49 protein-coding genes and 2 pseudogenes (1 of these 51 running past the window's edge) are annotated in these 57,671 nt (G+C 52.3%); 19 read left to right on the plus strand and 32 right to left on the minus strand.

From position 1 onward, the window contains the following. Positions 1-1,385 carry the 3' portion of a GAF domain-containing protein gene (locus tag CUN67_RS28200; protein WP_208718760.1) on the plus strand. Its footprint begins 664 nt before the window's first position, so only the last 1,385 of its 2,049 coding nucleotides appear in the window; its start codon lies off the left edge, out of view; its stop codon occupies positions 1,383-1,385. A 44-nt stretch (positions 1,386-1,429) separates the two neighbouring features. Here the strand turns inward: CUN67_RS28200 and CUN67_RS28205 are convergent, their stop codons facing one another. From CUN67_RS28205 to CUN67_RS28215, 3 genes are all read right to left on the minus strand, one after another. Then, the gene (locus tag CUN67_RS28205; RefSeq protein WP_208718762.1) at positions 1,430-2,764 is read right to left on the minus strand and encodes an aspartate aminotransferase family protein; all 1,335 of its coding nucleotides are present in this window, start codon (positions 2,762-2,764) and stop codon (positions 1,430-1,432) included. Beyond that, positions 2,761-4,227 carry an APC family permease gene (locus tag CUN67_RS28210; protein ID WP_208718764.1) on the minus strand — a complete coding sequence of 489 codons (1,467 nt, stop codon included), beginning with the start codon at positions 4,225-4,227 and terminating at the stop codon, positions 2,761-2,763. Before CUN67_RS28210 ends, CUN67_RS28205 begins: the two co-directional genes overlap by 4 nt. An 89-nt stretch (positions 4,228-4,316) precedes the next feature. Then, positions 4,317-5,681, minus strand: coding sequence for a glutamine synthetase family protein (locus CUN67_RS28215; RefSeq protein WP_208718766.1), 1,365 nt, complete (start codon positions 5,679-5,681; stop codon positions 4,317-4,319). A 182-nt stretch (positions 5,682-5,863) separates the two neighbouring features. Here CUN67_RS28215 and CUN67_RS28220 point away from each other — a divergent pair, with 182 nt between their 5' ends. Genes CUN67_RS28220 through CUN67_RS28230 form a run of 3 tightly spaced genes read left to right on the plus strand, consistent with a single transcriptional unit; the run spans position 5,864 to position 8,181 of the window. Next, positions 5,864-6,715 carry a MurR/RpiR family transcriptional regulator gene (locus CUN67_RS28220; RefSeq protein ID WP_208718768.1) on the plus strand — a complete coding sequence of 284 codons (852 nt, stop codon included), beginning with the start codon at positions 5,864-5,866 and terminating at the stop codon, positions 6,713-6,715. Then, positions 6,712-7,533 (plus strand): N-formylglutamate amidohydrolase, encoded by an 822-nt coding sequence (locus CUN67_RS28225; protein WP_208718770.1) that lies wholly within the window; start codon positions 6,712-6,714, stop codon positions 7,531-7,533. The genes CUN67_RS28220 and CUN67_RS28225 overlap by 4 nt, the downstream gene beginning before the upstream one ends. Positions 7,534-7,536: 3 nt before the next feature. Further along, a complete protein-coding gene (locus tag CUN67_RS28230) occupies positions 7,537-8,181 on the plus strand; it encodes an isochorismatase family cysteine hydrolase (protein ID WP_208718772.1) in 645 nt (214 codons plus the stop codon). A gap of 109 nt (positions 8,182-8,290) precedes the next feature. Here the strand turns inward: CUN67_RS28230 and CUN67_RS28235 are convergent, their stop codons facing one another. The 5 genes from CUN67_RS28235 to hisD all read right to left on the minus strand — a co-directional run bounded on the left by CUN67_RS28235 (position 8,291) and on the right by hisD (position 13,892). Next, positions 8,291-9,247 carry an Abi family protein gene (locus tag CUN67_RS28235; RefSeq protein ID WP_208718774.1) on the minus strand — a complete coding sequence of 319 codons (957 nt, stop codon included), beginning with the start codon at positions 9,245-9,247 and terminating at the stop codon, positions 8,291-8,293. 203 nt (positions 9,248-9,450) lie between these two features. Beyond that, entirely contained in the window at positions 9,451-10,458 is a 1,008-nt protein-coding gene (locus tag CUN67_RS28240; protein WP_208718776.1) for an alcohol dehydrogenase catalytic domain-containing protein, read from the minus strand. Between the two features lie 6 nt (positions 10,459-10,464). Beyond that, the gene (locus tag CUN67_RS28245; protein ID WP_208718778.1) at positions 10,465-11,793 is read right to left on the minus strand and encodes an MFS transporter; all 1,329 of its coding nucleotides are present in this window, start codon (positions 11,791-11,793) and stop codon (positions 10,465-10,467) included. A 29-nt stretch (positions 11,794-11,822) separates the two neighbouring features. Next, the gene (locus tag CUN67_RS28250) at positions 11,823-12,569 is read right to left on the minus strand and encodes an SDR family NAD(P)-dependent oxidoreductase (protein ID WP_208718780.1); all 747 of its coding nucleotides are present in this window, start codon (positions 12,567-12,569) and stop codon (positions 11,823-11,825) included. A gap of 9 nt (positions 12,570-12,578) precedes the next feature. Then, complete coding sequence (gene hisD / locus CUN67_RS28255) at positions 12,579-13,892, minus strand: histidinol dehydrogenase (RefSeq protein ID WP_208718781.1); 1,314 nt, start codon at positions 13,890-13,892, stop codon at positions 12,579-12,581. A 390-nt stretch (positions 13,893-14,282) separates the two neighbouring features. On the opposite strand from hisD, the gene CUN67_RS28260 reads away from it, so the two are divergent. The 4 genes and pseudogenes from CUN67_RS28260 to CUN67_RS28275 all read left to right on the plus strand — a co-directional run bounded on the left by CUN67_RS28260 (position 14,283) and on the right by CUN67_RS28275 (position 18,151). Further along, on the plus strand, positions 14,283-14,567 hold the full coding sequence (locus tag CUN67_RS28260) for a UxaA family hydrolase (protein WP_084879401.1): 285 nt from the start codon (positions 14,283-14,285) through the stop codon (positions 14,565-14,567). A 2-nt stretch (positions 14,568-14,569) separates the two neighbouring features. Next, positions 14,570-15,739: a UxaA family hydrolase gene (locus tag CUN67_RS28265; protein WP_084879402.1), complete on the plus strand. Its 1,170-nt coding sequence runs from the start codon at positions 14,570-14,572 to the stop codon at positions 15,737-15,739. A 99-nt stretch (positions 15,740-15,838) separates the two neighbouring features. Next, a pseudogene (dctA, locus tag CUN67_RS28270) lies at positions 15,839-17,156 on the plus strand (C4-dicarboxylate transporter DctA). Continuing rightward, positions 17,156-18,151, plus strand: a complete 996-nt coding sequence (locus CUN67_RS28275) for an Ldh family oxidoreductase (protein WP_208718783.1) — start codon at positions 17,156-17,158, stop codon at positions 18,149-18,151. The pseudogene dctA and the gene CUN67_RS28275 overlap by 1 nt, the downstream one beginning before the upstream one ends. On the opposite strand, the gene CUN67_RS28280 is transcribed toward CUN67_RS28275, so the two are convergent. Beyond that, positions 18,138-18,884 (minus strand): GntR family transcriptional regulator, encoded by a 747-nt coding sequence (locus CUN67_RS28280; RefSeq protein WP_208718785.1) that lies wholly within the window; start codon positions 18,882-18,884, stop codon positions 18,138-18,140. The two genes, CUN67_RS28275 and CUN67_RS28280, sit on opposite strands and share 14 nt — an antisense overlap. A gap of 265 nt (positions 18,885-19,149) precedes the next feature. Between CUN67_RS28280 and CUN67_RS28285 the strand changes: the two genes are divergently transcribed. Continuing rightward, positions 19,150-20,208: a YeiH family protein gene (locus tag CUN67_RS28285; protein ID WP_208718787.1), complete on the plus strand. Its 1,059-nt coding sequence runs from the start codon at positions 19,150-19,152 to the stop codon at positions 20,206-20,208. A 572-nt stretch (positions 20,209-20,780) separates the two neighbouring features. Here CUN67_RS28285 and CUN67_RS28290 read toward each other — a convergent pair. The 3 genes from CUN67_RS28290 to CUN67_RS28300 form a co-directional block, all read right to left on the minus strand. Continuing rightward, complete coding sequence (locus CUN67_RS28290) at positions 20,781-21,761, minus strand: LacI family DNA-binding transcriptional regulator (protein ID WP_208718789.1); 981 nt, start codon at positions 21,759-21,761, stop codon at positions 20,781-20,783. 118 nt (positions 21,762-21,879) lie between these two features. Further along, on the minus strand, positions 21,880-22,953 hold the full coding sequence (locus CUN67_RS28295) for a sugar phosphate isomerase/epimerase family protein (protein ID WP_208719575.1): 1,074 nt from the start codon (positions 22,951-22,953) through the stop codon (positions 21,880-21,882). Between the two features lie 14 nt (positions 22,954-22,967). Further along, complete coding sequence (locus CUN67_RS28300) at positions 22,968-24,218, minus strand: MFS transporter (RefSeq protein WP_208718791.1); 1,251 nt, start codon at positions 24,216-24,218, stop codon at positions 22,968-22,970. Between the two features lie 249 nt (positions 24,219-24,467). Between CUN67_RS28300 and CUN67_RS28305 the strand changes: the two genes are divergently transcribed. The 3 genes from CUN67_RS28305 to CUN67_RS28315 all read left to right on the plus strand — a co-directional run bounded on the left by CUN67_RS28305 (position 24,468) and on the right by CUN67_RS28315 (position 28,503). Further along, positions 24,468-25,373, plus strand: coding sequence for a helix-turn-helix transcriptional regulator (locus tag CUN67_RS28305; RefSeq protein ID WP_208718792.1), 906 nt, complete (start codon positions 24,468-24,470; stop codon positions 25,371-25,373). Between the two features lie 161 nt (positions 25,374-25,534). Further along, entirely contained in the window at positions 25,535-26,911 is a 1,377-nt protein-coding gene (locus CUN67_RS28310) for a glycoside-pentoside-hexuronide (GPH):cation symporter (protein WP_208718794.1), read from the plus strand. Then, complete coding sequence (locus CUN67_RS28315) at positions 26,908-28,503, plus strand: glycoside hydrolase family 43 protein (protein WP_208718796.1); 1,596 nt, start codon at positions 26,908-26,910, stop codon at positions 28,501-28,503. Before CUN67_RS28310 ends, CUN67_RS28315 begins: the two co-directional genes overlap by 4 nt. Before the next feature lie 8 nt (positions 28,504-28,511). On the opposite strand, the gene CUN67_RS28320 is transcribed toward CUN67_RS28315, so the two are convergent. Next, positions 28,512-29,399: a LysR family transcriptional regulator gene (locus tag CUN67_RS28320; protein ID WP_208718798.1), complete on the minus strand. Its 888-nt coding sequence runs from the start codon at positions 29,397-29,399 to the stop codon at positions 28,512-28,514. Positions 29,400-29,524: 125 nt separating this feature from the next. On the opposite strand from CUN67_RS28320, the gene CUN67_RS28325 reads away from it, so the two are divergent. After that, positions 29,525-30,397 (plus strand): SDR family NAD(P)-dependent oxidoreductase, encoded by an 873-nt coding sequence (locus CUN67_RS28325; protein ID WP_208718800.1) that lies wholly within the window; start codon positions 29,525-29,527, stop codon positions 30,395-30,397. Between the two features lie 14 nt (positions 30,398-30,411). Here the strand turns inward: CUN67_RS28325 and CUN67_RS28330 are convergent, their stop codons facing one another. Then, positions 30,412-31,044 carry a helix-turn-helix transcriptional regulator gene (locus CUN67_RS28330; RefSeq protein WP_208718802.1) on the minus strand — a complete coding sequence of 211 codons (633 nt, stop codon included), beginning with the start codon at positions 31,042-31,044 and terminating at the stop codon, positions 30,412-30,414. A 208-nt stretch (positions 31,045-31,252) separates the two neighbouring features. On the opposite strand from CUN67_RS28330, the gene CUN67_RS28335 reads away from it, so the two are divergent. Further along, a complete protein-coding gene (locus CUN67_RS28335; protein WP_208718804.1) occupies positions 31,253-32,221 on the plus strand; it encodes a threo-3-hydroxy-L-aspartate ammonia-lyase in 969 nt (322 codons plus the stop codon). A 57-nt stretch (positions 32,222-32,278) separates the two neighbouring features. Here CUN67_RS28335 and CUN67_RS28340 read toward each other — a convergent pair. Then, positions 32,279-32,479, minus strand: a pseudogene (locus tag CUN67_RS28340) (helix-turn-helix domain-containing protein); the annotation flags it as partial. A 157-nt stretch (positions 32,480-32,636) separates the two neighbouring features. On the opposite strand from CUN67_RS28340, the gene CUN67_RS28345 reads away from it, so the two are divergent. Then, entirely contained in the window at positions 32,637-33,134 is a 498-nt protein-coding gene (locus CUN67_RS28345; RefSeq protein WP_208718806.1) for an Lrp/AsnC family transcriptional regulator, read from the plus strand. Here the strand turns inward: CUN67_RS28345 and CUN67_RS28350 are convergent. Next, positions 33,074-34,027 (minus strand): DMT family transporter, encoded by a 954-nt coding sequence (locus CUN67_RS28350; RefSeq protein WP_208718807.1) that lies wholly within the window; start codon positions 34,025-34,027, stop codon positions 33,074-33,076. The genes CUN67_RS28345 and CUN67_RS28350 overlap by 61 nt on opposite strands. Before the next feature lie 390 nt (positions 34,028-34,417). On the opposite strand from CUN67_RS28350, the gene CUN67_RS28355 reads away from it, so the two are divergent. Beyond that, positions 34,418-35,434, plus strand: coding sequence for a 1-aminocyclopropane-1-carboxylate deaminase (locus CUN67_RS28355; RefSeq protein WP_084879418.1), 1,017 nt, complete (start codon positions 34,418-34,420; stop codon positions 35,432-35,434). Between the two features lie 56 nt (positions 35,435-35,490). Here the strand turns inward: CUN67_RS28355 and CUN67_RS28360 are convergent, their stop codons facing one another. The 9 genes from CUN67_RS28360 to CUN67_RS28400 form a co-directional block, all read right to left on the minus strand. After that, positions 35,491-36,423: a LysR family transcriptional regulator gene (locus CUN67_RS28360; protein ID WP_208718809.1), complete on the minus strand. Its 933-nt coding sequence runs from the start codon at positions 36,421-36,423 to the stop codon at positions 35,491-35,493. 17 nt (positions 36,424-36,440) lie between these two features. Further along, a complete protein-coding gene (locus CUN67_RS28365; protein WP_208718811.1) occupies positions 36,441-37,847 on the minus strand; it encodes a M20 family metallopeptidase in 1,407 nt (468 codons plus the stop codon). A gap of 36 nt (positions 37,848-37,883) precedes the next feature. Next, on the minus strand, positions 37,884-38,744 hold the full coding sequence (locus CUN67_RS28370; RefSeq protein WP_208718813.1) for an ATP-binding cassette domain-containing protein: 861 nt from the start codon (positions 38,742-38,744) through the stop codon (positions 37,884-37,886). Continuing rightward, positions 38,741-39,742: an ABC transporter ATP-binding protein gene (locus CUN67_RS28375; protein ID WP_208718815.1), complete on the minus strand. Its 1,002-nt coding sequence runs from the start codon at positions 39,740-39,742 to the stop codon at positions 38,741-38,743. The genes CUN67_RS28370 and CUN67_RS28375 overlap by 4 nt, the downstream gene beginning before the upstream one ends. A 12-nt stretch (positions 39,743-39,754) precedes the next feature. Then, positions 39,755-40,678: an ABC transporter permease gene (locus CUN67_RS28380; protein ID WP_208718817.1), complete on the minus strand. Its 924-nt coding sequence runs from the start codon at positions 40,676-40,678 to the stop codon at positions 39,755-39,757. A 9-nt stretch (positions 40,679-40,687) separates the two neighbouring features. Continuing rightward, complete coding sequence (locus CUN67_RS28385; protein WP_208718819.1) at positions 40,688-41,605, minus strand: ABC transporter permease; 918 nt, start codon at positions 41,603-41,605, stop codon at positions 40,688-40,690. Between the two features lie 59 nt (positions 41,606-41,664). Next, on the minus strand, positions 41,665-43,197 hold the full coding sequence (locus CUN67_RS28390; protein WP_208718821.1) for an ABC transporter substrate-binding protein: 1,533 nt from the start codon (positions 43,195-43,197) through the stop codon (positions 41,665-41,667). Positions 43,198-43,568: 371 nt separating this feature from the next. Continuing rightward, entirely contained in the window at positions 43,569-44,111 is a 543-nt protein-coding gene (locus CUN67_RS28395) for a carboxymuconolactone decarboxylase family protein (protein WP_208718823.1), read from the minus strand. Positions 44,112-44,141: 30 nt separating this feature from the next. Then, complete coding sequence (locus CUN67_RS28400; protein WP_208718825.1) at positions 44,142-44,948, minus strand: SDR family NAD(P)-dependent oxidoreductase; 807 nt, start codon at positions 44,946-44,948, stop codon at positions 44,142-44,144. Positions 44,949-45,073: 125 nt separating this feature from the next. Between CUN67_RS28400 and CUN67_RS28405 the strand changes: the two genes are divergently transcribed. Then, positions 45,074-46,009, plus strand: coding sequence for a GlxA family transcriptional regulator (locus tag CUN67_RS28405; RefSeq protein WP_208718827.1), 936 nt, complete (start codon positions 45,074-45,076; stop codon positions 46,007-46,009). Between the two features lie 32 nt (positions 46,010-46,041). Here the strand turns inward: CUN67_RS28405 and CUN67_RS30630 are convergent, their stop codons facing one another. The 4 genes from CUN67_RS30630 to CUN67_RS28425 form a co-directional block, all read right to left on the minus strand. Continuing rightward, a complete protein-coding gene (locus CUN67_RS30630) occupies positions 46,042-46,176 on the minus strand; it encodes a hypothetical protein (RefSeq protein WP_302882502.1) in 135 nt (44 codons plus the stop codon). Positions 46,177-46,226: 50 nt separating this feature from the next. After that, on the minus strand, positions 46,227-46,820 hold the full coding sequence (locus tag CUN67_RS28415; RefSeq protein WP_208718829.1) for a TetR/AcrR family transcriptional regulator: 594 nt from the start codon (positions 46,818-46,820) through the stop codon (positions 46,227-46,229). Positions 46,821-46,969: 149 nt separating this feature from the next. Further along, positions 46,970-49,363 (minus strand): glycoside hydrolase family 31 protein, encoded by a 2,394-nt coding sequence (locus CUN67_RS28420; protein WP_208718831.1) that lies wholly within the window; start codon positions 49,361-49,363, stop codon positions 46,970-46,972. 14 nt (positions 49,364-49,377) lie between these two features. Then, the gene (locus CUN67_RS28425) at positions 49,378-50,679 is read right to left on the minus strand and encodes an MFS transporter (RefSeq protein ID WP_208718833.1); all 1,302 of its coding nucleotides are present in this window, start codon (positions 50,677-50,679) and stop codon (positions 49,378-49,380) included. Between the two features lie 346 nt (positions 50,680-51,025). On the opposite strand from CUN67_RS28425, the gene uxuA reads away from it, so the two are divergent. Continuing rightward, positions 51,026-52,204, plus strand: coding sequence for a mannonate dehydratase (uxuA, locus tag CUN67_RS28430; protein WP_208718835.1), 1,179 nt, complete (start codon positions 51,026-51,028; stop codon positions 52,202-52,204). A 180-nt stretch (positions 52,205-52,384) separates the two neighbouring features. After that, positions 52,385-53,149: a Uxu operon transcriptional regulator gene (uxuR, locus tag CUN67_RS28435; RefSeq protein ID WP_208718837.1), complete on the plus strand. Its 765-nt coding sequence runs from the start codon at positions 52,385-52,387 to the stop codon at positions 53,147-53,149. A 1,098-nt stretch (positions 53,150-54,247) separates the two neighbouring features. Here uxuR and CUN67_RS28440 read toward each other — a convergent pair. The 3 genes from CUN67_RS28440 to CUN67_RS28450 all read right to left on the minus strand — a co-directional run bounded on the left by CUN67_RS28440 (position 54,248) and on the right by CUN67_RS28450 (position 57,149). Beyond that, complete coding sequence (locus CUN67_RS28440) at positions 54,248-55,246, minus strand: RepB family plasmid replication initiator protein (protein ID WP_254711512.1); 999 nt, start codon at positions 55,244-55,246, stop codon at positions 54,248-54,250. 962 nt (positions 55,247-56,208) lie between these two features. Further along, positions 56,209-56,526, minus strand: a complete 318-nt coding sequence (locus CUN67_RS28445) for a hypothetical protein (protein ID WP_208718840.1) — start codon at positions 56,524-56,526, stop codon at positions 56,209-56,211. Continuing rightward, a complete protein-coding gene (locus CUN67_RS28450; RefSeq protein WP_208718842.1) occupies positions 56,523-57,149 on the minus strand; it encodes a division plane positioning ATPase MipZ in 627 nt (208 codons plus the stop codon). The genes CUN67_RS28445 and CUN67_RS28450 overlap by 4 nt, the downstream gene beginning before the upstream one ends. Positions 57,150-57,671: the final 522 nt, after the last annotated feature.

Here is a 57,671-nt window from a genome sequence, read left to right on the forward strand (position 1 = left end):
AAGCGATCATGAAAAATAACCCAATCGCCAATGCCCTGTTATGTGTCCCGGTGTTAGATCAACAAACCTGTTATGGCACATTGACAATACTTTCCCTGAAACGGCATTCAGTATTTAACTCGCTGGCGGTATCCTTACTGGAAACCTTCGCCTCTCAGGTTGCATTGGCCTGGCGCAATGCCCGTTTATATGATGAGAAAGCCGCCAGTTTGCGTGAGGTGGAAACGCTCAAGTCACAACTCGAAAAACAAAACCGGTTGTTAAAGGTGAGCGTGGATCTCCATGCTGACATGATAAATTTATCGACCAAATTCAACAGACTAGATGAGTTCATCGAACAGCTCTCCGCCCGGGTGAATTCAGCCATGAGCTATATCGATATTCTTGGTCATCGTTATTTCAATGCCAGAAGCCAGCATTATACCTGGGATACGCTCTCTCACATCCATAAAGCTCATGACAATACCAGTGACGTGATCACCGATGGTGAATGCCTTATTTACCCTCTGACTAATGACGATTTCCTGGTTGGCTTTATCATTATCAATGGCTACGACATTGATGAATTGAATTCTGTTATCGCCGCACGAATCCGTGACTTCGTGGTGATGGAGATCATGAAACGAACCAGTGCGGTTATTATCACTCACAAAAAGATCGCCTTTATCTTTCAGGAGATCATCCGCTATGGGTTATCTGCTAAGCATGAACGCAACCTGCTTGATATCGGTTTTCATTTTAAAAGCTGGATAATGTGTATCAGATTATCGCCCTTCAACACCACACTGAATGACCTGGCCTTTATCACCATAAAAAATCATCTGGTCGGCAAGACAGGGCTCAATCATTCAGCGTTCTATGTCGAAAATGATGAGGTTGTTATATTTCATTCAGATAACGTGAATGGCAAACTGAGTGTTATTGAAGAAAAAATACGTGGGGACCACTATCTTCAGCATAATTTTCAGGTTGGACTAAGCCCCATCACCACCAAAGAAAAGATTATTATCAGCCACCAACAGGCTGGTACGGCACTGGATGTACTCAAAACCCGGCAGCGCCCCGGTATTCTTAATTTTAGCAATACCGGCATTGAAAGATTATTTACTAAACACAACAGTGAAGAACTCAAAACATTTGTTTACGATATCCTTGCTCCGGTATTGGACACCGGCGATAAAGGGGCCGTTTTAATCGCCACCTTGCGGTCATATCTTAAAAACAGCCAGTCAACCGTGCTGACAGCCAGGGAGCTGAATATTCATATTAATACGCTTTACCAACGGCTGCGAAAATTTGAATCACTCACCAATCTGAGTCTTGCCAATCCAGATGATTTTCTTATGATAAGCCTGTCATGTCATATGAACCGGATTTATTCCTGATGCGCACAGATGGCCAGGTTAATGGCCATCTGCCGTTATATCCCTCACCACCCGGCATAGGCTTTGATTTCGGCATCCGTTACCTGTGGTGCTTTACGAATGGCCAGCGCCAGTTTTTCAATCGCGTAGTCGATTTCATCAGAGGTAATAATTAGCGGCGGTGTAATCTCCAGCACATTGCCACCCACGTAATACACCACCAGACCTTCTTTCCAGGCCTGATACACCACTTTCTGCGCCAGAATACGGTCCGGTCTTTGGCTGCCATCAACAGCGATTAACTCCACGCCAATCGCCAGACCATGACCACGCACATCCCCGATAACCGGGAGATCCTTCGCCAGGTCACGCAGCATCTGCATAAAGTACTGACCGGACTGGGCGGCACGCTGCGGCAGTTCCTCCGTTTCCAGCACATTCAGCACCGCACGCCCAACGGCAGTACAGATGGGATTGCCCGCAGTGGTTAACAAAGCATGGGCGGCGGGTCCGCCGAGGATTTCTTTGGGACCCACCGTGGCTGAGAGCGGTAAACCGCCACCCAGCACCTTACCGAAGGTCACAATTTCCGGCGCGATATTCTCATGCTGGAAGGCGTGCAGCAGCCCGGGGCGGCCCAGCCCCATTTTGACCTCATCGCAAATCAGCGGCACACCAGCGTTGATACATAACTGGTGTAATCCGGCCAGAAAACCTGCCGGGGGCACCACCATGCCACCATCGGATAAGATGGGTTCGACAATCACACAGGCCACATCCCCCTGCTCCAGCTGGGCCTGCACTTCGTGCAAACTGGCTTCCACGCTGGCCTTAACCGGGTCTTTGCCCGCGATATGCGGGCGGAAGGGATTGGGATAGGTCGCGAGGTAAAGATCGGGATCGGCGGCACTGCCTGCCGAAATATGCACCCCTGAAACCTTCATTGCCAGCCCAATGCCGCCATGGTAGCCATGGGCAAAGGCTACGACTTTGCGTTTGCCCGAGGCCAGGCGACAGGCGCGCAGCGCGACATCGTTGGCATCACTGCCAGCGTGACCAAGGTAGACGCAGCGATCCCCTTTGCCCGGTGTGATCGCCAGCAAATCTTCGGCCAGCCCGACGGAATCAGGATGCACCGCCGACAGCCCTCCGGCTCCGGCCGGTGTCTGCGCCGCTTTCATCATGGCTTCGGTGATTTTGCGGTGCCCGTGCCCCAGACCGCAGGCCGTCCAGGTCGCCGACAGATCGAGCAGTTTTCGTCCTCCCACTTCGGTTAACCAGCACCCTTCACCTGATGCAACCGTCAGCGGGAAAAAACGCAGTTTTTCAATCCCAGCAATCGATTGCGCATCACGCTGATAAAGCGCCTCCGCTTCTGGCGGAAAAATAGCCTGACTCATACTGACTCCTTCTGTGGGATAGCAGTGGTGAGGGGTTCAGCCGGAGCGGAAAACTCTTCCGATAAGGACAAACCAATATTTCGCACCAGACGCGGCGCTGAGACAATGATGGTCAGTCCGGCGATACACCAGTAGAAAGCCACCAGCGCCGGGCTAAATAAATCTTCCTGACCTACCACGTTGTAATAGAGGGAAACGACCATGATGACGATGCCCAGCACCGGCAATAACAGCTCCCATTTAGGGATGTTCTGGCCCATGCGGGTGATAAAGTTGATGACGCCTGACTCAATCATCAGATAGGTAATCATCAGACAAACTGAGCCGATCACCGCAAAATAGAAGTAGGCGTCAATCGCGCTGTTGCCCGTGCCCATCGAGGGTTTACCCGTCAGCCAGGCGGCAACGTCCACCAGCAAACTTACGACTAAGACTAACGTCAGCGCATTACGTGGTTGATGGGTTTTGGCCGAAACCTCGGCAAAACAGCTGTGACCAAAGCCATCGCGCGCTAAAGCAAACAACAGGCGGCTGGAGGTTGCGGCAGCGGAGAGATTGGCAGCAAACGCGGACATCATAGCGGTGAACAACATGCACAGCGAAAACACCGTGCCGACATAGGTTTGCGACAGCGTACCCAGCGAGTTAGCGGAATTTTTAAAGGCATTCAGCCCGGCCTCACTGGTGCCAAAACCCAGGGTCTGCACATACATCATGCCAACAAACAAAATCCCGGTCAGCACGATGGAACCCAGCAACGCCAGCGGAATGTTACGTTGCGGGTTTTCTGTTTCCTCTCCCAGCGTAGCGCAGGCTTCAAAGCCCGCCCAGGAGAGAAACGCCGCCACTACCGCCGCCATCACCGCCTGGAAACTGACACCATTCAGGCTGAACAATGAAGCATGTTGTTCGGTGGTTGCCGGTTGATGGATGATAATGACCGCAGCCAGCACCAGCATCAGGATGATCCCCACCCCTTCAATCACCATCAGCACGCGCGCCACGGTCTGCCCATCACGCGAGTTCAGAATCCAGCTAAAAACCACCCCGACCGCCGCGGTGACAATCCACGGAATCTCAATATGTGAGGCAGGAAATAACGCCTGAAGGAACGCATTGGTAAACGCGCCTAAGGCCGCCAGGGTGGCAATCGAGAAGAACAGATAGGTTCCCATAATGGCAAAACCGGAGAAGAATCCCGCGCGTGGGCCGATGGTTTTGCCCACCAGACCATAGGCGCTGCCCGCATGGTTATAAAAGCGCGTCAGGCGGATAAAGCCGTAGGCGATAAGCGCAATCCCCACCAGACCCAGCACAAAAACGATAGGCAACGCTTTCCCAACTGAATCAATTAATCCCTGTGCATTGCCGGACATGGCTAAGGTCGGTCCTACCATGCCCAGCGACAGGGCCAGTGCTTCCCAAAGCTTTAAATTTCGCTTTTTATTTGGTGCATTATTCATCTCTCTCACCCTCATACAACGTGATTGTTTAGCGAGTTGTTAATGGGTTTCCCCGGTGTTGGTCAGGCAAAAATGGTGCAATTTTTCGGTCACACGGACCATGCAAAGCGGAACTTCTCAGTGGTGGTTTTTAATGGCAGATGGCCATAACTTTCGTGTTCATGACGACGCACCGCAATCAATGCGCCCAGCAGTTCCGGACGGAACAACGCCTGAGCCAGCTCGCTGCGCTCCAGCCGGGTCAGGGCATCAGCCTGCGAATAAATCAGACGCTTGATCTGTTTCTCACTGCGCTGTTGTTCAGAGAAATCGGCGGGGGCGGCCTGGGTGGCCTCGGGCAGAGGCATTGACTGAGTTTGCCCTGCCAGTGCCATACCGAGCACCGCGCCACAGGCGATATAGGGATTCGCCGAAGGGTCAATACACTTCACTTCCAGATGGGCGCCGTAGGGATTTGCTGGATTTGCGGCACAGTAACGTACCGCCGCCTCGCGATTTTCCAGTCCCCAGCAGGCATAAGCACCGGACCAATGTCCCGGCTGAAGGCGATCGGCGGAAAGTACCGAAGGGGCCAGCAACGCCACCAGCTCAGGCAAATAGTGGACAATCCCGGCAATTAAATTGCCCCCTTCCGCCGTGATGCCATAAGCACCCTCCCCACCAGCCAGTAACGGTTTGCCCTGACGGGTAAAGGAGAAATGCAGATGCGCGCCATTGCCAGCCCCGCCGTCAAACGGCTTCGGCGAGAAACTGATCCTTAACTGATGCTTGCGCGCGATACGGCCCAGCAGAATGCGCGTCAGAACCAGCCGATCAATGGCGGTCACGGGATCTGCCGGGGCGAGTGACAATTCATACTGGGCGGTGCCATATTCCGCATGAAACTGCTCAAGGCCGACTCCGGCTTCACCAAGCGTGTTCACGATGTCATTAACCGCAGCTTCTCTGTCCAGCAAAGCCCCCATGCCGTAGGCATGCCAGTGACCGACTGATGCATCTGCGTCTTCCGGCAACAGATAAAACTCCAGTTCACCCGCCGCCAGGGTCTCAATGCCCGCCGCCTGCAGGGCTTCAACCTGGCTGCGCAGGAAATGGCGTGAGCACCACGCCGCGCGTTCGCCCTCCTGTTCAAAGACATCAACAGGTGCCCAGCAAAATCCATCCTTCAGCTTCACCAGCGCGGAAAGATCAGCACGCAGGCGATCGTCACCCACCGCCGAAAACGCCGGGATCCAGGCGATGGCATTATCGGCGCAAAATAACGCCCAGGATGGAGAAGCGCCGACACCGGACTGGCTGATGGTTTTCAGGCGAGTGACCGGAATGGACTTGCCACGAATCACGCCAGCGGAATCCACCAGGCTGGCAAACACAGTGGCAACACCACTCGCGATAAGACTTTCACATTGAGAATCAATGGATTGATTATTTTCTACTGCCGCTACTTTATCCATTACACCGAAAACTCCCGTCTGCTATTTACTGATGACCGCGCTTGAGATTTTTTAATATATGTTACACAATCGACTTAAAATCAATATGTGTAATATATATTAAATTCGTATAGCTGAATCGGACCGGTTGTGGCACTGTCCTGGTGTCAATGCCGCAACAGGTGTGGTGAAGGAGAGCAGGTGTGCTGGCACAACAAATTAAAGACAGCATGGCGGAACTCAGCCCTGCTGAACGAAAAATAGCGCGAGCTATGCTGGCGGATTATCCCAGGGCGGGTTTAGGAACAGTGCAAACGCTGGCTGATCAGGCCGGAGTCAGTCTGCCCTCGGTGGTGCGTTTTGCCCGCCGTATGGGGTTTGGTGGTTTTGTTGATTTTCAACAGGCGTTACGGGATGAAATTTCCGAACAGGCCAAAGGGCCGTTGCAACGCCTGGAAAACTGGGTCACTAATGAAAGCCCTTCAGCGCTGATCGAAGCGGCCATTAAATCGTCTGTGCTTGCTATCCAGTATTCGCTGCGTGATATCCCCGAGTATGAGATTACCGAGGCAACACGCTTAATCGGTGCTAAAGAACATCATGTCATGTTGGGTGGCGGGCGCATCAGCCAGTCACTGGCGATGTATTTCGGGCGCAACCTGCAACAGGTCCGGCGCGGTGTGGATGTGTTATCAGAAAATCATCACGACCGTATTCAACAAATCATTGATGCCAATAAAAATGATGTGTTCGTGTTATTCGATTTTCGTCGCTATCAACAGGATATGTACCAGCTGGCGCAGGAGATTGTGGCGCGTGGCGCCACCCTGATCGCTATCACTGACACGCAACTCTCTCCCATTGCTTCCCTTGCCAAAGTGGTGCTGCCCATTCATGTCGAAACCCCGTGGTTGTTTGATGGTTACTCTGCCGGGATTGTGCTGATTGACGCCATTATCGCCGCCATTATGGAAAACCAGGGTGATAAAACCGTGGAACGGCTGAAGCAATGGGAAGCGCTGGGTCCCCTTTCATTGAATGCAAAATCTAAATGACTTTTCCAGATGAGGTAACGTTAGACGTGAGCGCACCACTCTTGTTTCCAGATGAACCCGCACCCTTTATCGTCGAAAATCGCACCGGCCATTCACCTTTTTTGATCCTGTGCGATCATGGCGGGAAACGCATCCCCCGCCGCCTGGGTGATCTGGGCTTACCACAATCGGAGATTGACCGTCACATTGGCTGGGACATCGGGGTGCTGGCGGTTTCCCGCCATCTGAGCCAGCTGCTCAATGCCCCACTGGTCCATCAAATCTATTCCCGGCTGGTGATTGATTGTAACCGCAATCCTGGGATTCCCAGCTCAATCCCGACGATATCAGAAGCCACCCTGGTACCCGGCAATATGACGCTCAGCCAGCACGATCGTGACCAGCGCCAGACGGAAATCTTTGAGCCTTATCATGCGGCGATTCGGGAGATACTGGCAGAACGTAAAGCGCTGGGCATCCCTACCTGTTTGCTGGCGATGCACAGCTTCACCCCGGTGTTTCACGGTGAGCAACGTCCGTGGGAGATTGGCGTGCTTTACCAGCACAAGGCCGACTATGCGCTGGCGATCCTCGAACAGCTGCAACAAAGCCAGCGCTGGACAGTCGGCGATAATCAACCTTATTCGGTATCCGATGAAACGGATTACGCCGTACCTCAGCATGCGGTGAAGAACGACCTGCATTATGTCGAAATTGAATTGCGCCAGGATCTGATCGGTCACCCAGCGGGACAACTGACGTGGGCTGAGGATTTGGCACCGATTTTCACCCAATGCTGGGAAGACATTGTCAGCCATCAATTTAAAAAGGAAGCGTAATCGATGTTTAATCCAACCAGCCGCAACATTGCTATTGAGAAAGAATCCGCCACGCTGCTTTTTATTGATGTGCAGAACTACAATGCCCGGCGCGATGGTGGTGAGTATGTGGGGATGTCTGCGGCGGAACAGAATGCACAGTTTGGCTATTTTTTTGACATCATCGAACGCGAAACCCTGGGCAATATGCAAAAAATCCAGGCAGCCTGTCGCGCCGAAAAAGTTGAAGTGATGTACACGGTGATCGAGAGCCTGACCAAAGATGGCCGGGATCGCAGTCTGGATTACAAAATTACCGGCTTTAATGTCCCGCGTGATTCCTGGGATGCGCAGGTTTTAGATGCTATCGCCCCTGAGGACGATGAAATCGTCCTGCCCAAGAGCTCCTCCAGCGTGTTTATTTCCACCAATATTGATTATGTGCTGCGCAACCTCGGCACCCGTTATCTGGTGATTGCCGGATTCCTTACCGACCAATGCATCGAAAGCGCGGTGCGCGATGCCTGTGACCTCGGGTATCTGGTGACGCTGGTGACCGATGCCTGCGCCACGCTCTCGCCGGAACGTCAGCAAAACTCGCTCAATGCAATCAAAGGCTATTGCCGTCAAATCACTACGCAGGAATTTTTAAGCGAGCTGTCGGCGTAATCTTCACCCTAAAGCACATTCTGTAACGGCGCGATTTATCGCGCTGTTTTTTTGCATGTAAGGAATGTCGTCGATAGAAGTGATGACTTTTTGTCACAGCATGAAGTCATCACATCCCTAAGTTAAGAAAAACGGTTTCCTTTCCATTCTGATAATAAGATGACGGATAAAGATATTTACCATCAATGTGTCGAATGAGGTCGCGTTTGAGACGTCGAACAGAAACTTCTCTGGATACCCGCCCGGACAAATAGAAATTCAACACCTCTCTGCGGCAGATTGCCCTGGCAGTCCCCTCAATGCCGGATTCATGAAGTAAAGCTCCCCGTTCTTTACTCATTCCCCTGATCAACGAAACCGAGTTATTAATGGTATTGTTCAACATCTGAATGGCAGCCTTCACGGTGTTGGCAGTCGGATGCTTCCAGATAGGTTCATGGTGTGCCATCCGATTTCTCAACTCCTTAATTGGATACAGAATCTGGTAAACATCACTGTGTCGACGTTGTGAGGGAAGTAAATTTGGGAAAACAACGGGTTCCAGATGCGGCCATAACCGATTCTGAGTATTGAGATCGTGATAGTTCTTTTCAAACATTCCCAGCCAAAACCCAAACATTAACTCGGCAACGATGGCATTTGCCTCCTGGGGTTTTCCTGCGTCCTGTAATTTTTTTTTCGCCTGCGCCAGCATGCTCTCGTGGCGCGAAGTCCAGATTTTCTTACCTTTTCGGCTACCACTACTCACGCTTTTTCGATAAAAATCCTGAGCTAATTCCGGATTTTTAGTAATAAACGCCCGAAAGTAGTCATTGCCTGCCAATCTTGTCAGTGGGTCATACCAATCCGGTGTATTAAAATGTTTTGTCGCTGCATTGTGCACTGCGTTACGAAGAGTGACTTCCAGGCACTGCAGCAACGGAAAAAGGGCTGCCCCGACGCGCTTATTCCATAAATATGCGCCAATGCATTGCTCAAGAGATCCATTACTGGTGAGAACAGTATAGGAACGGATGCGGGCCGAAGAAACTGACCTCTCAATTGCGGCATAGTCTTGTGGTTGCAACAGCTTCTCCTTGCTGGTAAAGTCCCGGGTAATGAACGCATATGTGGTTCCCTGTACATACATAATACATATGCAGAAAGCGGTCAGGTACCTGAATTTCAGTAGGGTGTTTGTCCAAACAACAAAAGCGCCTCAGGCGCTTTTGTTGTTTCCGGCCCCGATAAACCAGAAAAGTGGCATCGCAGCATCCCGCTTAACCCTCCTCAAGGGATAAGCAAAATTTTAGCCGAGGAAACGCGTTGCGACTCCAGATCGTCAAAAGCATTTGCCCCTTGCTGCAACGCCCGCTGTTCCACCCAGCCCAACTCGCCCAATGCGCCCTGCTCCAGCATCGATAACGTCAGATGGAAATCTTCCATGGTGTAGGTGTAAGTCCCCAGCAACGTGACCTCGCTGAGAGTGATTTTGCGCATATCAATCTCGCTGTCCCAATCCTGCAAACCGATATGCATAATCACTCCACCCGGTTTCACCGCGTGCACCGCCAGTTTCCTTGTTGGCCCGGCGCCAACGGCATCGATAACCAGCTGATGACCTGACGCCTCTACCGGCGTCTCAATCGGGTTGATGCTGGCACATCCGCTATGACGCTCTGCCGCTTCGGCACGTAACGGATTGGTTTCCGCAAGGGTTATCTGGCGGCATCCCCAGGCGCGCAACACCAGCACCGTCAGCAGACCAATCGCCCCACCCCCGATCACCAGCGCGTTAGCCTCCGCCAGTGGCATCTGCAATGCCCGCTGGGTCAGGCGCAACGCATGAACCACAGTGGCGGCCGGTTCGGTGATCGCCGCGTGCTGCAACGAGATACCCGCGGGTAATGCCACCACTGAACGCGCCGGAATCGCCATATATTCCGCAAACGCACCGGGCCAGTCCATGCCGATCATATGGCGGTCACTGCACAGGTTGTCACGTCCCTGACGACAATACTCACACTGCCCACAGGTGATTAACGGGTTGGCAGTCACCCGCTGCCCCGGTTGAAAACGTGCTGACTGGCTTTCCACAATCTCCCCTGCCAGCTCATGTCCCAGCACCAGACCCGGCTGGCGGCGGGGATCTTTGCCATGGAACGCATGCATATCTGATCCACAGATGCCCGCTGCCGCTATGCGAATCACCACCTGATCGCCCCCTTCCGGTAGCTGTGGGTAAGGACGTTCCTGGATTTCAACGCCCAGCGGGCGGGTATAGACAAGCGCTTTCATGCTTCCTCACTTAATCAGGATAGAACGGGGGAGATTGATGCTGCCCGCACCATGGGTGCGACGCCACAGGTAGACGGCGCAGACGGCGCTGGTCAGGCCGATAATCAGGACATAGGCGCAGATAAGCCAGGGCTTGCCGCCCAGCATGTCCGAGAAAATGGTGGCCAGCACCGGCGTCAGGCCACCAGCAAACACGCCGGAGATCTGATAGGCAAATGAAATGCCGGTATAGCGCACCGAAGCGTCAAAACATTCCGAGTAGACCGATGACAACGTACCGAACACCGCCGCATGGAAAATACCGAACGGGATAACAATCGCGGTCCAGACCAGCCAGATATTGTCAGGATGGTTATACATCAGGGCGAACGCCGGGAAGGCGGAAAGTCCCGACAGGGTGGCTCCCATGGCAAAGATGCGCGCGCGCCCCCAGCGGTCAGCCATATAACCCCAGAACGGGATGAAGAAACTCATCACCAGGGCGCTCGCCAGAATGGCAACGATCGCCTGATCGCGCGGGATATGCAGCGTCTGCGTCAGCCAGGTCAGCGAAAATACGCCGAAAATATTGAAGAACACACCATCAATCAAACGCATGCCCATACAGGTGAACACCACACCGGTGTTTTTGCGGAACAGCTCCACCAGCGGGATACGTTTAGGGGCATTTTTCTGTTCCTGCTGCGCTTTGAGGAAATCCTGCGTTTCCGCCACGTTTTTGCGGATATAGGTTCCGATGATGACAAACACGCCACTAAGCAGGAATGGCACGCGCCAGCCCCATGACATAAAGGCTTCATCGGGTAACAGCAAAGACGCCAACCCAATGGCTGCAGAGGCCAGCAACAACCCCAGCGACATCCCCACCTGCGGAATACTGGCGAAAAACGCGCGATGCTTCTCGGGTGAAGACTCGAATGTCATCAGCACCGCCCCACCCCATTCGCCTCCCAGGCCGATACCCTGGATCAGACGACACAGAATGAGCAGGCAAGGTGCCCACAGGCCAATCTGGTGATAACTGGGTATCAGCCCGATAAACACCGTCGCCCCGCCCATAATCACCAGGGTCAGTATCAACATCTTCTTGCGGCCCAGGGTGTCACCGAAATGACCAAAGATAATGGCTCCCAGTGGACGAGTCAGAAAGCCAATCGCAAATACGCCGTAGGAAAGCAGCGTAGTAATAAAGGGGTCACCTTCCGGGAAGTAGAGTTTGTTAAACACCATCCCGGCCACGGTGCCGTAGAGAAAAAAGTCATACCATTCAATCGTCGATCCGAACAGGCTCGACAGGGTGACGCGTCGCAGGTTACCGGCAGCAGGTTTTTGCATGATATGTTCCTCTGCGCTGAAGGGAAAGATCAGATGGCGCTATAGCCGCCATCGACCATCAGGGTTTGCCCGGTGATATAGGCGCTGGCGTTGCTGGCGAGAAACAGCGTTATGCCATGCAAATCCGTCATTTCACCATTACGGCCCAGACAGGTATGGGCGGCGTGCCGTTCACGCAGCGCATCGTCGGCAAACACCGGACCGGTTAATGCCGTGGGAAAGAAACCGGGACCGATGGCATTGCAGGTGATGCCTTCACGGCCCCAGCGCTGCGCGATGGCGCGGGTTAGCTGGACGATGCCCCCCTTGCCTGCCCCGTATGGCGCGCTGTTGTCAAAGGCCCGTGAAGATTGCAGCGAAGCGATATTGATGATGCGCCCCCAGCCGCGCTGCGCCATGCCGGGTGCCAGCGCCTGCGTCAGGAAGAAAGGGGCTTTGAGATGCAACGCCAGTTGCTGGTCCCAGGCAGCCTCGCTGACCTCTTCAAACGGCTGACGCAGATTCACCCCGGCGGCATTCACCAGAATGTCCACCGCGCCGCAATCCGCAGCCAGCGCGGTCAGTTCCGCCTGGCGGGTGATATCGGCGCACAGATAACGTGCTGCACCGCCCAGCCGCTGAGCGGTTTCGGCCAGCTGCGTTTCACGCCGCGCCGCCAGAATCACCGCAGCACCAGCGGCCGCCAGCGCCTCGGCCATCGCCGCACCGATACCACTCCCTCCGCCCGTCACCAGCGCGGTTTTACCCTGTAAATCGAATAACGTTGCAGGATGCATAGGATCTCCTTAGCGCGTCACTGGCATGCCGAGCTGGAAGGTATCGCTGGGGAAGTATTTCTCCAGCCGCACTTCGGCAGTCCGTGCGTGTGCTTCCATCCCTTCCAGCCGGGAAATACGCGCGGTGGTCTCCGCGATCTGCGGCACCGCTTCGCGTGTCATTTGCTGCCAGGTGAGCGTCTTGAGGAATTTGTGTACCGATAACCCGCCGGAATAGCGCGCGGCACCTTTGGTCGGCAATACATGGTTGGGGCCGCTGCATTTATCGCCAAAGGCGACGGTGGTTTCTTCACCCAGAAACAGCGAGCCATAGCAGCTGAGGGAGTCGCGCCACCAGTCCAGGTCGCGGGTATGAACTTCGAGGTGTTCCGACGCGTAGCGATCGGAGATGTCGACCATCTCTTCGCGGCTGTCACATAAAATTACTTCACCATAGTCACGCCAGGCGCAGCTTGCCGCATCACGGGCCACTGGCGGCAGTTGATCGATCAACTGTGGCACCTTGTGCATCACCGCTTCCGCCAGCGAGCGTGAGGTGGTGAACAGCCATGCGGGGGATTCATGACCATGCTCAGCCTGCCCCACCAGATCGCTGGCAACGATGTCGGCATCCGCGCTGTCATCAGCAATCACCGCCACCTCGGAGGGACCGGCAAAAACGTCAATACCCACCTGACCAAACAGCGTGCGCTTGGCCTCAGCGACAAACTTATTTCCCGGCCCCACCACCACATCCGCCGCTTTGCCGGTAAATAATCCCCACGCCATCGAAGCAATCGCCTGCACACCGCCCAGCGTCATAATGGTGTCAGCGCCAGCCCGCTGAAAAGCGTAGAGAACGCAAGGATGGATCGACTGCCCGAGATAAGGACCTGAACAGGCGATGATATTTTTCACCCCAGCCGCTTTCGCCGTCGCCACGCCCATATAAGCAGAAGCGATATGCGCGTAGCGCCCTGCCGGGGCATAACAACCGACCGTTGTCACCGGCAACACTTTTTGCCCCGCCACCAGCCCCGACGGCAGGCGGACTTCAAAATCTTTCACCGAAGCGCGTTGCGCGCAGGCAAAGGTATAAACCTGATCGATGGCGTAGTCGATGTCGCGGCGCACGTCGGCAGGCACTTCACGGATCTGCGCCGCGATGTTATCCCGCGTCAGAATGATGTCACCGGACCAGTTATCGAGTTTGCTGGCGTAGTGACGTACCGCCTCTTCACCCTGTTCTTTGATGGTGGCAAGCATGTCCTCCACCACGCGACGAGCTTCAGAGGTGTTGGATTTCGGCGTTTTACTTGCTTTTTTTAACCAGGTAACTGACATACGCATCTCCAGAGATTGATGGATTTCCGACAATAAGCGATGGTGCGGATTCCTGTGTCATATACATGACTAGAACTATCTATAGTGAGCTATGAAGGTAACTGCAAAAGGCATGTGAACAAAAAGTGATCACGATCGGCTTCAGTCGCCGGAAGTTCCGGCGCGATCACATTTTAGTCACATCGTTCGATGCATAGAAAATAAAGTATTATCAATCATCGATTTAATCGATTACTGCATTTTCATTTCTCACTCATCATGGCCTTCAACCGCTATTCGTGAAGCGCCTCCCAAAAACAGATGCCAGGACGTAATAATTTTTGCCCTGTCAGGTCATTTAATATATGTCATATACATGAGTTCATTTGTTGTGCACTAACGGAGGCAGTTATGAGTATCGATTTTGTCGTACACGATGATGGTGATTCTGTCGGGGTGGTCGTAGTGGAAGGTATCGAGGCGGGCCAGACCCTGACCGGATGGATCATGGATCAAAACAAAACCATTGAGTTTGCGGTTAAGGATGCCATTCCCATCGGCCACAAGCTGGCGATTCGCGATCTGGCGGTGAATGACACCGTCATTAAGTATGGCGAAGACATTGGCCGGGTCGTCGCGGCGATTAAGCAGGGCGAGCATCTCCATGTACATAACGTCAAAACCAAAAGGTGGTAATTATGGAAATCACAGGACGCCAGTTTGCAGGTTATCGTCGCGCGAATGGTCGCGTTGGCATTCGCAACCATGTCATTGTGCTGCCGGTGGATGATATCTCCAACGCGGCGGCAGAAGCGGTGGCCAATAATATAAAAGGCACTATCGCCCTGCCACATCCCTATGGACGTTTGCAGTTTGGCGAAGACCTGGAATTACACTTCCGCACCCTGATCGGCACTGGCTGCAACCCGAACGTTGCCGCAGTCATCGTGATTGGTATCGAGCCGGGCTGGACAAAGCGGGTGGTGGACGGCATCCAGGCCACGGGCAAACCGGTGGCAGGATTCTGGATCGAGCAAAACGGCGATCACAACACCATCTGTGCGGCTTCCCGCAAAGCGCGTGAATTCTCGCAATATGCCTCGGAGCTACAACGCGAAACCTGCGATATCAGCGAGTTATGGGTCTCGACCAAATGCGGTGAATCGGATACCACCTCCGGCTGCGGCGCGAATCCTTCCGTTGGCAATTTGTTTGATCGTCTGTATGAAAACGGCAACACCCTGCTGTTTGGTGAAACGTCAGAGCTGACCGGCGGTGAACATCTGGTGGCAGCACGCTGTGCTAATGCTGATGTGCGGCAGAAGTTTCAGTTCATGTTTGATCGCTACAGCGCGATGATCGATCGCTGGAAAACCAGTGACCTGTCTGAATCACAACCGACCAAAGGCAATATCGAAGGCGGCCTGACCACCATCGAAGAAAAAGCGCTGGGCAACATTCAGAAAATCGGGAAAAAGTGCCGCGTGGATGGGGTGCTGGATAAAGCCGAGACCCCCACCGGGCCAGGGCTGTGGTTTATGGATTCTTCCTCAGCCGCCGCAGAGATGGTGACGCTGTGCGCTGCCGGGGGTTATGTGGCGCATTTCTTCCCGACCGGCCAGGGCAACGTTATCGGCAATCCTATCCTGCCGGTGATTAAAGTCTGCGCCAACCCGCGCACGGTGCGCACCATGTCTGAACATATTGATGTCGATGTCTCAGCCGTGCTGCGGCGCGAAATGAATCTGGACGGTGCTGGCGATGCGTTGCTGGAGTGTCTGCTGCGCACAGCGAATGGTCGCCTGACGGCGGCCGAGGCACTGGGACATCGGGAGTTCGTACTCACCCGTATTTTCGAAAGTGCTTAACCCCCTCCCCGCCTTCTCTGGCGGGCGTGAACTTCCACTCGCCTGCGGCGGCCAGCCGGACGCCGGTTCGCAGCCGCCAGGCTTCGCGAGGACAACCAGATGCGATTGCTCAAGCACCTTTACGTCCAGGTCCTGATAGGCCTGGTCGCCGGGGTTGCTGTGGGGTACGCCTTTCCTGATTTTGCCGTTCAGATGAAGCCCCTCGGTGACACCTTTATCCGTCTGATCAAAATGATTGTGACATTAGTTATTTTCTGTACCGTGGCGATTGGCATTGCGCGCATGGAAAGCCTGAAGCAGGTGGGTAAGGTTGGCGGCAAAACGCTGATCTACTTCGAAGTGGTCACCACGCTGGCCCTGGTGATTGGCATGGTGGTGGCGGACGTCATGAAACCCGGTGCCGGTATGAATGTCGATGCCAGCAAGCTGGATGGCAGTGCGGTAAATCATTACGTTAACGTCAGCGAGCACAGCAAAGGATTTCTCGAACAGATCATTCCAGACTCGGTGATCGGCGCATTTGCCCAGGGCAACCTGTTGCAGGTGTTGTTGTTCTCGGTATTGTTCGGCATCGCGCTATCGCTGGTTTCGCAACGCAGCGCTTTTATCACCAAAACCATTGAGCAATGCGGTGAAGTGCTGATGCGCATCGTCGAGCTGATCATGCGGCTCGCTCCGATTGGTGTTTTCGGTGCCATCGCCTTTACCGTCGGCAAATATGGCCTGACTTCGCTACAACATCTCGGCATGCTGATTATCTGCCTCTACATCACCAGTTTCCTGTTTATCGGCGGAGTGCTCGGGCTGATCTGCAAACTGGTGGGCGTGAGTCTCTGGCGGTTAATTCTCTATTTTCGCGAAGAGTTACTGATTGTGCTCGGCACCTCCACCACCGAATCTGTGTTGCCACGTCTGATGATTAAGATGGAGAAGCTGGGCTGCGATCGCGCGATTGTCGGGCTGGTGCTACCGACAGGATATTCATTTAATCTTGACGGCGCGGCGATTTATCTCACTATGACTTCGCTGTTTATTGCGCAAGCCACCAATACCGATTTAACACTGTGGCAGCAGATTGGCTTGCTGCTGATCCTGCTATTGACGTCGAAAGGTGGCGCAGGGGTCGCTGGCGCGGCATTGATTGCGCTCACCGCCACCCTGGCAACATAACATCATCCCGCTGGCGGGGATTACGCTGGTGCTGGGTATTGACCGGATTTTGAATGAAATGCGCGCCGTGACCAACATGATCGGCAACGTGGTCGCTACGTTGGTGATCGCCCGCTGGGAACAGAAACTGGATCTGGCCCAGGCACAGGAACAACTGCGCCTGGACCCGGAAAAAATGATCATGCCGGTGGATTCCCCCGCAGAGGAACCCTTGTCAGTGACACAGAACGATAGGAGTACGATGTGATGAGCCATGAAACCCTGGCGCTGACAGAGCTGGAAGCGATTGCCCGACGGGCGTTATGTCAGTCTGGCGTTGACCTTCCGGCAGCAGAAGCCACCTGTGCCGCCCTGATGGCAGCAGAACGTGCCGGCATCGCGTCACACGGCTTCGCCCGGCTGCCCTATTACCTCGACCAGTTGGATAGCGGCAAACTGAACCCCCGCGCCGTGCCGACCCTGACCCAGCGCGGCGCAGTGGTCAACGTCAATGCGGATTCCGGCCTGGCGTTTCCTGCGGTGCAACGAGGTCTGGATCGGGGAATGGTGCTGGCACAGGAGTTTGGCGTCGTCGCGGTGGCAATTGGCGATTCCCACCATTTTGGCATGGCGGGTTATTACGCCGAACAGGCCGCACGCCAGGGGCTGGTGTGCATCGCGTTGAGTAACGGGCCGGCAGCAATGGCCCCCTGGGGTGGCAATGTGCCACTGTATGGCACCACCCCTATCGCTTTCGCCTCACCACGCGCCAGCGATGAACCGCTGGTCATTGACCTTTCCCTTTCCGAAGTGGCACGCGGCAAAATCATGCTGGCCAGTCAGAAAAAGGAAGCGATCCCCAGCGGCTGGGCGATCGACCGTGACGGTAATCCAACCTGTGACGCAGATGCGGCACTGGCGGGCAGTATGGCCCCTGCGGGTGGTGCCAAAGGGGCGGCACTGGCGTTGATGGTGGAATTACTCACCGCCGGGCTGACAGGCAGCCATTATGGTTTCCAGGCCAGTTCGTTCTTTAATGTGGAGGGCGGTGCCCCCCATATCGCACAGCTGCTATTGCTGCTGAATCCGGCCTTCTTTTCTGCTGGCTATGTTCAGCATACGGAAATGTTGTTCAGCGCGATGCTGGCACAACCCAACGTCAGATTGCCCGGTGAGCGACGCCAGGCCACTGCACGGCAAAACAGCAGCTCGCTGAGTTTGCCTGCGTCGCTACTGGAACAGCTGCGATTCAGAGCTGGTTGAAATAGGCGTGGTGTCGGGTGAGTACGGTGGAGACGCGGTACTCAACCGGCTTATCCTGGAAATCCAGCGCCACGCGGTAAATACGCAATAGCGCTTCCCCTTCTGTCGCCTCAAGATGCAGCACCTCATCCGGTCCTGCATTCACTGCTTTTATCTGCTCATGGGCGTTCGCCACGGTGCAGGCGAATTTCTGCTGATAAAGCTGGTACAGGGTGTTAGGCAGGATTTCCGGTTCCCGATCCAGATGGGGAAAACGTGCGGCATCAATATAGACATGTTCGAGGATGGCAGGCGCACCATCCAGATCGCGCACACGCCAGATATGAATCACTTTACTCCCCGGTTCAATATCCAGCGCGGTGGCTTCTTCCTCTGAAGCGGTACGTAAATGGCGGGCCAACACACGTGACAGCGGCAGCGATCGCTCACCATTTTCCCGCAGAACATTGAAGAAGCGGAACAGCGCACTGTCCGAATCATGGGCTGCCACCACCGTGCCTTTGCCCTGATAACGAATCACCACGTTGTTACTGACCAGCTCATTCAGCGCTTTGCGTAGCGTACCAATGCTGACGTTGTAGGTTTCCGCCAGACTGGCTTCGCTGGGAATATAGGTGCCTGCTGGCCATTCGCCTGAGGCGATCCTTTCCAGCAGCAGCTGGCTGATTTGCAGATACAGCGGCTGAAAAATCGCCGCTTTAACTTCAGCGGATGATGCGATGTCCTGATTCATTGTCCTTCCTCCAGCCAACCGGCACAGCGAATGATGATAGGATTACTATGACATATAGAGGAGTGAGCGACAGCCTGCTGCGGTAAAAAAGTGATCAAGGAACACAATTTATGATTTTATTTATTATCTTGTTATTTTAATAAATTAATAAACCCGCATGAATACGTTGGTTATCTGATATTCAGATTGGTTATAACGATATAATCAATTTTTCTTTCGCTGGAAACCGTCCCATCCTTAGTCCTGTACAGGAGAGGAGGACAATATGGCCGAATTATCGATAACTCGTTATCAACAGGATCTGAAACGCTTCATTCCAGGGCTGGCACTGACTGCGGTGATTGCCTTCACTACGGCATGGCTGGGTAACCAGCCGGTGATGTCAGGTCTGGGGCTGGGTGCACTGACGCTGGCCATCATCGTTGGCATCGTGGTGGGGAATACGTTTTATCCCGCATTGCATCCGCAATGTGATGAGGGTGTGCAATTTGCCAAACAGAAGCTGCTGCGGCTGGGGATTATCCTTTATGGCTTCCGTCTGACCTTTCAGCAGGTGATGGACGTAGGATTGAGTGGCGTCATCATCGATGTGGTGATGTTAAGCAGCACCTTCATCCTTGCCAGCGTTATCGGTTCACGGTTGCTGGGCATCGATCGCAAAACCGCATGGTTAATCGGTGCGGGAAGCAGCATCTGTGGAGCCGCAGCCGTGCTGGCCGCAGCGCCAGTGGTGAAAGCGGAGCCATCCAAAGTTGCCGTGGCGGTGGCCACCGTGGTGATTTTCGGTACGCTGGGCATCTTCCTTTATCCGCTCATCTGGCACGAATTTGCGCAATATATCCCCGGCATTTCGCTGACACAGTTTGGCGTTTATACCGGCTCCACCATGCATGAAGTGGCGCAGGTGGTTGCCGCAGGGCACGCTGTCAGCCCGGAAACCGAGAACGCAGCGGTGATCGCCAAGATGCTGCGCGTCATGATGCTGGCCCCTTTCCTGCTGATCCTGAGCGTATTTATCAGCCGAAATAATGGGGAAAGCAACGCGACAAAACAGCCGATTATTTTTCCCTGGTTTGCCCTGATTTTTATTCTGGTGGCGCTATTCAACTCGTTTCATTTCCTACCGACACCGATGGTCTCAGTCATCAATACACTGGATAATGTATTACTGGCAATGGCGATGGCGGCTCTCGGATTAAGCACCAGTGCACGTCAATTGGTAAATGCCGGCGCGCGGCCTTTTATGCTGGGTTTAATCTTGTTTGTGTGGCTGGTATTAGGCGGTGGCGCGATAAATCTGTTGATTCACCAATTAACGAATTAATGGGGCTTCTCCGGAATGAGATAGCAAGCTGGCCTGAATTGGCCAGCATGTTCCCTTGTAAATCAATAAGAAAAATAAAGATTAATAAGAGGGGCCGGAACAAAGCGATGATTTGTTCACCAGAAGAGTATCCATAAAAGAATGAGACATATCAATATTATAAACGCTGCATGCAAACCATTCTCCGGTGGTAATGAAAAAAACTCCATATGCTTCCTCATTTAAGAAACTTCAAAAAAATCCATGCCATAACGTTTTTAGCAAAACATTTTTTATTAGAAATGATAATACCCATAACCCAAATATTGGTCCTTTTATTTCTTTATAAGTTCACTGATTTCTGTACACGGAAGTGTAAAGTTTACGTAAGAAAAACAACTGGACTTTGCTAAGACCACCCATTGAGTCGTATTTTATTGCTAGCAAAAATAGGGGAATTGCATTAACCAGAAAAAGTGATGTTCTTATTTCACACGAAAAATTTGAGATAAGTAAATTTAATAAAACGCTGGTGATGCCGTGGATCAAACCTGACGTTCATCCGGACAGCACAAGCTGCTGGCGTGAAATAATCAACTCGATGCGCGGTGCAGAAATTCCCAGTCAAGAATGATTTTCTCTGCCGCGCTACCGGGTTCATCAATACGCCGTAGTAGCAGGCGTACTGCCTGGCGGCCAATTTCCCGCGACGGTTGCAGAACCGTGCTTAATTTCGGGTAAGTCATCTCACTTAATTCAGTGCCGTCGAAACCGATAACCGCAATGTCCTCCGGCACCGTTAACCCTGCATCCTGAATGGCCCGCAATGCCCCGGCTGCCAGCGTATCGGAAACGGCGAACACAGCATCGGGTCGTTGGTCCTGGCTTAGCAGAGCCTGCATGGCATTTCTGCCTGCTTCATAACTCAAATCGGCGGCATACACCACCGACTGCCACTCAAGGCCCGCATCCGTCAGCGCCTGACGATAGCCCTCTTCCCGTAACCGGGCATATTTGTAGCTCAAATCATGGTTGATCATCGCTACGCGTTGGCAGTTCCGGTGCAAAAACTGTTGCACCACATACACAGAAGCCTCGCGATCATGGATACCGACGGTTGAAACCGCTGAGGCGTCATCATACTCCGCACACTGCACCCATGGCGCGTCACCAATCAGCGTGGTCAGCTCTGTCAGGCTGGCCAGCGCATCCATCGTGATGACACCATCAACCATCTTTCCTGAGAGCAGTTGCAGGCTGGAGCGGGAACGTTCCACGTCAGAACCGGAGTTGCACAGCAGGATGCGGTAACCATTTTTTTCGGCTTCGGCTTCGATGCCTTTGACGACATCGGCACAAAAGGGGTTGGCGATATTGGACACCATGACCAGCAGCATGCTGCTCCGGGCGGTGCGCAGCTGTCTGGCAAGTAAATTTGGCTGGTAATTGCTCTGCTCAATCGCCTCAAGGACTTTGATGCGGTTGCGTTCTTTCACGCTGCCTTGATTATTCAAAACCCGTGATACAGTTGCCACTGAAACGCCGGCCAGGCGAGCAATTTTTTGAATCGACATGACGCCCACATATTCGTTAAAACACAATTAATCGCAGGATATCATACAACTGGCCGGCTCAATCATGCCTCATTTAGAGCGGCGCGACTTTCACCCAACGTTGTTCACAATGGCGGCTTTAATCATGTGTGGCTTCTCCCCCAATCCCCAGCATGGCTTTAATCGCAGAATGATCTGAAGCGGTTTCAGCAAAATCATCAAAGGCGCGGTCGGCAACCGGTATGATGTTACGTTTAATAAATTCAGCCCCTTCTCTGGCGCCGGTTTCGCCATCTTTCAGGCAACACTCCCACTCCAGCACCGCCCAGCCTGCATAATCGTATTGCGCCAGTTTGCTAAAAATCCCGGCAAAATTGATTTGACCATCACCCGGTGAACGAAACCGTCCGGCTCTTTCCAGCCACGGCTGATAGCCACCATAGACACCACTACGCGCAGAAGGGATGAACTCAGCATCCTTGACGTGGAAGGCGCGGATGCGTTGATGATAAATATCGATAAAGCCAAGGTAATCCATATGTTGCAGCAGCATATGGCTGGGATCATAAAGGATATGGCAGCGCGGATGATTGTTCACCGCCGCAAGGAAGCGCTCGAAGCTGACGCCGTCATGTAAATCTTCGGAGGGGTGCAGTTCGTAGCACAGGTCAACGCCCTGTTCGTCAAAAACATCGAGGATCGGCTGCCAGCGGCACGCCAGTTCTGTAAAAGCCTCGTCAATCAACGCGGATTTTCTCGGTGGCCACGGATAAAAATAGGGCCAGGCCAATGAACCCGAGAAAGTGGCATGCGCATTTAATCCCAGTTTTGCTGAAGCGACAGCGGCACGTTTTACCTGTTCAATTGCCCATTGCTGGCGCGCGCTGGCATTTTGGCGCAGTTCCGCAGGAGCAAAATCACTGAATGCCTGCTGATAGGCTGGATGTACCGCCACTAACTGCCCTTCAAGGTGCGTCGACAGCTCGCTTATCACCAAACCCTGTTGCGCCAGGATGCCCGTCACCTCATCACAGTAAACCTGGCTCTCTGCGGCTTTGGCTAAATCAAAGATAGCCGGGTGATTACAGGGCATCTGCACCGCCCTGAAACCCAGGCTGGCGGCCCATTCCGCCAGACCCTCCAGGGAGTTAAAAGGTGGCTGGTCTCTTATAAACTGGGAAAGGAAAACGCCAGGCCCTTTTAATGTTTTCATCATCACCTCTCAGGTTATTTAACCACTTCGGATTCTTTATAGTGGAAGGAAAGCAGGAAAATGATGGCAATCACCGCAGCGGCAATCGCCGGGATCCACCAGAAGGTTGGCCAGTTGGCTACCACGTCACCGTTGCCCTTATTTATCAGTCGGTTATACAGCGCACCGGATATCTGCGAACCCAGCAACATGCCGACGCCATAGGTGAACATTACGATCAGGCTCTGCGCCTGGCCTTTCACTTTGTCGCCTGCCACGCGGTCGGTGTAGATAAAGCCAATCACGAAGAAGAAGTCGTAACACACGCCATGCAGCAAGATGCCGAGATACAGCACCCAGCGCAGTTCTTCATTGACGCCGAAGGCAAACAAGGCATAACGAACAAACCAGGCGAACATGCCCACCAGCAGCATGACTTTCACCCCGAGACGACGGAACAACAGCGGGATAACCAGCATGAAGAAGATTTCTGACATCTGCCCGAACGACATTGCCGTACTGACATTGCTGATACCGAGATCCGCCAGGAAGGACGCGGTGTAGGCATAGTAGGTACCGAGAGGCACCGATATCAGCGTGGCGCAGATGGCAAAGATCAGGAAGTGGCTTTTTTTGAGCAAGGCAAAAGCATCGGCACACAGCAGATCGCGTAATGCCAGCGGCTGGCCTTTCGCGGGTGCCGGTGTATGCGGCAGCGTCAGGCTGTACAGGGCAAGTAACAGGGAACAAATCGCCGCCAGATTAAAGATGGCCGCGCTGGCAGCAATGCCCGTCACCCCAATGCAAATCCCGGCCACAATCCAGCCAATGGTGCCGAAGACACGTACCACGGGGAAACTTTTCTCGCTGTTCGCCAGATTATGGAAAGCGATGTTGTTGGCGACTGCCAGAGTCGGCATAAAACACAACGTATAGACGAACAACAATGAGATCAACTGCCCCCCACTCTGGCTTTCCAGCGCCTGCGGTACAAACCACAGAATGACCGCCCCCGCCAGATTCAGCACCGCCATCACTTTCTGCGAGGCAAAGAAGCGATCAACCAGCATCCCGAGAACGAACGGTGAGAGGATGGAAGCCACCGGCTGTGCCGAAAACGCATCACCGATCAACGCCGCCATATTGTGCTGCGTCATCACTAGCCCGAGCGTCACGGACCAGGTGCCCCAGATGAAAAACTGAAGGAACATCATCAGCGCAAGGCGAGGAACTAATGCCCTGTGCTGTGTTGCGCCTGCAACAGAACCTGCGATTGATGAAACCATGGTAGCCTCATAAAGTAATCGATTACAAAATTCAGTTAGCAAAATGTAATCGATTACTTTACCGCTTATCAGGGTTTTTCGGCCCAATTGCGAGATGCATCACAAAGAGATTTTGTCGCAGGTAGTGAGCAGGCTAAACAACAGGCGGTCACTTAAACGTTATGTGGATAGAAGGATATATTGATTTTCGGCTGAGAAACAAGGTATAGATGACAAAACCCGCCCATTTTTATAAGAAATTTGCGTGCCATGTTAACTGCTGATCATTTTTTCGAAAGAATTGAAACCTCTATCGGTGTTGATTACATGCTGCGCGCGCGGGAAGGAGTTCCACAGCAAGGCGTCTACATCCGGCCACACGTCCATCTTGAACATGAAATCATGTGGTTCCGTCGCGCCGAGGGGTTCTTTTCAATCGGTAGTGAAAAATTCAGGATTAAGGACAATACATTAGTTTTTGTCTCATCCATGATGCTGCACGATATGGAACTGAGTTGTAGCGGGGATCATGAGCGATTCCTGCTGCAATACGATACCGCGGTGCTAAACCGTCTGAAATATCCCTTCCCGGTATCTTCTCCTCATGCGGGTTTTATTATGCAATTAGCACCTCAGCAGGCAGAAAGGGTCCAGTTTTTATTTACGTGGCTGACGGAGTTACATGAGGAGACAGATTCCCTTGATCAAGTTGATCCGTTGTTAGTTCTCTTATTGAACACTGTATTAACCCATGGGGAATCTGCGGATAAAGTGGTTATCAGCGAAGAAAATAACAGCACATTCGATAATATTATTGGCTTCGTGGTACAGATTGAAAAAACCAAAAAATTCAGCACCAGCCTTAATGAAGCCGCTGAATATTGTCAATTGTCAACAAGCCACTTTTCCCGCTCTTTTAAGAAAATCATGCAAATCAGTTTCAAAGAGTACCTGGTACGCAAGAAAATCGCGCAATCTGCTGAATTACTCAGAAACACCGACCTGAGCATTACCGACATCGCCTATCAATGTGAATTTACGGATAGCGCTTATTACTGCTTTAAGTTCCGGGCATTGATGGGAGTAACACCGAAAAAATTTCGCAGCCACTCACGTTCGACTAAACAGCTTTCAACCAAACATGATGTTGTCCCCCCTGCTCCCACACTGAGTTAACTCAGTGAGTTAAATAGTGATCTGCGTTTCATAGCAAGCGCAAGAAAATTATATAAAAGCGCAAAATCACTACATATCCGGCACGGATTTCAGCCTAATTTTGATACCTGGCGGTCAGAACCTCTTTACCTACATTCAAAGAACGCACCAGGGGTATCATTATGTCTACACTCACCATTAAAGAAAAAATAGGCTATGGGCTAGGTGATGGCGCATCAAACATCATCTGGCAAACCATCATGCTGTTTATGGCTTATTTTTATACCGACATATACGGTTTAAGCGCCTTCCATATGGGAATGATGTTTCTGGTGGTGCGCATCGTCGATGCCTTTTTCGATGTTTACGTCGGTTTCCTTACCGACCATACTTCAACTAAGCATGGTCAGTTTCGACCCTATTTGCTCTGGTTCTCACTCCCGTTTGGTATTCTGGGGGCATTAACTTTCTTTACGCCAGATATTGGCGAGACCGGTAAAGTCATTTATGCCTATGTTTCCTACACTGCTTTGTCTCTGCTTTACACGCTGGTCAACGTACCTTATTGCGCCATGATCAATAATATTTCGAAGAATCCGGAAGAACGCGTGTCTATGCAGTCATACCGCTTTGCGTTCGCGGCACTGGGTGGCATTGTCGTTTCAATGATTGCCCTGCCGCTAACCAAAGTGATTGCGGGTGGTAACCTGCAACAGGGTTATTTCTACGCCATGCTATTGATGGGTGTCACCAGTAGCATCATGTTTTACCTGTGTTTTGCGTTAACAAAAGAACGCTATATCCCGCAGATCGATGCTGCGCAGAAATTCAGCGGCGTATTTGTCGAATTACGCCAGCTCGCAGCCAATGCCAACTGGAGAAGAATATTCGTACTCAATGTCGTTAACCTTACCGCCGGGATATTGAAAACGGGCGGTGCGATGTACTTTGTCACTTATTATCTCCATCGGCCTGACTATGTCAGCATCGTATTAACGATTATTCTTGGTGCGAAATTCATTGGTTCGATGTTTACCACCACGCTCTATGCCAGGCTGGACCGGGTTTTCGCTTATAAGATGGCGATGACGGTACAGGCCGCAATTATGGTTGGTTTGTTTTTTATCCCTGCACAACACCTGGTACTTATTTGTGCCATCATCGGTGTCATCCATTTTATTAACTCCACTGCAACTCCACTGCAATGGAGCCTGCTCAGCGATATTATCGATGATATTGAACACAAGGCAGAGAAATCCTTTAGTGGCCTGGTGTTTTCCACCAACCTGTTCGCCATTAAAGTGGGTATTGCCATTGGCGGCGCGCTAATTGGATGGCTACTGACCTTCGGGGGTTATGTGGGTAATGCTGCCGTGCAGGCAAGTGATGCCATCCTGTGCATTCGGCTTATATTTACCGTGATACCGGCGCTGTTAATTTTAAGCCTGATCCTGATACTGAGAAAATATACGCTCAATAAAAATAAGTCTTTTGGTGCGACAGCATCAATCAATCAGCCCGTGGATACACTGACAGAAGCGAAAGGAGAGGCACGATGACAGAAATAATCAATCCGATACTGCCCGGCTTTAATCCGGACCCTTCAATCATCTTTGCCAACGACGCATATTATATTGCCACCTCAACTTTTGAGTGGTTTCCCGGCGTGGCGCTTTACAAGTCGTTTGACCTGAAGAACTGGCAGTTAATCTCCTTTCCCTTAAACAGGGTGAGTCAGTTAGATATGAAGGGCAACCCTGACTCCGGTGGGATCTTCGCACCCTGTTTGAGTTATGACCAGGGGAGGTTCTATCTGGTGTATACCGATGTGAAAAATCTTACTGGCAGATTCTGGGACACCCATAATTATCTGGTCACCACCACGGATATTGAAGGGGAATGGTCAGAACCGGTTTATCTTAATAGCCGTGGTATCGATCCCTCACTTTTTCATAAAAAAGACGGATCAAAATGGCTGGTCAGTATGGAGATGAGTTACCGGGATGGAGGTAAGCCCGGGTTTCCTAAATGGAACGGCATTATTTTGCAACAGTATGATGAACGTGAGCAGAAACTCATCGGTAAGTCGCATAAAATTTATTCCGGCAGCGAATCAGGGATTACCGAAGGCCCACATATTTATGAACGCGCCGGATGGTATTATCTGTTAACCGCTGAAGGTGGCACTTTTTATAATCATGGTGTCACCATGGCAAGGTCGCGCGACCTGCTCGGTCCCTATGAAACCGACCCCATCGGCCAGTTGATGACCTCCCGCTATGACTGCCGCTTGCCATTACAACGCACGGGCCATGCCGACCTGGTAGCAACGGCAACCGGTGAATGGTTTATGATTCACCTGTGTGGAAGGCCACTCCCCTCCAGGGGCAGAAGCCCGATGGGGCGTGAAACGGCCATCCAGAAAGTCTTCTGGAGCCAGGATGGCTGGTTAAGGCTGGCCAATGAAAAGACCACGCCCGAACTGATTATCCATACTCAGTTGCCGGAACGCCCCTGGGCGCAGTTGCCGCAACGTGAAGATTTTGACAGCGCTCCCTTACCGCTACCGTTTCAAAGTTTGCGTATCCCGCTTTCCGAACAAGTCTGCAGCCTTACCGCCCGCCGGGGATGGTTACGGCTGCATGGCCGAGAATCATTAAGTTCGCATCATTGTCAGAGCCTTATTGCGCGGCGTCAGACTGATTTCAGTTTTGAGGCCCAAACCTGCGTGGATTTTAAACCCACCTCTTTTCAGCAGATGGCCGGACTGGTTTGTTATTACGATACCACCAACTATCTGTATCTCTTTCTCTCCACTGACGAGAATGGCAAACGCATCGTTAACTTACTGATCAATGACCTGAACAGATTCAGCCAGCCTGTTGGCGAGGGGATAGCACTCGACAGCGACAGCCTCATTCATTTGAAGGTTTGCGTTGATCATGATGCAGCGTATTTCTTCTACTCACTCGATGAAAAGAGCTGGCATAACGTGGGAGGGTACGTTGAATACAGCAAACTCTCGGATGAATACTTTAAAGAACGCGGCCATGAGCGCTTCACGGGTGCATTTGTCGGCATCTGTTGTCAGGATTTCACGGGTGAAAACCAGCACGCTGATTTTGATTATTTTTCCTATACGCCCGTCTGAAGCAGGCGTTAGATCGGGTTATTGATGGACCTGAGTTTGTCCCGAATGAAGTCGAGAAACCGCTGCGTTTTTGCCGGCAATAACCGGGTTTCGGTTAAAGCATAAACAGCGGTCGCTTCTCCACGCCATTCGGGCAATACCGGAACCAGCAGACGCGCGGCCAGATCGTCTTTGATCGCCTGGGGCGGGACAAAAATAATCCCCTGATGCATCAGCGCCAGTTTTCTCATCATGCCAACATTATTAAGCATGAAACGACCCCGACAATCGATGGTCACGCGCTGGTTAGCATTAAGCAGCGTCCAGCGGGTATTTTTGAGAAAACCAATACATTGATGTTGGCTAAGATCATCAGGATGCGTCAGTTCCTTCGCGCCAGCCAGGTAATCTGGTGAGGCAAAAAGCTGCCCATGAAACTGCATAAGCTTGCGGGCAATCAGATTCGACATGGCAGGTTCGCCAATGCGAATAGCCACATCAATCCCTTCAGAGATCAGGTCAGCCCGGCGTGGCGTCAGGTCCAGCTCAAACTGAATACCGGGGTAAAGCCCGGCAAACTCAGCCAGTAATGGCGAAACAAATATCGCAGCAAAATCGACTGGCAGAGATACCCGTAGCACACCTTCTGGCTGTTCAAGCATGTCGCCCAATTGCTCATGGATCAGCCGTGCCTCATCCACAATACGTTTACAGCGTTCATAATAAAGTTGCCCGGCTTCGGTTAACTCCACTTTACGTGTGGTGCGGTGCAGCAGCCGCAGTCCTATCGCTTTCTCCAGCTGGCTGATGCGACGGGAAAGCGTCGATCCCGGAATACCCAACACCTCCGCCGCCCGGCTAAAACTCATGGCTTTAGCGACTTCTACAAACAACGCCATGTCGTTCAGCAGTTCCATTCAATTACTCCATAAATGGAAAAATAATTTCCATTTTACCCTATTTATGCCGTCGGTTGATTAGTGAATCATATGTTGCTCCGGGAAACTTTCCTTCCTGATCCTTTTTTTGCATGAGTAAGACAATGATTAAAGACACTCACTTTCCCAAAATATCTTCTGGTTCCCCGCATGATTTGCAGGGGAAAAACATCGCCATCATTGGTGGAACCGGGGGAATTGGCCGGGCGCTGAGCCGCTATTTTGCTGCACATAAAGCCAGGGTCATCGTCGTTGGTCAGACCTTCCGTGATGCAGGCGTCAGCGGTATCACCTTTCTTCAGGCAGATCTGAGTCGCATGACCGAAGCCAAAAGAGTTGCCGGTCTGCTGCCAACCCCCTCAATAGATATGCTGATCTTTACCAGCGGTATTTTCGCCGCCCCCAAACGTCAGGAAACTGCCGAGGGGCTGGAACGGGATATGGCGGTCAGTTATCTCAGTCGTCAGGTGATTCTGCGCGAGGTTGCAGAACAACTTGGCTCGGCAAATACCGCTAAAACCCGCGTTTTTGTGATGGGGTATCCTGGATCGGGTAAACCCGGCACGCTCGGTGACTTAAACGCTGAAACAAACTACCGCCCGATGGAAGTGCATATGAATACCGTGGCGGGTAATGAAATGATGGTGCTGGATGGCGCACAGCGATATCCCAATATCAGCATTTTTGGCCTTAACCCTGGCTTTGTTAAAACCAATATCCGCGCCAATTTTCTGGGTGGCAATAAGCTATTTTTCAATGCCCTGGAGACGGTCATTGGCTGGCTCACCCCGACTGCCGAACAATATGCCCAATCAATCACGCCATTGCTGCTTTCACCCCAGCTGGAGCTGTATAGCGGCACGCTGTTTGATCGTAAAGGCCGGGCCATTCATCCCTCCAAAGGGATCAGCGATGAACAACATATGCGGGCATTTATCCAACAGTCTTCATCATTGATAAGCCGTGTACTGAATTAATTAACCAGAACCTGCTATTCCGCCTGATCTTTTGCATAGAGGTAGACCGATGCCCGGGAGACGCCTATATGCTGCGCAATCGTCTCCATCGATCGTTTAATATCGAGGAAACCGTTGTCACGCAGATCATTAATCAGTTCTTTGCGTTCCGCTGTTTTCAGCGCACGCGGCGTGGTCGCCAGTTTCGCGGCAAACTGATCGATGCGTCGGCGAATCGACTCCGTCCCGGTGGGTTCCAGGTTCTCGCTAATGCTGTCGGTGGTGATTTTGGTGAATTGATCGAAAGCACTTTGCATGCCACGGAATAACGTCATGTCCACGTTCAGACACAGCGCGGCAACAAACTCGCCCTTGGCATTACGGATGCCTACCGAAGTGCTTTTCACCGGGCGTCCATCCGAGAAATGATTGGCGTAGTTGGCAATCACATCCGGAAAATCAGGTGAGGCAATCCTCGCAAGTCCCAGTTCCGTGGCAGGCTCACCGCATTCACGTCCGGAAAGATTGTTATGAATGGACAATATGGCGTGCTGCGGATTGGTCAGGTCATGGACCACCACCTCACAAAACGGTGCAAATGTCGCGCTCAACCCCTCAGCAATCGCGTCGAGTTGAGAAAGTAACAGATGATCCTGCTGTTTGGCCATGCGGTCTCCGGCTGTCATGGGCTATTTTTCGATAAAATATTCATAGTAAGATTTTTTGTCAAATATCTGCCCGCCGCCACGGCTGCCGTTTGCGGTGTTTTAACGCTTGTCAGAAGCGCAATTTATCGATATACCTTTAGATTCATTGTCTAAAACTATACTTTTTGTAACCCGTTACTGGTGCAAAATTCTCACACAGGTAAAAAGTATGACTGTATTGATGCTCCCCACCTTTGCCGATGTCCAGGCGGCCGCAGAACGCATTACACCCTATATCAACCGCACCCCGGTCATGACTTCCCGCACAGCGGATGCCCTGGTCGGTGCCCGGATCTTTTTCAAATGTGAAAACTATCAACGTATGGGGGCGTTCAAATTCAGAGGGGCATTGAATGCGCTGTTGAAGTTCAGTGATGAACAGAAAGCGGCGGGTGTGGTCGCCTTTTCGTCGGGTAATCACGCGCAGGGGATAGCCCTGGCCGCGCAAATACTTGGCATTCCCGCCACCATCGTTATGCCAGAGGATGCGCCAGCGGCAAAAATCGCCGCCACTCGCGGCTATGGCGGCAATGTTGTGACATACAACCGTTATACCGAAGATCGTGAACAAATTGGCCGGGAGCTGGCAGAACGGCACGGATTGACGCTGATCCCGCCCTACGACCACGCTGACATCATCACCGGTCAGGGCACCGCGGCCAAAGAGTTGTTTGAAGAAGTCGGTGAACTCGACGCCCTTTTTACGCCGCTCGGTGGCGGTGGCCTGCTCTCCGGTTCAGCGCTAGCCGCCGCCGCACTTTCTCCAGGGTGTCAGGTGTTCGGTGTCGAACCCGCTGCAGGTAACGATGGTCAGCAATCGTTCCGTAAAGGCGAAATCGTGCATATCGATACGCCGAAAACGATCGCTGATGGCGCACAGACGCAGCATCTCGGTCATCTGACATTTCCGCTGATTCGTGAACGGGTCACGGACATTTATACCGCGCAGGATGAGCAGCTGATCAGCGCGATGACCTTCTTTGCAGAAAGAATGAAGATGATTGTTGAACCCACCGGCTGTCTGGGTTTTGCCGCTGCGCTGGCGCACGCGGAGGAATTTAAAGGCAAGCGGATTGGCATCATTATCAGCGGCGGAAACGTGGATATCACTAAGTTTGCGTCGTTGGTTGCGGCCTGACCATGCTGCGCGCGCCAGCCACATCCTGCGGCTGGCGCGCGGGTTTTATGGCAGATTCAGGAAATCTTTTAAGGTCAATTTGAATCCAGTGGAAATTTTTTCGATGGTGGCCAGCGTGGGACTGGATTCCCCTCGTTCAATCTGCCCCAACATCGATTTACTGACACCGGTCATTCTTTCTGCCTCGCTCAGACTCCAGCCATAGGATTTTCTCAGTTGCCGCAGTCGTTCAGCGATAATTATATCAATGGCTGCCATTTTCACCTTCAGGGGATAACGGAAATTGATGAGCATCTTAATTGATTTTTTTATATTCCAATGACAGGATGCAAACAAGGAAATCATGCGTCCTCAAAAAAATATAAGAGTACAGTATGATTAAAATAAGAAAATCATATTATACAGGTGAGTAACAATGGAGAAGAAAAAAAACACCGACGCGCCAGGGAGTGATAAAACGCTGGATCGCTTTGATATGGCAATCCTGCGTATTTTACAGCGCGATGGTTCTGTCTCCAATGTTTCCCTCGCAGATAAAATCAACCTGAGTCCACCCGCCTGTCTGCGCCGGGTTGAGCGTTTAAAAAAACTGGGTTTTATCAAAAACTATGTTGCCTTACTCGATCCCGCAACCCTTAATGCCGGGCTAGTAGTGATGATTGGTATTGTTCTCGACCGTTCAACACCAGAATCATTTAAAGACTTCGAAGGTGCAGTCAGTAAAATAAGAGGCTGCATGGAGTGCCATATGGTCAGCGGTGAATTTGATTATATTATGTTAATTCGCACCGCCGATAACCAGAGTTTTAATAAACTCCATGCCGAGCAGCTGCTATTTTTGCCCGGTGTACGTCAGATCCGTTCTTTTATTGGACTGCGTGAGGTGTTTTCCACTACGCAAATACCTTTGTGATTCTGTCGCCCCTTTTTCCGCGTCATAATCGCGATACCCAGCGCAATAAGCAATGAACCAGCCAGTAACGATATTGGCAGATCTTCATGCAAGGTGATGACGGAGACGATAAGCCCGGTGATCGGCACAAACAGCATCATGGAGGAAAGCGTGACACTGGACAGCCATGCACTGGCGGCATTGACCGCACAGAAGCAAAAGGCCGTGGCAACCGGGCCAACAAACAGGGTGATCGCCAGCAAAGCACCTGAGTTATCGCCACTCCACCCACCTTCGAACACCAGGGTCAGCGGCAGCAATAACAGCGACGCCAACAGCATCTGCCACGGTGCCAGCTCAAACGCATTGAGGCGCGAACGGTTGCGACGTAAATGCAAAATACAAATCGCCCAGCATAATGACGCCAGCAATAATAATCCATTGGCGACCAGTTGAGAAATATCATGCCAGTCGGTTGCCAGCGGATTAAATAACACCAGAATACCGATAAAGCCGGTACAGGCACCGGATAACTGCAGCGTTGTTAATTTTTCCCGAAAGAAAATAACCGAAGCTGGCACCACCCATAATGGCGTCGTATAGGCCAGCACAGCCGATTTTCCCGCCGGAAGATAACTCATCGCAATACAACCCAGCGCGGTAAATGCCATCATCTGCAATACGCCTACGCTGATAATAATCGGAAATTCATTGCGGCCAGGAACACGTATTTTCCCGGTGGCGCACTGTAATAAAAATAGCACCAGCGCGCTACTGGAAAAACGTAATGTAGAAAACCACAGCGGCGTGATATGCGAAAGTCCGGCTTTCATTACTGGCCAGTTACATCCCCACAAAATGATAGCCACCACCAGCAATATGATGCCTTTGGTCTTTTTTGTGTTGTCAGTCATAAATTACTTCGGATGAGGGAAAGGGTTATCAGATAAATAGCATTATTGAAGCCGCGAATTCAATTTCAGCGATGGCGGGAAGCCATGGTTTTGTCACCCATCATTCCAGACAAGGAAACCACACATAACCACATGAATTTATTCAAATTAAAGCATAAAATCACGTAGCAACACCTGTTTAGCAAGCCAGGCTTAAGCAATTTTATTTCATCTTTATAGATAAAAACGAAATTTAAATCACCAGAAAATCGATTTCATTCAAAATCATTAGAAAAATACGCTTTAAAACGAAATGTGAAAAACAACCACGCCAGGTTATTGTTATTTCGTCATCACGAATAACAGCGCTGCAAAATTAATGGCGTACCATTCATTTTCCGGAGATAAACAATGAATCTTGAAAAGTTCCCCCGCTATCCTCTGACTTTTGGTCCGTCACCCATTACACCAATGAAACGTTTGAGTGCTGAACTGGGCGGGAAAGTGGAGATTTATGCTAAGCGTGAGGACTGCAATAGCGGCCTGGCATTTGGCGGCAACAAAACGCGCAAAATGGAGTATCTGATCCCCGAAGCGCTGGCCCAGGGCTGTGACACCCTGGTGTCGATTGGCGGCGTGCAGTCTAACCAGACCCGTCAGGTTGCCGCAGTTGCCGCGCACCTCGGCATGAAATGTGTGCTGGTGCAGGAAAACTGGGTGAATTACTCCGATGCCGTCTATGACCGCGTGGGCAACATTGAGCTTTCCCGCATCATGGGTGCCGATGTACGTCTCGATTCTGCTGGATTTGATATCGGTATCCGCGAAAGCTGGAAACAGGCAATGGAAGAAGCCGCAGAAAACGGTGGCAAGCCGTTCCCGATTCCAGCGGGCTGCTCAGAACACCCCTACGGTGGCCTCGGTTTTGTTGGCTTTGCCGAAGAAGTGCGCCAGCAGGAAAAAGAGCTGGGATTCAAATTTGATTACATCGTGGTGTGCTCAGTCACCGGCAGTACCCAGGCGGGGATGGTGGTTGGCTTCGCGGCTGATGGACGTGCGCGTAACGTTATCGGTATCGATGCCTCGGCGAAACCGGCTCAAACCAAAGCGCAGATCCTGCGTATTGCGCAGAACACCGCCAACCTGGTGGAGCTGGGTCGTGAAATCACCGAAGAAGACGTGGTGCTGGATACCCGCTATGGCGGCCCGGAATACGGCTTACCCAGCGAAGGCACGCTGGAAGCGATTCGTCTGTGCGCCCGTACCGAAGGGGTACTGACCGATCCGGTTTATGAAGGCAAATCCATGCAGGGCATGATTGATATGGTGCGTAACGGTGAATTCCCGGAAGGTTCCAAAGTATTGTATGCCCATCTGGGTGGTGCACCCGCCCTCAGCGCCTATAGCTATATTTTCCGCAATGGCTGATTAATCGCTTATCAGCCTGAACACGCTGCCCGGCCTTACCCGCCGGGCAGCGTTGTTTAGCGGAACTGCAAGGCGAAATCGTCACGGCATTGCTGGTCCAGCTGATGCAGCTCCTGTCGCAGAAAGACAAAAAAAGTATCCAGCATTGCGGTGCGCGGCATCCCCATTTCAGTCTGCAGTTGCAGACTGCGCTGGCTGAGTTGGTCGCGGTTGATGGTTTTGATGATCAGGCCATCTTTACGCGCGCTGTACATGATGGAGTAATGGCTGCTGACGCTGATTGCCTGCGGTGTTTTGCAGACAAACTCATACAACGTTGAGAAATGGTTGCTGGTGAATATCGGGTCGATAAACACGTTATTCATGCGACAGGAAAGATCAAACAGCTGGCGGATGGTGGCCGACTGGTCCGGCAGCACCACCGGCCAGTCGTTTAAGTCGGCCAGTTGAATATCACGCGCGGCCAGCGGGTGATCGGCCTTCATAAACACCAGCACCGGCGAAGGAAACGAAGCCAGCACCTCGACCCCGGTCTCGGGCGACAGGCTGAACTTAATCCCCAAATCACATTCTCCGTTACGAATCAGATCCGGCACCTGCCTGGCTGTACCCACCGTCAGCACAAAGCTGACGCGCGGATGCAGCAGACGAAACTTCGCCATCAGATTCGGCAGCAGATTAAACGCCAGGCCATCGGTGCACACCACCCGAATGGTGGTTTGATCGGCGGCTTTAATCCCCTTCAGCTCAGCCATTGCCAGCTCCATATCCGCCATACTGCGGCGCACATGGTTTGCCAGAATATGGCCGGCATCGTTGAGCTGCATCCCGCGCGGGCTGCGTTCGAACAACGTCATGCCCAGACGGGATTCCAGCCGCTGAATATGGCGGCTGATGGCGGAAATGGCGACAAAAAGTTGCTGGCTGGCGGCGCTGATCGAACCGGTGGTCGCCACCGCCATAAAGTAACGAATTTCGTTGTTATGCACTGCGGGCCTCCATTTTGTCAGCCACCACGGGTTTGCATGACCTCCCGCCCTTCTTCAGCCAGATCCCAGAACAGGCCGGTCATCAGTTGCAGCGCTTCGCAGCTGAGGTCAGCGAGCAGATGTTCATCGGGGGCGTGCTGAGAACAGGCTGGGTAGGAATGTGGGATCCACAACGTTGGCACATTAAACGTTTCGAGAAAACAAGCGTTAGGCAGGCCGCCACCGAAATTCGGCAGCACCGCCGCCTTTTTCCCCAGCGAGCGCTGGATGGAGGCAACGCTCCAGCTCACCCAGGCATCTTCAGGATCAATACGCGTGGCTTTAAAGCAGTTAACCGGGGCGACAATGTCGACGTCACTGAATCCATGCTGATCCAGATGACGGCGGATATGGCTGGCAAAGTTGTCGACATCGCTACCCGGCACGTAGCGCATATGGCAGTGCGCCACCGCCACCGGAGGAATGGCATGCGCCGGTTTGTCCGGCGTACCGCTGCTTAGCGCCAGCGTCTCCAGCGTATTCCAGCCGTAGAGTTTTTCTGCCGCACTCAGCCCCGGTTCGCCCCACTCCGGCGCGATTTGTGGATCGCCCGGCGCATTGCCCAGTTCCAGGTCACTGAGATGATGACGGATAGTGGCTGACAGCGGTGGCGGCAACAGTTCCGGCAACAGAATACGTCCATTGGCATCCACCAGACAGCCAATCGCATGCGCCAGCCGGATACCTGGATTGCTGAGAAGTCCGCCCCAGTTCCCCGAGTGATGCGCGCCGTCACGCAGTTTACTCACCAGCGAGAAATTGAACACGCCACGCGAGCCGAGGAACAGGGTTGGACGCTGCGCCGTGACGCGCGGACCATCAGAGGCAATAAATAAATCAGCCGCCAGCCAGTCCCGATACTGCTGGCAGACCGTCTCCAGCCCGGGTGACCCGGCTTCCTCACCCATCTCAAGAATCAATTTAACGTTGTAACCCAGCTTACCGTTACGCGCTTTCAGTACCAGCGCCAGCGCCGCCAGGTTGATGCTGTGCTGGCCTTTGTTATCAGCGGTGCCACGGCCATACCAGCGATTGCCCTCCGCGTGCAGCTCCCAGGGCGACAGACCGCTGCGCCAGTTGTCTTCATCGCCCGGCACCACATCCCCGTGACCATAACTGAGCAGGGTAAAGTTCGCATCGTCTTCCAGCCGACGTGCCAGCAGAAACGGCCCTTTTCCGGCCTCGGGATTCGCCACAATCAGGCAACTGAACCCCATGCCCTGAAGAAAAGGGATCATTTCTTCGTCCAGATAGGCCATTAGCGTAGCGGCCTGCTGCGGATTCTGGCTTTCGGTACGGTACGCGATGCGGCGATTCAGCGTTTCGCGAAATTCACCGGAGTGGAAGTAGTCCAGCGCAGCTTGCAGGGCGCTTTCACGAGTCATGGTTTGCTCCTTTCAATAATTGTCGGACTGCCCTGTTCAGTTGAGCGTAATTTCCGGGATACCCAGCCCAGGTTCTGGCGTCATCACCGAGGCCAGCAACGCCTGGGTATAAGGATGCTGTGGCCGACTGAAAATCTGTTCGCGTGTGCCCTGCTCAACGATTTTGCCTTTGCGCATCACCGCCACATGGTCAACAAGATGCTCAACCACCGACAGGTTGTGGCTGATAAACAGATAGGTCAGCGAGAACTCCTGTTTCAGCGCCAGCAACAGGTTGAGAATCTGCGCCTGCACAGACACATCCAGCGCTGACGTTGGCTCATCACAAATCAAAATCTCAGGACGGAGGATCAGCGCCCTGGCAATGGCAACGCGCTGACGCTGCCCACCGGAAAGCTGGCCCGGATACTGGCTGTGGGTGCGCGACGGCATACCCACCATATCCAGCATCTCGCGCACCTGTTTTTTGCGTTCAGCCGGGGTACCCATGTTATGCAGCCGCAATGCCACCTCCACGACATCGGAAACGCTGCGACGCGGGTTAAGTGACGAGAAAGGATCCTGAAAAATCGGCTGGATGCGGGCGCTCATTTTACGGCGATCCACAGCATCGACCTCGCGCCCTTCAATCAGTACGTTGCCCGAGGTGGGAGCCAGCAGCCCCAGCAACATTTTCGCCAGCGTACTTTTTCCGCAACCCGATTCGCCCACCAGCCCCATGGTTTCACCACGCCGGATGCGTAGTGAAATATTATCCACGGCGAGGATTTCGGCGGGTGGCTTGAATAAGCCGCGATTGAGGCGAAAGCTGCGGCTCAGCGCGCACAGCTCAAGGGCGATATCATCATTACCGGGCACGTGCGGCAGCGCAGGATATGCGGTGTTCATCTCAGTCATACCCCCTCCCCGACAGCGACTGGACGCAAACAACGCACCCGATGCTGTGCGTTGACTGACTGGTAAGGCGGCGTTTCGCTACAGCCTTCCTGACACTGATTGCAGCGGTTGCGGAAGGCACAGCCATGCTGCGGACCGGTCAGATTCGGCACCACGCCGGGAATGGTTTGTAATGGCTGGCCCGGTAAGGTGCGGCCCGATACCGGAATACATCCCAGCAAGCCACGGGTGTAGGGATGTTGTGGCTGGCGAAACAGATCATTGACCGGTGCCGTCTCGACGATCTGCCCGGCATACATCACCGCCACGCGATCGGCAATGCGCGCCACCACGCCTAAATCGTGGGTGATAAAGATCACCGCCATACCCATTTCCTGTTGCAGCTCACGCAGCAGACGCAGAATTTGTGCCTGGATGGTGACATCCAGCGCGGTGGTGGGTTCATCGGCAATGATTAAATCCGGACCACACATCAACGACATGGCAATCATAATGCGCTGACGCAGTCCGCCAGAAAGCTGGTGGGGATACTGTTTCAGGCGATCCGTCGCCATTGGAATGCCAACGCGCTCCATCAGATAAACCGCCCGGTCGCGCGCTTCAGCGCGGGACACCTTGCGATGTGCCAGCAGCGTTTCACATAACTGTTCGCCGAGGGTATACGAAGGGTTGAGCGAGGTCATCGGCTCCTGAAAAATCATCGACATTTCATTTCCGCGCAGCGTGGTGCGTTCGCGCCGCCCGAGGGAAAGCAGGTTAGTGTCTTTGAAGCGCATGCTGTCGGCCTGACGCTGGGCATTACGCGGCAGCAGATCCATCAACGCCAGCGACGTCATGGATTTACCGCAGCCTGATTCACCCACCAGGCAAAGCATCTCACCGCGCTGTACACTGAAATCAATGCCGCGTACCGCGTGCAGGGTGCCGCGCGGTGTCTGCAAATTCACCTGCAAATTTTTGACTTCCAGCAATGGTGTGTCGGTAGTGATGTGACTCATGGCCTGACCTCCTTAATTACGCCCATCTAACGCAGTGATATCGCGCAGACCATCACCGACCAGATTGATGCTAAGTACCAGCAATGCCAGCACCACGCCGGGGATCAGAATCACCCAGGGTTGAAAGAACATATAGGCTTTGCCTTCCGCTACCATCAGTCCCCAGGAAGGCATCGGCGGCTGCACACCCAGACCCAGGAAGGAGAGCGTGGCTTCCAGCAGAATGGCGTGGGCAATCTCCAGCGTCACCACCACGGTAAGTGGCCCGAGCAGATTCGGCAGAATTTCGCGCAACATAATAAACAGCGAGGAAGCGCCCAGCGTTCTGGCCGCCGCGATGAACTCGGCCTCACGTAGTTGGCGCGTGACCGAACGTGAGACGATAAGAAAGCGATCCCACAGCAGCAGACCCAGCAGGATAATCACCACTTTCACCGATCCGCCAATCAGCGAGGCCAGCGCCAGCGCCACCAGAATCACCGGCATGGCCAGCCGTACTGTGAGAATGTAGCTGACCAGCGCATCCACCCGGCCACCGAAGTAACCGGCCAGAATGCCGAGGGTGATGCCGATAAAGCCAGATAACATCACCGACACCAGTCCGATGGTCAGCGACACCCGCGCGCCATATAACAGGCGGCTGAAGTAATCACGTCCGAGTTTGTCGGTACCCAGCAAATGTTCCCAGTTGCCTTTTTCAAACCACACCGGCGGTATCAGGCGATTGCTGACGTCCTGGGCATAGGGATCATGGGGGCTTATCAGCGGTGCCAGAATCGCCAGCACCACGATGATGCCGAGGATAACGACGCCCAGCGTCATGCTGTGATGTCCAAGAATCCGACGAAACACACGCTGCCAGGGAGACGGCTCAGGCAGCAACCCGGATTCCGGGCTAACGCTGTTTTTCATTGTTCCTGCCATTGATGTTTTCATGGAAGCCCCTTATTTGCTGCGCAGACGCGGATCCAGCGCCGCATTAAGCACATCCGCCAGAAATGTCAGCCCGATATAGAAGATGGCGATGATCAGCACGATGGCCTGCACCACCGGGAAGTCATTACGCGAGATGGAGTCCCAGGCCAGCTGACCCAGCCCCTGCAAAGAGAAAACGGATTCGATCACCACCGAACCACCCAGCATAAAACCCAGTTCAACTGTCGCCAGCGCCACCACCGGGATGATGGCGTTGCGCAGGCCATGTTTCACCACCACTTTGAAAGCGCTTAATCCTTTCGCATGGGCAGTACGAATGTAATCCGCGCCCAGCACATCCAGCATGCCGGAGCGTGTCAGACGCATCAGCGATGGCATGGCGTAATAGCCCAGTGCCACTGCGGGCAGGACAAAATGTTGCCAGCTGCCGTTACCGGCAACGGGAAGCCACTTCAGCCCCACCGCGAATATCAGGATCAGCACCAGCGCGAACCAGAAGTTAGGGATTGCCTGGCCCAGTACCGAGATAAACATGGCGCAGCGATCCACCCAGCTATCACGGAACACCGCCGCCAGTACCCCGAGCGGAATCGCCACCACCAACGCCAGCAACAGCGCGACGCCACCCAGCTGGAGCGTGACCGGCATGCGCTGCCCGACCAGTTCCATCACGGTATTTTCAAAGTAGAACGAGCGACCAAAATCCAGATGCAGCGCCGACCAGAACCAGTGCGAGAATTGCGTGAGCAGCGGCTGATCCAACCCGTTCTGTACGCGGATCTGCTCGACGGTTTCTGCGCTGGCATCCGGCCCGGCGATGGCAATCGCCAGATCACCCGAGAGATGCAGCAGGGAAAAACTGACCACCGCCACGGTGAACAGCACAGCCAGCGCCACCAGTAATCGATGAAAGATAAAGCGCAACATGGGTTCGCTCCTTATTGGCGTGGTATCCGGGAGCCACAACCGCGGCTCCCGGCGATTAACTATTTCCAGCTGGCCTGCGCAAAGCGTGGCAGTTCATCCGGCCAGTCCTGGAAATTCAGCTCCGAGTTAAAGGCATAATTCGTCGAGTAAGAGAACAGCGGCGCCATATAAGCCTGGGAAGAGATCCGCCCCAGCGCGGCGGCGTACTGCTCGCTGCGCTGCTGCGCATCCACGGTGGTATCGGCTTTTTTCAGCATCGCGGTCAGCTCGCTGTCCTTCCATATATCGTTGCCTTTGCCGCCAAAATAGGGCGTGGTAAACGCCGAGACATCGTTGATAGAAAACGATCCCCAGGTGTTGAACGCCATCGGTGCCTGGCCTGAAGTGAGGGCGGTCGCCATGACCGGATACTGGACGAAGTGCAGGCGGGCGCGGATACCGACTTTACGCAGGTCACCAATGATGGCTTCGGCATAGTCACGCTCGCGATAGGCCCACAAATCGGTATCGAAACCATTCGGGTAGCCCGCTTCCGCCAGTAACTGTTTGGCTTTGGCCGGGTCATAGTTGTAGTGCGTGACCTGGCTGTCATTACAGGCCACCTGGGCACGGAAGCAGGCGGTGTAGACCGGCTTACTGCCGCCGCGCACCAGGTTATCAACAATGCCCTGGCGATTGATGGCGTAGTTGATGGCCTGGCGCACGCGCAGATCCTTCATCGGCACCCCTTCCGGTCCGCTGGCATTGGTATTCAGGGCGAGGAAGCCAACACGCATCGTTTCACCACTTTTCACCGCAATATTTGGCATGGTGGAAAGCGGTTCGACCTGGTCGGCTGCCACGCGCCAGATCCAGTCCACCTGGCCGGTCATCAACTGGGCAACACGCGCTTCCGGATCGCGGATAACGACAAAATTGATCTTGCCAATCTTCGGCTGGCCAACCGGGCTTTCTTTGAAGTAGTCGGGGTTTTTGACCATATCAACGCCCTGACCGGGGATCACTTTGACAATGCGGTAAGGTCCGGTGCCGATAGGTGCTTTACTGAAACCTTCGAGCTTCACCTGCTGAAAATATTTTGCCGGGTAGATTGGTGTTGGCCCGGAGAGATATTCCAGTGCCGCCGGGAAGGGTTGTTTCAAATGCAGGCGTACTGTGTAGTCATCCACTTTCTCGACATGATCGATCCAGTCCACACTCTGCGGCACCACGGATGCGGTACCCGGTCCGGCAATATTCTGGAAGGTGTAAACCACATCATCGGCGGTAAAGGGATCGCCATTGTGGAATTTCACGTCCTTGCGCAGATGCAGCAACAGCGAGGTGGGGGATTCCCATTTCCAGTCTGATGCCAGTTCTGGCTTATATTCCCCGCTTTGCGGATCGCGATAGATCAGGGTGTCCCACACCATATGCGCCAGAATCACCCCTTCACGCAGGTTGTTGTGGTAAGGACTGATGTTTTCCACCTCATTATCAGAGGCATACACCAGCGTATCATTCTGTTTTCCTGCATAGCTGTGCGAAGCGCAGCCTAATAGCAATGCGGTTAAAGCATACTTATTGATCAGTCGTGCCAGGGAACGAGCCATACCAGTCTCCACCGTTAAATGAAAAGGTAATCAACAAAAACAGATGGGACTGATGTAGCAAGAGCAGCGCCAAAGCGCGGAAAGTGTCATTACTGATTTTCGATATCCGCTTTCTCAAAATGAGAAACACGGATGCTGACTGACGCTCATGGCAGAAAATGATGTGATGCCGGCCGGAAACCGCCTGCCGATGGCACAGTTAACCGCAGTCGTATCAGTGAAGAGGCATTATCGGGGTGCAGGAAAAGCGCGTTTTGCACCCTTTGTGTGAAGGTTATTTGTGCAATGCGCATTCTTGTTTTGGGAAGCCGGGTTATGTCGTAACCAATCAAACAAAAATGGCCCGGATACCATCCGGGCCAGTCAGGCAGTTAAAGTTGTTTCACGCTGGGGAAATCAATTTCGGTATCGTTAACCCGGTTAAGCATATTGGTAAAAAGTATGGCGGTAACCACACCGATGGTCTCAACCACCTGTTGATCGTTAAAACCGGCAGATTTGAAGGCATCAACATAACTGGCGGGCAATGTGCCTCGTGTTGAAACCAGTAACTGGACAAACTTCACCAGCGCATCAATTCTGGCATCATCCGCAAGAAATCCCTGTCGCAACTCCAGTGTCTGAGCTTCGCTATATCCCGCCTTGCGCGCCTGTGGGGTATGCGCAGCGAGACAGTAATCACAGCCACTCTCTTCACTGACCACCAGATTAATGGCTTCCCGTTCCCGGGCATGCAAGCTGCTTTTTGCCAGCGTGGCATTAAGTTGCAGCGTCTGCGCCAGCAGGTCCGGGGCGTTGGTGCCAATAGTCAGATACGCATTAGGGACTTTGCCCATCGCCTGTTTGATGCCATTCCACAGCTCGGCAGTTTTACCACTGGCTTCCGCCGGTGTGATTGTATGCAAACGACTCATGATTGGTTCTCCGTATCGATTTCTGTTCAATCAATGGGGAAGATGCGTGAGATAACGTGCTGCTGGTTGATTATGAGAGAAATCCTGAATCACTGCCTGACGTGCCTGTTCCCACTGCTGCAACAGCGTTTCATCGTGAAGTGAAGGGATAGTTATCAACTCACCCCGTTGAAAACCCGCCAGAGCAGCATCCACCATATCCTGCGCATTCATGACAATTTCAGGATCAAGCTGGCTTAACGGCAACCCACCGTTTTCCCAGAAAGGGGTGGCGGTGGCACTCGGCAACACGGCCTGCACCTGAATCCCCTTCCCGGCGAGTTCATGATGCAGTGACTGACTGAAAGCCAGCACATACGCTTTGCTGGCACCGTAAACCCCGTTAAGGATTTCCGGCGCAATGCTGACGATGGAAGCAATATTAATAATCGCGCCACGCCCACGCGCAACGAACCCTGGCACAACCGCATAGGTCAGCCGGGTTAACGCCGTGACGTTGAGGTTGATCATGGTATTCATTTGCTCAACGTCACTGTCCAGCAGAGCCGTATGCGTTCCCATGCCTGCGTTATTGACCAATAGCGTGATGCTGGCATCGCCACGTAATTTTTCCTCCAGCGACGCCAGTTGATGCGCATCATTCAAATCAACCGCAACGGCTTCCACCGTACGCTCCGTGTCCGCAGTGATATGACTGGCTAACTGATTTAGCCGGTTATGATTGCGCGCAACCATGATTAAGTCATACCCCATTCTCGCCAGTCTGGCGGCGTAGAGAGCGCCCATTCCGGTCGACGCACCGGTGACAACCGCAGTACCTTTCGTTGAATTACTCATCTTATTCACCTTTGTATGGCATGTTGGTTGAATAAAGATTACGGTAACCTCGCTCGCAAGAAATGACGTTGAAGGTCGCGATTTCAGACATCATTCCGTCGTTAACAGACATTAAGGATCTCGCTATGCACCGGGTTGGATTATTGATTGCGGACCAGTTTCAGTCACTGGCACTGTCAACGTTAAGCATTTTTGAATTCGCGAATTTAATGCTGGGCGAGCCGTTCTATCAGTGCACGGTTTACTCTGAATCCGGTGGCCAGGTTTCTTCTTCCTATGGCATCAGTGTCAGTAGTATTGCGCTGTCAGACGACGCCGAGGCGGATACGTGGTTAGTCGGTGGTGTACTCACGCCTCTCAAGCTGCCTGCTACCGACGGTGTCGTGAGTTTCCTGCAAAACCATGCGCGACGTGCCAGACGGGTCGCAGGCATTTGCACCGGTGCTTTCGTGCTTGCTCAGGCTGGGTTGCTTTCCGAGCGTCGCGCGACGACACACTGGGCTTATGCTCAGACAATGAAAACCTTGCATCCTACGGTCAGAACCGAAGAGGACCGGATTTATATCATTGATGATCAGATCTGGACCTCAGCCGGGATGACAGCGGGTTTAGATATGGTGCTGGCGATGGTCGAAAAAGATCACGGTGTCGATGTTGCACGCGGTGTCGCTCAGCGCATGGTAATGAATCAACGGCGTTCGGGTGGACAGCGACAACATTCTGCATTGCTGGCTCTGTCTCCACGCAGCGACCGGCTGCAAACCGCACTTGAATACGTGCGCAATAACCTCGCCAAACCGCTTACTGTGGAACACCTGGCTGGGGCGGTACATTTAAGCACCCGGCAACTGAGTCGCTTATTCCTGGCGGAGACGGGAAAAACGCCAGCACGGGCTATCGAGGGTTTGCGGCTGGAATCCGCCCGGCTGATGATTGAGCAGAGTCGACTGTCTCTCGACGTGATTGCCCGAGAGTCGGGTTTTCGCGATCGCCGCCACATGCGGGATGTATTTATGCGCGGCTATGGCATCCCTCCACAATCCCTGCGGAGCGGGAGATGATCTTTGGCGCGATAAATCGCGCCGCTACAGGTTTATGTCAGCGGCCAGAAATCGGACCAGGACTGACAAACGATCAGCTGATCCACAGGAAAACGTCGTTTATAGAATCGTCCGTTGTCGACCCACCCGCACCACACAACCTGCCCGGCGGTTTCCAGCACCACCATGGTTTTTCTCCTTTTCCGACGGCGCACAATTGAACCCGGTGGCAGCATCATTACCCCTGCACCGATTTGATAATAAAATCATTGGTTTTCCGCAGCATCGTAATATCCGGTTTGATCTTGCCGTAGACACGCATGCCTTCCAGCATCATAAAAATGCATTCGGCCATCACGGCGGCGCTTTCATCGCTGCGGAACACGCCCTGCTGCTGGCCTTTCTGCAAGATACTGGTCAGGCGCATCACAATGCCACGGAACTTATATTCAACCCGATCGCGCACATCATCGTCCCCCGGCAGCAATTCACAGGCTGCCGCGATGGTAAAACAGCCCTTTTCCCCCTCCGGCCCGGATGAAACCAACGCAACAAACTCCAGCGTCTCACGCAGGGCAGCAACCGGGGTCAGCTCATCATCACGCTGCTTACCGCGTACCAGGCCTGCATCCATATATTGCTGAAGCGCAGCCAGAAAGATTGATCGTTTATCCGCATAGAGTTTATAAATGCTCGCACTGGCCAGGCCCGAGGCCTTCATCAAATCAGCCATCGACGTTGCCCGATAACCCTGCTGCCAGAAGCAATCGAGTGCCGAATTGAGAAAATCCTGTGGGTCAAATTCTCTGGGTCTTCCTGGGTGTTGTCTCATGGCTGCATCCTGTGGCGAGTTGTTACGATGATTGTAGATCGATCAATCTACAATTAAAACCCTCTTTTCTGTTAAAGGATGATAGGGCCAGGATGATGGGGAAAGGTGAAGCCGGGGCAGAACGCCCCGGCTGGGTACCAGGCTTAAACTCAGGCTATCGCTATGCTCGCCAGTGCAACGTCAGCCTGGTCGTTCGCCACGGCGACGCCATCGATAAACAGCGGGCGTGTTTCGCCGTCTGGCAGCGTGACCTTTAACGTCTGCCAGCCTGGCGTATAACTTCCTTTGCAAGTGAGACGGAGATGAATTGCAGCCGCGTCGCATGTCATTTGCCAGTACAGCCACAAGGCGTGACCGTTCTGATAGCCCCATGACTCGCCATCATCTTCAAATAGCAGGCCCGCAGAAGTGCCTTTGCCTTTCAACGGATAAAGTTGCAACTCGCGTTGATCGTCGGCGTTTGCATCAACGTGGCGCAGACGCTGGCTTAATGGCAGCCCGGCACCGGCGCGCACCAGCATCGGCTGCTGCTCCAGCGGTGCATCCAGCGTGATCCACTGGCCACCGCTGTACCACTGATGTGTAGCGTAGTCATACCAGCCGGTTTGATTATCCGGCAGCCACAGGCGACGTTCACGTTGCCCTGGCTCGACCACGCTGGCCACCAGCAAATCACGCCCCAGCAGGAATTCATCACATTCGACGCTGGTCTGTACGTCATGTTCATGATCGAGGAAGGTCGGACGCAGCATAGGTTCATCATCCGCATGCGCCTGCCACAACAGCGTGTAGAGATACGGCAGCAGGCGGTAGCGCAATTCAATAGCCGCGCGGATGGCAGGCGTCACTGCCGGATACATCCAGGGTTCATTTACGGTGTGATCGTCATTCCACGAATGGATGGTAAAACGAGGATGCATCACGCCATTTTGTACCCAGCGCACAAACAGTTCGGCATCAGGCTTATCCCCCGAGAAACCGCCAACGTCGTGGCCTACGTTATACAAACCGGAAAGACTCATCCCCAGCCCCATGCGGATGTTGTAACGCAATGACGTCCAGTTGGTGCGATTATCACCACTCCATGTCTGCACATAGCGTTGCATCCCGGCACAACCTGAGCGGGAAATCAGGAAAGGACGTTTTTCCGGGGCAAAGCGCTGCTGCGCTTCCATCGAGGCACGCATCATTAACAATGGCATCACCGGGCGAATATGCTTGATGGCAATTGGCGTGCCGAAACCGTGGCAGCGCGCCTCACCATCCCAGACTTCATATTCGTTGTTGTCATTCCAGGTCGAATCGATGCCCTTCTCCAGCAGTTGCCGGGTAACATTTTCCTGCCACCAGGCCACCGCGTCCGGATGAGTAAAATCGAGGTGCGAACCTTCGTCATCCCAGAACACCGAACGCTCAGGAGCATCGTCCTCCGAATCGCGGATAAACAGCCCTCTGGCCGCCACCTCTTCATAACGCGGGTGATCCTGCAACAGACAAGGTTTGATGTTCGCTGCCAGACGCAGGCCCGCATCGTGAAACGCCTGACTCATCGCCTCGGGCTGCGGTACCTTGTCGTAGTTCCAGTTGAACACGTAGCGTTTGTTGTTGATCGAGGTGTAACCAGAAGAAAGCTGGAACGAATCACACGGAATATCGTGTTCTTCACACAGGCGGATAAAATTCATCAGTTGATTCTGCGCATCCGGCGCATCGGTATAGTGCATAGTGGAGCCGCTGTAGCCGAGGCTCCATTTTGGACCAAACAAGGTTTTACCCGTCAGGCGGACAAAGGTTTTAGTGACATCCAGCACTTTGTCGCCGACAAACAGGTAATAATCAATATCGCCGCTCTCAGCCTGCCAGCGACGATATGGCTGATGGTAGTTATCCAGCTCATTACCGAGATCAAACCAGCTGCTGCTAAGGTTATCGTAATAAAGGCCAAAGCTGACGTCAGTGCGGCGGGTGATGGTGAAGGGAACATGCTTATACAGTGGATCCGTTGACGCGGCGTTGTATCCCATTGCATCCAGATTGCGCATTTCATAGCGCTTGCCATTACGTTGCAAATCACCGGCTTTTTCGCCCAGACCATAGTAGCGATCATCACTCATCCGACGCTGATAATGTGCCACGCCATCGCCGTGTGCATTCAGCAAATAGGCGCTGGTGGGACGATCGCTGGTCAGCAATTGCCACTCCCCTGCGCTGTCACGATATTGCCACTCCAGCGACAACGGCTGACGAATGATGACGCGCAATTTCTCGGTGGCAGCCATTAATGTCTTGTCCGTTTCCTGCAAGGTGAAACCGGGTAAGGTGAAACCGGCCAGGTTGTCACGTGCACGTCCTTCCCAGGGCACGTCACTCTCCGGCGCAATGCTCCAGGTTCTGTCGAGAGAATATTCCCCCTGACGTTTGATCACCACGCGGAACATATTTTGCTCAAGCACATACAGGCATAATGTATGTTTGTCGTCCACGGTCAAAGCCAGATGGTGTTTGTCAGAGCCTGCCAGGGACCAGTTTTTTAACGTTTTCATCGTTACCTACTTTTTCAGGCGCGCTGGGCGCGACGTTCAGCAATAAAAGCGATCAGGAATACCGCACCAATCAGGTCAAAGAAGCCCATCGCCACAAACAGGGGATTAAATCCAATCTTGTCGGCAGTCACCCCAATCACCAGCGAGAACAGGAAACTGGAGATCCAGGCGAAGGAGCCGCGCATACCGTTGACAGTCGCCATCTGACCCTTATCAAACTTCTCCACCACCAGGGCACTCAGCATGCAGGAGATAATCTGATGGCCGAAGCCGCCAACCGAGATCAACGCAATCGCGACATACGGGCTTTTAGTGATCGCCACCAGCGCGAGAGAAAGCATCAGGAAAGCGCCAGTGACTGAACTGGCGACGACGGAATTAACCAGGGTAAAACCAAACAGCCGCGTATAAATGCGCGTCAGATAGCCACTCGCCGCGCTGCCCAGATCGGCGGCGAGAAACGGTAACCAGGCAAACATGGCAATTTGCTTCAGATCCATACCCAGGTCTTTCGCCAGATATAACGGCACCCAGAAGCTCAATACCCCCCAGGCGGGTTCAGCCATAAAGGCCGGGATGGCGATGCCATAGAAACGTTTGTTTTTGGCGACGGTTTTCAGCGCCTTAAAAAAGCTGAGTTTGACGGCCGGAGGTTCGTTATCCTGGCGAATGAACTCCAGCTCTGCGTTTGCCAGGTTTGGATGACGTTCGGGATCGCGATAGAACAGCCACCACAGCACCACCCAGGTTAACGCCAGCAGGCCGGTGAACAGAAACGCGCCTTGCCAGCCAAAGGAAGCATGGGCGAAATAGATAATTGGCGGAGCCAGCATTGCGCCAATGGAGAAGCCAACGCCCGCCCAGCCAGCCGCCACCGGCCGCTCTTTTTTCGGGAACCACTCGCCAATGACCTTAGCGTTGGCTGGCGTGGCCGCGGCTTCCGCCCCACCCATGACAAAACGAAGAATGGCCAGATGTACCCAGTTGGCCGCGCCTGCGTGGAACAGGCAGGCCAGTGCCCATATCGAGGCACAGATCAGGAAGCCCATTTTCAGGCCAATCACATCAATTAACCAACCACAGAGGGGTTGGAAGACGGTATAGGCCAGCTGGAACGCCCCGACGATCCATGAATATTGTTCGGTGGTAATCCCGAGGCTGGTTTTCAGCTCTGGAGCCAGGATGCCCAACGAGTTGCGGGTAATGTAGTTGACCGTTACGCCAGCTAAAAACAGCACCAATACCCACCAGCGCAAGTTGCGCCAGATTCGCTTACTGCCTGCGGCAGCTATCCCCGGATTCAAACTGCGGTTCATCTGGTTCTCCACTTTTTATTGACATCATGGGTTAACAATTCCCGCGGTTAACAGAGGTTGACGACCGCAAAAGGTCGGGTTTCAGCACAGGATTTGTCATGTCTTATTGAGGCGCGGTTTCTGTGAGCCGTCTCTGACCATCTGCCCGGAGTGAAACACAGTTAATCAAGGTGGTCGCCAGGGTGATGACGCATTTGTGATCTGGTTAACCAAATTCACCTGACTGGTTGACATGATGCGGTAAAGAGTCGAATTTTAGCGTCAGACGGTCACGCAGCCGGTAAAAGGTGCCTCTTTTTCGGCTAAACTGGTCAACCAATTTAAAAATCACTGATGAGGAAAACCCATGAAGCAGACCTGGCGCTGGTATGGTCCGAACGACCCTGTCTCACTCGCTGATGCACGACAAGCAGGCGCAACCGGAATCGTCACCGCCCTGCACCATATTCCCAACGGTGAAGTGTGGTCGATTGATGAGATCATGAAGCGCAAACAAACGGTTGAAGCCGCAGGTCTGGTCTGGTCCGTGGTGGAGAGCGTGCCGATTCATGAAGAGATCAAAACCGGCAGCGGACAATGCCAGAAATGGATCAGCAATTATCAGCAGTCATTACGCAACCTCGCACAATGTGGCATCACCACCGTGTGCTACAACTTCATGCCGATCCTTGACTGGACGCGTACCGACCTCGAATACCTGCTGCCCGATGGTGCTAAAGCGTTGCGCTTTGACCAAATCGAATTTGCGGTGTTTGAACTGCATATCCTGCAACGGAACGGTGCGGAGCAGGATTACAGCGCCGCTGAAATTGCTCAGGCCGCCGAGCGTTTCGCCACCATGAGTGACGAAAGCAAAACGCGCCTGACCCGCAATATTATTGCAGGCCTGCCGGGGGCAGAAGAAGGCTACACGCTCAATCAATTCCGTGCACAACTGGCGCGCTATGACGGGATCGACAAAACCAGGTTGCGTGAAAACTTTGCGACTTTCCTGCACAGCATTATTCCGGTGGCGGAAGAAGCCGGTGTCCGCATGGCGGTCCATCCCGACGATCCGCCGCGTCCGATTCTCGGTTTACCGCGCATTGTCTCCAATGCAGATGATTTGCAGTGGATGATCGATACCGTCAGCAGTCCGGCCAATGGTTTCACCATGTGCACTGGCTCCTATGGGGTGCTGGCAGAGAATGATTTGCCCGGCATGGTGAAGCGCTTTGCGTCGCGGATTTATTTCGCCCATTTGCGTTCAACGAAGCGCGAAGAGAATCCGAACAGTTTTCATGAAGCCGCCCATCTGGCGGGGGATGTCGATATGTTTGCGGTGATCAAAGCCATCGCTGAAGAGGAGCACCGTCGCAAAGCTGCAGGCGAGGAGGACCTGATTCCAATGCGTCCCGATCATGGCCATCAGATGCTGGACGATCTGCATAAGAGAACCAACCCGGGCTATTCAGCGATCGGTCGCCTGAAGGGACTGGCGGAAATCCGTGGCGTTGAGCTGGCAATCCATCGTGCTTACTTTTAAACCTTAGCTTCCGGGGCTGCCTTTGCGGCCCCGCATTGTTCGTTGATTTGCACCATTCGCTGGAATCAGGGACTGCGACTGGGGCATCAGTGAGGTGAGCAGAGTCACTATGCTATAGTACCTGCCCCTGAAGATGGCAGCTTCAGGAGCGTTATTCCCTTAACCAGCAGAAAGAACATTATGAAACCACAGCGCCCTTATCAGGAAGTCGGAGAGCTTCTCCGCAGGATGATTACGCAGAAGGAATATGCTGTGGGAGAACGGCTGCCACCGGAACGTGAAATCGCCGCAATGCTAAATGTCACGCGTACCCTGGTGCGTGAAGCGCTCATCATGCTGGAGCTGGAAGGACGGATTGAAGTGCGGCGCGGCGCAGGTATTTATGTGATTAATGACAACCCGTCGCAGCCTGCCCCTGTGCAACCCGCCTGCAATGATGCTGGCCCGTTTGAGATGTTGCAGGCTCGTCAGTTGCTTGAGAGTAATATCGCTGAGTTTGCGGCGCTGCAGGCCACCCGCGACGATATTGTGAAAATGCGCCAGGCGCTTGAACTGGAAGAAAAAGAGCTGGCTTCCGGTGCCGTCAATAGTTCAGAAAACGGCGATCGTAATTTCCATCTGGCAATTGCCGAGGCAACCCATAACAGCATGCTGGTGGAGCTGTTTAAACAGTCATGGCAGTGGCGTGAAGACAATGTGATGTGGAGCCAGTTACATCGCCATCTGGTTAATACCAGCTATCGCCAGCAATGGTTGGATGATCACAAGAAGATCCTCGCTACGCTTATCAAGAAAGATGCCCGCGCTGCCAAAATGGCGATGTGGCAGCATCTGGAGAACGTCAAACAGCGCCTGCTGGAATTCTCTGATGTAGATGATATTGACTTTGATGGCTACCTGTTTGACTCATGGCCGCTGAATACCACCCATAGTCAGGATATCTGAGAAAACCTCTGCTGAGGCTCTGCCGCACGCGATAGCATAATGTCTTCATGAAACTCCTGCACAAATGGCAGGAGTTTTACTTTAACTTTTCTCGCAGTCAGCCTTGCGTTACCGACTTACCATCGCTGACTTTTTCCTGTAATCCCTGGATAAAACCCCGGTTGATCTACGTTGGATCCTTTGTAAGAAACCCAGCTCCGTTGTTGATACCGTCTATTCTGCCCGTACTCATGCCTTCTCTACTCACTACAGCTTATATTCAGCAACTCAGTGCTGTTTACAGCTCAGGTTATATCAGCCATGGGTTCCTTTGTATTGACTTAAAAATTATTAAATATCATTAAGATAAGTCGGTATCAGCCCCTCATCTGATACGGGTTTTACCATTAGTCCTCGTGGTGCATTGAATATCGTGACGTTGTCACAAAACACATTTTCCTGATGTAACCTTATGATCAGACTGGGTTACTGGCGAGAATCTCCTTTTGAGAGATGCTTCCATCCTCTCTGATCAGCATGATGGCATCTACTCCCTATAGTTTATATATAAGCTATAGGGAGTAGCTTATCCGTCGAGATACCTCATAAGCTATAGTGAGTAAGCATAATCTATAGTGAGTAGCCATTGATTCAATCCGGAAAGTTAGTGATTACTAACCAAAATAAAATCAATATGTTGAAGGTTAGTGGTTACCAGGGGGGTCGCCGAATATAAGCTATAGTGAGTAGATTGCTCTCCACACACTATATATAAACTATAGAGAGTAACCTCCCCTTCCAATCAGTGAAGAACATAAGCTGTAGTGAGTGATTCCTCTGCTGTATTCCATCTTTTATAAACTGTAGTGAGTAGATTGTTGCTCATCCCCCTGCCCTGCATAAGCTATAGCGAGTAATCTACTCATTACAGCATATGGCATAATCTATAGTGAGTATGGAGATAAGCTATAGTGAGCGGCCTACACGCGAACAGAAGCAGGCAGCCAGTAGCATATCACTTAAAAATCAGGTTATTAGGTGGGCAATATATGCTATGGGGAGTTTGGAGAGAGTAAGTATAAGCTGTAGTGAGTGAGTTACTCACTACAGCTTATATCGTTACTTAGATTTGAACAGTTTCTCAAGGTCGGCCATCGAAATCCCTAACTTATTCAAAAGTTCGAGTTTTTCCTGAAGAGCAGCATCAACTGGTTCCGCAGGTGCTGCGGGAGTTGAAGGCTGGGGATTTTCAATGCTTTCGTTCTTCGGTGCTTTCAGCTTAGGACGGCGATAATGCACGTTGAAATAGACGCTACGGCCCCGCTGCACTTCTGAGTAGTCCAGGTAGCCAATCTCCTTCAGTTGCTCCATCGCGCGCCTTACTGTCTGGTTTTGTGAGAAAACGGGAGACTTAAGGTTAAGTCTGTCACGCAGGCGGGCCAGAGAGATGGGGGCCGGATTCCTTGGCAGGCTTTCGATATAGGTATACAGCGCCTGAGCTGACTCACGGCGCTTCAGAACATTGATAGCTTTAAGCTGTAAAAGTACCTTGCGATCAAACTCATAGAGTTCAAAGAGCTTGGGGTCCGCCTGCAAGATAACGATGTCTTTTTTGGTATCGTAATAGGCAGACTGCACCAGGTGGGTGATATATTCCTTACCATCATCTCCCATGTTACTGGTGAACGAGATGGTTGTCGCCGCGATCCGCTTCAGAGAGGGGCTGATACGCTCTCTGAGCTTCTTAGACGAGCGGCTTGAAGGGATTCCGCACAGTTTGGCAAACTCAACGAACGGCAGCTGAACCTTATCACCAATGACTTTGTGCTTGGCAAAGGAATGAATGATCCCAACCCACGTCTTGAAATCGTTGTCCATATCAAGGCGCGGGCCGACGATTTCGACCTTATCGAATCCCTCGGCTTTTGCCAGGGAAAGCCGGGTGAGTTCTTCCGTTGCGTCCGTGGTGGCAAAGGTTTTATTTTTACTGTTTTTCAGTGATTTAAGTGTAGGAACAAAAACACCAAGGCGCATTAATGCAACCGGCTGTACCGTATTGTTAGCATTGGGTGTGAGCGTGATCACCTCACCTGTATTCTTGTCCTTTTCCTCAAACAGTTTCTTCAGGTCTAGATTCTCGCTGTCCACGGGCATTCTCACGGGTTTCGTCGATGATCGTTGAAAAGATCGAAGCATCAGGATTGTGAATTACAGAACAACAACTCACGCAGAGTGAGCCTAATTGCATGAAGATAAGGGAGAAAAATAATCCACAGCAATATCGGTGTCCAGTGCATTTTGCTCACTATAGCTTATGTCGTTTTCCAACTACAGCTTATATTTAGCATGCTATAGCTTATGGTGGTCTGACTACAGTTTATATTTTACTTGCTATAGCTTATGCAGATGCCTTCTCAGGCCAGTACTGGTGCGGGCTGCGGCGATCGGGGATCTATTAGGGATCTCTATAGGATCTACACTGGATCTAAACTATTGGGATCTAATCAGTGGATAAGTGGATATCTTGCTGAGAACTCAGTGTTAATCAGTCTCAACAGTCAGACTGTGAAACTTAAAAACCTCTGCAGCTCTTCTGGATCAGCCTGTTTGTAATCTGTAACAGACTATCGACAATTGGCAGAATTGAGAACAAAAGACGGTGTACTCAACACACAACTGATTATTTTATACTTTTGCGCTGCAAATCAGCATTTCAGTAAACGATCTGCTCATCGTGGTAAAAGGATCGTTCTATAAGCCCTTCTCCGCTCTTTAAACGACGGAGTAGCAACAACCCCTCGCTAAAGCCCTGATAACGCCTTCTGAGAGCGTACAGAACGTTTTTAACCCCTTCAGCCAGTTATTCCCGCGTTTCTTTGTTCTTAAGTGAGATAGCTGACTGGCATTTGTGTTTTGTGATCTTAATAAGTCAGGAAGATTGATTCTGATAGTTTGCTATCGAAGAAATGCCCGCCTGGAAGGCAATAACGTATTGAGCAGGAGACAAAACGAGGAGTGACATTGTCACAAAGTAAGTTACTATCTTAATAAGATAATAACTTACTTATTTGTGATTTCTTTTACTGAAGCTTAGCTTTGCTGATGAGTACGGAGATTTCTTCATCTGATAAATGTTCAAGTGCGAGAATTGCAGCGCGAACAATATCCGAACGATTTACTCGTGAACCCCCAGCGAGGATTTCATTACGAATGCGGTTGTCGATATCTTTAAGGTTATCATCGGTAAAAGAGATACTGACGGGTTTTGCTTTGGCCTTCTTTACCGGCTCTGGTTCAGGTGCTTTTGGTTGTACAGCACCTGTTGTCGATAAGGCAGCAGTTCCGCCATTGATAAAGTCGTTCTCTTTTTCTTTCGAAATCGCGGCTCTGTTTCTCATAAGATGACCTCCTGGATCAACCTTTCAACTTCGTCTTTGGCTTTACTATTTTCTGTTTCATAGATGGTCATAGACTCAGCCCAGGCATCCCTGTGAGCTTTACGGTCACAAATGCGCGTTTCAGCCAGTTTCATTTCAGGAAAATCTTCCAGAACCTTGGCTGCTTCATTGCCTTCATTTACGAACATGTTAGTCGGGGTCATATTCAGCACAAGATACCCTTTCACACCTTCGTTAAAATCCTTCGCGGCGGTGAACACGGAGCATGTATGAGGCACTACATCGAGGTCCATTTGGGATGGACGCAGAGGCGAAATGAAGACATCTGCTGCCATCAGGCCACTACGCATTTCAGCACTGTCTCGACCTGCGCAGTCTGCGATGATGTAGTCGTATGATTTCGCATGCTCTTTCAGCATCGCTTTGATATTGCCGGAGGCTCCGGTAACAGGAATATGCGGAAGTGATTCCGGACGGTTATTATACCAGGTCAATACGGATTTCTGGTCATCGGCATCCACAATGAGCACTCTGTAGCCACGTGAGAGCAATCCAGCAGCAAGAGACACAGCCAGGGTACTTTTACCTACCCCACCCTTCTGACTACCCAGTACGATAATCATCGATGACCTCCATTAATAACGATAAAAGTGCAAAGCGAAAATGTTGTAATCTTCGTATCTTAACAAGATCTGCTGATAACAACAAGACAAGATGCTATCTTGTTAAGATGTTATCTTGTAATCAATCCTTAGAGAGATGTTATATAACAAGCTGATTTTCAATTAATAGTTAGGAAATTAACTTATTAACTTAATTTTTATCAGATAAAAGAATCATCTTAACCTTGTTATCTTATTAAATTAATAATTTTTGATTTAACTGTATTCACAAGCATTCGCTGAGCCCCGCCTTCTCTATACCTGTGTCCAGGAAAGACCGTTTAGCGCAACGATTACGCTGCTGTCACTTCACGCGTTTTTCATTCATTGCCAGTTGGTATGATGTACATATGCCAGGGATTGCATGAGAATTCTGAGGTGTGAGTTGACATAATAATAACTTGTTATCTTAACAAAAAAGCATCAAGCGTTAATGTTGAGGTGTTAAGTTAGTAATAAATTAAGATACCAGGTTGATAAGCC

The organism is Pantoea cypripedii, assembly GCF_011395035.1.
GTDB lineage: Bacteria > Pseudomonadota > Gammaproteobacteria > Enterobacterales > Enterobacteriaceae > Pantoea > Pantoea cypripedii_A.

Bases quoted from the DNA above. Each gene is read 5' to 3' on its own strand.
- CUN67_RS28205 (WP_208718762.1), bottom strand. From the start codon at position 2,764: ATGAGTCAGGCTATTTTTCCGCCAGAAGCGGAGGCGCTTTATCAGCGT.
- CUN67_RS28210 (WP_208718764.1), bottom strand. From the start codon at position 4,227: ATGAATAATGCACCAAATAAAAAGCGAAATTTAAAGCTTTGGGAAGCA.
- CUN67_RS28215 (WP_208718766.1), bottom strand. From the start codon at position 5,681: ATGGATAAAGTAGCGGCAGTAGAAAATAATCAATCCATTGATTCTCAA.
- CUN67_RS28225 (WP_208718770.1), top strand. From the start codon at position 6,712: ATGACTTTTCCAGATGAGGTAACGTTAGACGTGAGCGCACCACTCTTG.
- CUN67_RS28230 (WP_208718772.1), top strand. From the start codon at position 7,537: ATGTTTAATCCAACCAGCCGCAACATTGCTATTGAGAAAGAATCCGCC.
- CUN67_RS28240 (WP_208718776.1), bottom strand. From the start codon at position 10,458: ATGAAAGCGCTTGTCTATACCCGCCCGCTGGGCGTTGAAATCCAGGAA.
- CUN67_RS28245 (WP_208718778.1), bottom strand. From the start codon at position 11,793: ATGCAAAAACCTGCTGCCGGTAACCTGCGACGCGTCACCCTGTCGAGC.
- CUN67_RS28250 (WP_208718780.1), bottom strand. From the start codon at position 12,569: ATGCATCCTGCAACGTTATTCGATTTACAGGGTAAAACCGCGCTGGTG.
- hisD (WP_208718781.1), bottom strand. From the start codon at position 13,892: ATGTCAGTTACCTGGTTAAAAAAAGCAAGTAAAACGCCGAAATCCAAC.
- CUN67_RS28260 (WP_084879401.1), top strand. From the start codon at position 14,283: ATGAGTATCGATTTTGTCGTACACGATGATGGTGATTCTGTCGGGGTG.
- CUN67_RS28265 (WP_084879402.1), top strand. From the start codon at position 14,570: ATGGAAATCACAGGACGCCAGTTTGCAGGTTATCGTCGCGCGAATGGT.
- CUN67_RS28275 (WP_208718783.1), top strand. From the start codon at position 17,156: ATGAGCCATGAAACCCTGGCGCTGACAGAGCTGGAAGCGATTGCCCGA.
- CUN67_RS28280 (WP_208718785.1), bottom strand. From the start codon at position 18,884: ATGAATCAGGACATCGCATCATCCGCTGAAGTTAAAGCGGCGATTTTT.
- CUN67_RS28285 (WP_208718787.1), top strand. From the start codon at position 19,150: ATGGCCGAATTATCGATAACTCGTTATCAACAGGATCTGAAACGCTTC.
- CUN67_RS28290 (WP_208718789.1), bottom strand. From the start codon at position 21,761: ATGTCGATTCAAAAAATTGCTCGCCTGGCCGGCGTTTCAGTGGCAACT.
- CUN67_RS28295 (WP_208719575.1), bottom strand. From the start codon at position 22,953: ATGAAAACATTAAAAGGGCCTGGCGTTTTCCTTTCCCAGTTTATAAGA.
- CUN67_RS28300 (WP_208718791.1), bottom strand. From the start codon at position 24,218: ATGGTTTCATCAATCGCAGGTTCTGTTGCAGGCGCAACACAGCACAGG.
- CUN67_RS28305 (WP_208718792.1), top strand. From the start codon at position 24,468: ATGTTAACTGCTGATCATTTTTTCGAAAGAATTGAAACCTCTATCGGT.
- CUN67_RS28310 (WP_208718794.1), top strand. From the start codon at position 25,535: ATGTCTACACTCACCATTAAAGAAAAAATAGGCTATGGGCTAGGTGAT.
- CUN67_RS28315 (WP_208718796.1), top strand. From the start codon at position 26,908: ATGACAGAAATAATCAATCCGATACTGCCCGGCTTTAATCCGGACCCT.
- CUN67_RS28320 (WP_208718798.1), bottom strand. From the start codon at position 29,399: ATGGAACTGCTGAACGACATGGCGTTGTTTGTAGAAGTCGCTAAAGCC.
- CUN67_RS28325 (WP_208718800.1), top strand. From the start codon at position 29,525: ATGATTAAAGACACTCACTTTCCCAAAATATCTTCTGGTTCCCCGCAT.
- CUN67_RS28330 (WP_208718802.1), bottom strand. From the start codon at position 31,044: ATGGCCAAACAGCAGGATCATCTGTTACTTTCTCAACTCGACGCGATT.
- CUN67_RS28335 (WP_208718804.1), top strand. From the start codon at position 31,253: ATGACTGTATTGATGCTCCCCACCTTTGCCGATGTCCAGGCGGCCGCA.
- CUN67_RS28345 (WP_208718806.1), top strand. From the start codon at position 32,637: ATGGAGAAGAAAAAAAACACCGACGCGCCAGGGAGTGATAAAACGCTG.
- CUN67_RS28350 (WP_208718807.1), bottom strand. From the start codon at position 34,027: ATGACTGACAACACAAAAAAGACCAAAGGCATCATATTGCTGGTGGTG.
- CUN67_RS28355 (WP_084879418.1), top strand. From the start codon at position 34,418: ATGAATCTTGAAAAGTTCCCCCGCTATCCTCTGACTTTTGGTCCGTCA.
- CUN67_RS28365 (WP_208718811.1), bottom strand. From the start codon at position 37,847: ATGACTCGTGAAAGCGCCCTGCAAGCTGCGCTGGACTACTTCCACTCC.
- CUN67_RS28370 (WP_208718813.1), bottom strand. From the start codon at position 38,744: ATGACTGAGATGAACACCGCATATCCTGCGCTGCCGCACGTGCCCGGT.
- CUN67_RS28375 (WP_208718815.1), bottom strand. From the start codon at position 39,742: ATGAGTCACATCACTACCGACACACCATTGCTGGAAGTCAAAAATTTG.
- CUN67_RS28380 (WP_208718817.1), bottom strand. From the start codon at position 40,678: ATGAAAACATCAATGGCAGGAACAATGAAAAACAGCGTTAGCCCGGAA.
- CUN67_RS28385 (WP_208718819.1), bottom strand. From the start codon at position 41,605: ATGTTGCGCTTTATCTTTCATCGATTACTGGTGGCGCTGGCTGTGCTG.
- CUN67_RS28390 (WP_208718821.1), bottom strand. From the start codon at position 43,197: ATGGCTCGTTCCCTGGCACGACTGATCAATAAGTATGCTTTAACCGCA.
- CUN67_RS28395 (WP_208718823.1), bottom strand. From the start codon at position 44,111: ATGAGTCGTTTGCATACAATCACACCGGCGGAAGCCAGTGGTAAAACT.
- CUN67_RS28400 (WP_208718825.1), bottom strand. From the start codon at position 44,948: ATGAGTAATTCAACGAAAGGTACTGCGGTTGTCACCGGTGCGTCGACC.
- CUN67_RS28405 (WP_208718827.1), top strand. From the start codon at position 45,074: ATGCACCGGGTTGGATTATTGATTGCGGACCAGTTTCAGTCACTGGCA.
- CUN67_RS30630 (WP_302882502.1), bottom strand. From the start codon at position 46,176: ATGGTGGTGCTGGAAACCGCCGGGCAGGTTGTGTGGTGCGGGTGGGTC.
- CUN67_RS28415 (WP_208718829.1), bottom strand. From the start codon at position 46,820: ATGAGACAACACCCAGGAAGACCCAGAGAATTTGACCCACAGGATTTT.
- CUN67_RS28420 (WP_208718831.1), bottom strand. From the start codon at position 49,363: ATGAAAACGTTAAAAAACTGGTCCCTGGCAGGCTCTGACAAACACCAT.
- CUN67_RS28425 (WP_208718833.1), bottom strand. From the start codon at position 50,679: ATGAACCGCAGTTTGAATCCGGGGATAGCTGCCGCAGGCAGTAAGCGA.
- uxuA (WP_208718835.1), top strand. From the start codon at position 51,026: ATGAAGCAGACCTGGCGCTGGTATGGTCCGAACGACCCTGTCTCACTC.
- uxuR (WP_208718837.1), top strand. From the start codon at position 52,385: ATGAAACCACAGCGCCCTTATCAGGAAGTCGGAGAGCTTCTCCGCAGG.
- CUN67_RS28445 (WP_208718840.1), bottom strand. From the start codon at position 56,526: ATGAGAAACAGAGCCGCGATTTCGAAAGAAAAAGAGAACGACTTTATC.
- CUN67_RS28450 (WP_208718842.1), bottom strand. From the start codon at position 57,149: ATGATTATCGTACTGGGTAGTCAGAAGGGTGGGGTAGGTAAAAGTACC.